This is a genomic window from Virgibacillus proomii (assembly GCF_018916875.1).
Classification (GTDB): Bacteria; Bacillota; Bacilli; order Bacillales; family Amphibacillaceae; genus Virgibacillus; species Virgibacillus proomii_B.
The window spans coordinates 1-57,671 of record NZ_JAHLNO010000002.1 but is presented as its reverse complement, the minus strand read 5'-3'; the positions used below and the strand labels follow the sequence as shown (position 1 = coordinate 57,671).

General features: G+C 36.4%; 50 protein-coding genes and 1 pseudogene. 17 read left to right on the top strand and 34 right to left on the bottom strand.

Features of this window, described 5'->3' with window-relative positions; all coding sequences use genetic code 11:
* Positions 1-458: 458 nt before the first annotated feature.
* The gene (locus KQI21_RS01180; protein WP_179104357.1) at positions 459-623 is read right to left on the bottom strand and encodes a hypothetical protein; all 165 of its coding nucleotides are present in this window, start codon (positions 621-623) and stop codon (positions 459-461) included.
* Positions 624-653: 30 nt separating this feature from the next.
* Positions 654-1,169 carry a hypothetical protein gene (locus KQI21_RS01175; protein WP_216482192.1) on the bottom strand — a complete coding sequence of 172 codons (516 nt, stop codon included), beginning with the start codon at positions 1,167-1,169 and terminating at the stop codon, positions 654-656.
* Between the two features lie 889 nt (positions 1,170-2,058).
* Between KQI21_RS01175 and KQI21_RS01170 the strand changes: the two genes are divergently transcribed.
* Positions 2,059-2,823: a hypothetical protein gene (locus KQI21_RS01170; RefSeq protein ID WP_216482191.1), complete on the top strand. Its 765-nt coding sequence runs from the start codon at positions 2,059-2,061 to the stop codon at positions 2,821-2,823.
* Positions 2,824-3,271: 448 nt separating this feature from the next.
* Here KQI21_RS01170 and KQI21_RS01165 read toward each other — a convergent pair whose 3' ends face one another.
* Entirely contained in the window at positions 3,272-3,484 is a 213-nt protein-coding gene (locus KQI21_RS01165) for a hypothetical protein (protein WP_077319443.1), read from the bottom strand.
* Between the two features lie 941 nt (positions 3,485-4,425).
* Positions 4,426-4,701 (bottom strand): phage holin, encoded by a 276-nt coding sequence (locus KQI21_RS01160; RefSeq protein ID WP_216482190.1) that lies wholly within the window; start codon positions 4,699-4,701, stop codon positions 4,426-4,428.
* Between the two features lie 710 nt (positions 4,702-5,411).
* Here KQI21_RS01160 and ehuA point away from each other — a divergent pair.
* Positions 5,412-6,182 carry an ectoine/hydroxyectoine ABC transporter ATP-binding protein EhuA gene (ehuA, locus tag KQI21_RS01155; RefSeq protein ID WP_216482189.1) on the top strand — a complete coding sequence of 257 codons (771 nt, stop codon included), beginning with the start codon at positions 5,412-5,414 and terminating at the stop codon, positions 6,180-6,182.
* A 1,460-nt stretch (positions 6,183-7,642) separates the two neighbouring features.
* On the opposite strand, the gene murB is transcribed toward ehuA, so the two are convergent.
* The 3 genes from murB to KQI21_RS01140 form a co-directional block, all read right to left on the bottom strand.
* Entirely contained in the window at positions 7,643-8,572 is a 930-nt protein-coding gene (murB, locus tag KQI21_RS01150) for a UDP-N-acetylmuramate dehydrogenase (protein WP_216482188.1), read from the bottom strand.
* Positions 8,573-8,767: 195 nt separating this feature from the next.
* Positions 8,768-9,607 (bottom strand): alpha/beta hydrolase, encoded by an 840-nt coding sequence (locus KQI21_RS01145; protein WP_216482187.1) that lies wholly within the window; start codon positions 9,605-9,607, stop codon positions 8,768-8,770.
* A 1,061-nt stretch (positions 9,608-10,668) separates the two neighbouring features.
* Positions 10,669-11,457, bottom strand: a complete 789-nt coding sequence (locus KQI21_RS01140) for a histidinol-phosphatase HisJ family protein (RefSeq protein ID WP_216482186.1) — start codon at positions 11,455-11,457, stop codon at positions 10,669-10,671.
* A gap of 336 nt (positions 11,458-11,793) precedes the next feature.
* Between KQI21_RS01140 and KQI21_RS01135 the strand changes: the two genes are divergently transcribed.
* From KQI21_RS01135 to hisF, 7 genes are all read left to right on the top strand, one after another.
* Positions 11,794-13,020 carry an ATP phosphoribosyltransferase regulatory subunit gene (locus KQI21_RS01135; RefSeq protein WP_216482185.1) on the top strand — a complete coding sequence of 409 codons (1,227 nt, stop codon included), beginning with the start codon at positions 11,794-11,796 and terminating at the stop codon, positions 13,018-13,020.
* A gap of 22 nt (positions 13,021-13,042) precedes the next feature.
* Positions 13,043-13,687, top strand: coding sequence for an ATP phosphoribosyltransferase (gene hisG, locus KQI21_RS01130; RefSeq protein WP_216482184.1), 645 nt, complete (start codon positions 13,043-13,045; stop codon positions 13,685-13,687).
* Complete coding sequence (gene hisD / locus KQI21_RS01125) at positions 13,675-14,952, top strand: histidinol dehydrogenase (protein ID WP_216482183.1); 1,278 nt, start codon at positions 13,675-13,677, stop codon at positions 14,950-14,952. Before hisG ends, hisD begins: the two co-directional genes overlap by 13 nt.
* A gap of 3 nt (positions 14,953-14,955) precedes the next feature.
* Complete coding sequence (gene hisB, locus KQI21_RS01120) at positions 14,956-15,540, top strand: imidazoleglycerol-phosphate dehydratase HisB (protein ID WP_216482182.1); 585 nt, start codon at positions 14,956-14,958, stop codon at positions 15,538-15,540.
* A 354-nt stretch (positions 15,541-15,894) separates the two neighbouring features.
* Positions 15,895-16,500, top strand: coding sequence for an imidazole glycerol phosphate synthase subunit HisH (gene hisH / locus KQI21_RS01115; protein ID WP_216482181.1), 606 nt, complete (start codon positions 15,895-15,897; stop codon positions 16,498-16,500).
* Positions 16,497-17,219, top strand: coding sequence for a 1-(5-phosphoribosyl)-5-[(5-phosphoribosylamino)methylideneamino]imidazole-4-carboxamide isomerase (gene hisA, locus KQI21_RS01110; protein ID WP_216482180.1), 723 nt, complete (start codon positions 16,497-16,499; stop codon positions 17,217-17,219). The genes hisH and hisA overlap by 4 nt, the downstream gene beginning before the upstream one ends.
* The gene (gene hisF / locus KQI21_RS01105; RefSeq protein WP_216482179.1) at positions 17,209-17,985 is read left to right on the top strand and encodes an imidazole glycerol phosphate synthase subunit HisF; all 777 of its coding nucleotides are present in this window, start codon (positions 17,209-17,211) and stop codon (positions 17,983-17,985) included. The genes hisA and hisF overlap by 11 nt, the downstream gene beginning before the upstream one ends.
* 108 nt (positions 17,986-18,093) lie before the next feature.
* Here the strand turns inward: hisF and KQI21_RS01100 are convergent.
* Positions 18,094-18,614 (bottom strand): annotated as a pseudogene (locus KQI21_RS01100) (IS110 family RNA-guided transposase); the annotation flags it as partial.
* A 231-nt stretch (positions 18,615-18,845) separates the two neighbouring features.
* Here KQI21_RS01100 and hisIE point away from each other — a divergent pair.
* A complete protein-coding gene (gene hisIE / locus KQI21_RS01095) occupies positions 18,846-19,508 on the top strand; it encodes a bifunctional phosphoribosyl-AMP cyclohydrolase/phosphoribosyl-ATP diphosphatase HisIE (protein WP_216482197.1) in 663 nt (220 codons plus the stop codon).
* Positions 19,489-20,547 carry a histidinol-phosphate transaminase gene (hisC, locus tag KQI21_RS01090; RefSeq protein ID WP_216482178.1) on the top strand — a complete coding sequence of 353 codons (1,059 nt, stop codon included), beginning with the start codon at positions 19,489-19,491 and terminating at the stop codon, positions 20,545-20,547. Before hisIE ends, hisC begins: the two co-directional genes overlap by 20 nt.
* Before the next feature lie 280 nt (positions 20,548-20,827).
* On the opposite strand, the gene KQI21_RS01085 is transcribed toward hisC, so the two are convergent.
* The 13 genes from KQI21_RS01085 to fni form a co-directional block, all read right to left on the bottom strand.
* Positions 20,828-21,559 carry a SurA N-terminal domain-containing protein gene (locus tag KQI21_RS01085; protein WP_216482177.1) on the bottom strand — a complete coding sequence of 244 codons (732 nt, stop codon included), beginning with the start codon at positions 21,557-21,559 and terminating at the stop codon, positions 20,828-20,830.
* A 490-nt stretch (positions 21,560-22,049) separates the two neighbouring features.
* Positions 22,050-23,009 (bottom strand): siderophore ABC transporter substrate-binding protein, encoded by a 960-nt coding sequence (locus KQI21_RS01080; RefSeq protein WP_216482176.1) that lies wholly within the window; start codon positions 23,007-23,009, stop codon positions 22,050-22,052.
* Between the two features lie 289 nt (positions 23,010-23,298).
* Positions 23,299-24,054 carry an iron ABC transporter ATP-binding protein gene (locus KQI21_RS01075; RefSeq protein ID WP_216482175.1) on the bottom strand — a complete coding sequence of 252 codons (756 nt, stop codon included), beginning with the start codon at positions 24,052-24,054 and terminating at the stop codon, positions 23,299-23,301.
* Complete coding sequence (locus tag KQI21_RS01070) at positions 24,048-24,998, bottom strand: iron chelate uptake ABC transporter family permease subunit (protein ID WP_216482174.1); 951 nt, start codon at positions 24,996-24,998, stop codon at positions 24,048-24,050. Before KQI21_RS01070 ends, KQI21_RS01075 begins: the two co-directional genes overlap by 7 nt.
* Positions 24,988-25,941, bottom strand: a complete 954-nt coding sequence (locus KQI21_RS01065) for an ABC transporter permease (protein ID WP_216482173.1) — start codon at positions 25,939-25,941, stop codon at positions 24,988-24,990. Before KQI21_RS01065 ends, KQI21_RS01070 begins: the two co-directional genes overlap by 11 nt.
* A gap of 941 nt (positions 25,942-26,882) precedes the next feature.
* The gene (tkt, locus tag KQI21_RS01060; protein WP_216482172.1) at positions 26,883-28,895 is read right to left on the bottom strand and encodes a transketolase; all 2,013 of its coding nucleotides are present in this window, start codon (positions 28,893-28,895) and stop codon (positions 26,883-26,885) included.
* 23 nt (positions 28,896-28,918) lie between these two features.
* Positions 28,919-30,193: a PTS ascorbate transporter subunit IIC gene (gene ulaA, locus KQI21_RS01055; protein ID WP_216482171.1), complete on the bottom strand. Its 1,275-nt coding sequence runs from the start codon at positions 30,191-30,193 to the stop codon at positions 28,919-28,921.
* 30 nt (positions 30,194-30,223) lie between these two features.
* A complete protein-coding gene (locus tag KQI21_RS01050) occupies positions 30,224-30,502 on the bottom strand; it encodes a PTS sugar transporter subunit IIB (protein WP_216482170.1) in 279 nt (92 codons plus the stop codon).
* On the bottom strand, positions 30,499-32,562 hold the full coding sequence (locus KQI21_RS01045) for a BglG family transcription antiterminator (RefSeq protein WP_216482169.1): 2,064 nt from the start codon (positions 32,560-32,562) through the stop codon (positions 30,499-30,501). The genes KQI21_RS01050 and KQI21_RS01045 overlap by 4 nt, the downstream gene beginning before the upstream one ends.
* A gap of 369 nt (positions 32,563-32,931) precedes the next feature.
* On the bottom strand, positions 32,932-33,651 hold the full coding sequence (locus KQI21_RS01040) for a DsbA family oxidoreductase (RefSeq protein ID WP_216482168.1): 720 nt from the start codon (positions 33,649-33,651) through the stop codon (positions 32,932-32,934).
* A 368-nt stretch (positions 33,652-34,019) separates the two neighbouring features.
* Complete coding sequence (locus KQI21_RS01035) at positions 34,020-34,886, bottom strand: MBL fold metallo-hydrolase (protein ID WP_309245487.1); 867 nt, start codon at positions 34,884-34,886, stop codon at positions 34,020-34,022.
* Between the two features lie 92 nt (positions 34,887-34,978).
* On the bottom strand, positions 34,979-35,443 hold the full coding sequence (locus KQI21_RS01030; protein WP_216482167.1) for a DUF2188 domain-containing protein: 465 nt from the start codon (positions 35,441-35,443) through the stop codon (positions 34,979-34,981).
* A gap of 413 nt (positions 35,444-35,856) precedes the next feature.
* The gene (gene fni / locus KQI21_RS01025) at positions 35,857-36,912 is read right to left on the bottom strand and encodes a type 2 isopentenyl-diphosphate Delta-isomerase (RefSeq protein ID WP_216482166.1); all 1,056 of its coding nucleotides are present in this window, start codon (positions 36,910-36,912) and stop codon (positions 35,857-35,859) included.
* 370 nt (positions 36,913-37,282) lie between these two features.
* Here fni and KQI21_RS01020 point away from each other — a divergent pair, with 370 nt between their 5' ends.
* Positions 37,283-37,831, top strand: a complete 549-nt coding sequence (locus KQI21_RS01020; RefSeq protein ID WP_216482165.1) for an HD domain-containing protein — start codon at positions 37,283-37,285, stop codon at positions 37,829-37,831.
* A 100-nt stretch (positions 37,832-37,931) separates the two neighbouring features.
* On the opposite strand, the gene KQI21_RS01015 is transcribed toward KQI21_RS01020, so the two are convergent.
* The 7 genes from KQI21_RS01015 to KQI21_RS00990 all read right to left on the bottom strand — a co-directional run bounded on the left by KQI21_RS01015 (position 37,932) and on the right by KQI21_RS00990 (position 44,869).
* Positions 37,932-38,756 (bottom strand): aldo/keto reductase, encoded by an 825-nt coding sequence (locus KQI21_RS01015; protein WP_216482164.1) that lies wholly within the window; start codon positions 38,754-38,756, stop codon positions 37,932-37,934.
* A gap of 75 nt (positions 38,757-38,831) precedes the next feature.
* The gene (abc-f, locus tag KQI21_RS01010; RefSeq protein WP_216482163.1) at positions 38,832-40,460 is read right to left on the bottom strand and encodes a ribosomal protection-like ABC-F family protein; all 1,629 of its coding nucleotides are present in this window, start codon (positions 40,458-40,460) and stop codon (positions 38,832-38,834) included.
* 261 nt (positions 40,461-40,721) lie between these two features.
* Positions 40,722-40,835, bottom strand: a complete 114-nt coding sequence (locus KQI21_RS16590) for an RAxF-45 family protein (RefSeq protein WP_373687615.1) — start codon at positions 40,833-40,835, stop codon at positions 40,722-40,724.
* 374 nt (positions 40,836-41,209) lie between these two features.
* Positions 41,210-42,154 (bottom strand): SDR family NAD(P)-dependent oxidoreductase, encoded by a 945-nt coding sequence (locus KQI21_RS01005; protein WP_216482162.1) that lies wholly within the window; start codon positions 42,152-42,154, stop codon positions 41,210-41,212.
* Positions 42,155-42,255: 101 nt separating this feature from the next.
* Positions 42,256-42,828, bottom strand: coding sequence for a TetR/AcrR family transcriptional regulator (locus KQI21_RS01000; protein ID WP_216482161.1), 573 nt, complete (start codon positions 42,826-42,828; stop codon positions 42,256-42,258).
* 537 nt (positions 42,829-43,365) lie between these two features.
* Positions 43,366-43,998 carry a pentapeptide repeat-containing protein gene (locus KQI21_RS00995; protein ID WP_216482160.1) on the bottom strand — a complete coding sequence of 211 codons (633 nt, stop codon included), beginning with the start codon at positions 43,996-43,998 and terminating at the stop codon, positions 43,366-43,368.
* A gap of 355 nt (positions 43,999-44,353) precedes the next feature.
* Positions 44,354-44,869: a hypothetical protein gene (locus KQI21_RS00990; RefSeq protein WP_216482159.1), complete on the bottom strand. Its 516-nt coding sequence runs from the start codon at positions 44,867-44,869 to the stop codon at positions 44,354-44,356.
* A 307-nt stretch (positions 44,870-45,176) separates the two neighbouring features.
* Between KQI21_RS00990 and KQI21_RS00985 the strand changes: the two genes are divergently transcribed.
* Positions 45,177-46,946, top strand: coding sequence for a methyl-accepting chemotaxis protein (locus KQI21_RS00985; protein WP_216482158.1), 1,770 nt, complete (start codon positions 45,177-45,179; stop codon positions 46,944-46,946).
* 530 nt (positions 46,947-47,476) lie between these two features.
* Here KQI21_RS00985 and KQI21_RS00980 read toward each other — a convergent pair.
* The gene (locus tag KQI21_RS00980) at positions 47,477-48,040 is read right to left on the bottom strand and encodes a DNA-3-methyladenine glycosylase I (RefSeq protein ID WP_216482157.1); all 564 of its coding nucleotides are present in this window, start codon (positions 48,038-48,040) and stop codon (positions 47,477-47,479) included.
* Positions 48,040-48,885 carry a sulfurtransferase gene (locus KQI21_RS00975; RefSeq protein ID WP_216482156.1) on the bottom strand — a complete coding sequence of 282 codons (846 nt, stop codon included), beginning with the start codon at positions 48,883-48,885 and terminating at the stop codon, positions 48,040-48,042. Before KQI21_RS00975 ends, KQI21_RS00980 begins: the two co-directional genes overlap by 1 nt.
* Positions 48,886-49,538: 653 nt before the next feature.
* Between KQI21_RS00975 and pepT the strand changes: the two genes are divergently transcribed.
* Entirely contained in the window at positions 49,539-50,771 is a 1,233-nt protein-coding gene (gene pepT / locus KQI21_RS00970; protein WP_216482155.1) for a peptidase T, read from the top strand.
* A gap of 93 nt (positions 50,772-50,864) precedes the next feature.
* Here pepT and KQI21_RS00965 read toward each other — a convergent pair whose 3' ends face one another.
* The 3 genes from KQI21_RS00965 to KQI21_RS00955 form a co-directional block, all read right to left on the bottom strand.
* On the bottom strand, positions 50,865-51,011 hold the full coding sequence (locus KQI21_RS00965) for a hypothetical protein (RefSeq protein ID WP_216482154.1): 147 nt from the start codon (positions 51,009-51,011) through the stop codon (positions 50,865-50,867).
* Positions 51,012-51,029: 18 nt separating this feature from the next.
* Positions 51,030-51,194, bottom strand: a complete 165-nt coding sequence (locus KQI21_RS16585; RefSeq protein ID WP_216482153.1) for an ATP-binding cassette domain-containing protein — start codon at positions 51,192-51,194, stop codon at positions 51,030-51,032.
* Positions 51,195-51,417: 223 nt separating this feature from the next.
* Complete coding sequence (locus tag KQI21_RS00955) at positions 51,418-51,954, bottom strand: HD domain-containing protein (RefSeq protein ID WP_216482152.1); 537 nt, start codon at positions 51,952-51,954, stop codon at positions 51,418-51,420.
* A gap of 716 nt (positions 51,955-52,670) precedes the next feature.
* Here KQI21_RS00955 and KQI21_RS00950 point away from each other — a divergent pair.
* From KQI21_RS00950 to KQI21_RS00940, 3 genes are read left to right on the top strand one after another with little or no spacing between them, the layout of a single operon-like run.
* The gene (locus KQI21_RS00950) at positions 52,671-53,423 is read left to right on the top strand and encodes a DeoR/GlpR family DNA-binding transcription regulator (protein WP_216482151.1); all 753 of its coding nucleotides are present in this window, start codon (positions 52,671-52,673) and stop codon (positions 53,421-53,423) included.
* Positions 53,420-54,337 carry a 1-phosphofructokinase gene (pfkB, locus tag KQI21_RS00945; protein WP_216482150.1) on the top strand — a complete coding sequence of 306 codons (918 nt, stop codon included), beginning with the start codon at positions 53,420-53,422 and terminating at the stop codon, positions 54,335-54,337. The genes KQI21_RS00950 and pfkB overlap by 4 nt, the downstream gene beginning before the upstream one ends.
* A gap of 13 nt (positions 54,338-54,350) precedes the next feature.
* Positions 54,351-56,240: a PTS fructose transporter subunit IIABC gene (locus KQI21_RS00940; protein WP_216482149.1), complete on the top strand. Its 1,890-nt coding sequence runs from the start codon at positions 54,351-54,353 to the stop codon at positions 56,238-56,240.
* A gap of 307 nt (positions 56,241-56,547) precedes the next feature.
* Here the strand turns inward: KQI21_RS00940 and KQI21_RS00935 are convergent, their stop codons facing one another.
* Positions 56,548-57,414, bottom strand: a complete 867-nt coding sequence (locus tag KQI21_RS00935; protein ID WP_216482148.1) for a fructosamine kinase family protein — start codon at positions 57,412-57,414, stop codon at positions 56,548-56,550.
* Positions 57,415-57,671: the final 257 nt, after the last annotated feature.

Sequence of the window (57,671 nt, the reverse complement as noted above, 5' to 3'; positions counted from 1 at the left end):
AACATTTTCGTGGGCTATTATGAATGAACGTGATTATAATGATTTACTCCATTTAAGAGAGATCGGCGATCAAGACATACGAAAGAGGTTAGTGAGTTGTTGTAAAGCAAACTGTGGCAGAATTTGAAACAGTGTTGTAGCCGAAAGAATTTAACACTGTTGAGAGTTAGCCTTTCACATGAAAAGATGAATAAAATTAGAGAGCATTAAACATTTGAAAAAGCGTAAGGGTGCTTTTAAAATGTCTTGTGGAAAGTGTACACCGATCTCATTTGTTTCCGATCTTCTTAAACTGTTATTACCTATAACAGGGATAGTAGTAGTTTTTTCACCGTCTTGCACCTTACGCATAGCAATTGTTGTATTAAAAGGACTGCCTTAGTGGCAGCCCTAAAATATCAAACTAAACCTCTTATCCCACAACGGTTACTATTATTAATTCCAAAATTAAGCCTGTATCAATGACCCAAGTTATCGTTATCGCCACTAAGTGGTTCTATTACCTTCCCATTTTTATCAATTACGATAGTTTTCTCAATCGGTTCTTTCGAATTTGAATAATAAGCAAAAGTTCCAATTATGCTAGCTATCATAATTAGCATAATAAAAATACGTTTTTTCATAAGGACCTCCTTTCTAACACTTCTTAAGAATTATTTGATTGCCGATACCTTATATGTTTGTCCCTTCTTTGGATTATCTACAAGAAAATAGAAATACTTTTTTGTAATAAGTGTATATGGTGACCCACTCAATGGAAGATTATAAGATTCAGATACGTCTAATGGACTCGAGGCCCAAGTGTGCGTATTAACACCAAACCCTCCTTTTTTAAAGGTAAGTTTAAACTTACCAGAAGCGTTTTTTGTTGTAAAAGTATACCCGCTATATCTACGGCCAGATCCAGAAAAACCATTTGATTGGTAAGTCGCTGAGTTATTAAGATATTTAACTTTTGTTGGTGCAGTTGCAGCTAGAAGTGATATTAGATTGTCATTTGGTTCAACTAATGGTTCAACTAAATTGCCCTCATTGTCATATATAGTTACAGCTGATTGAATTTCCTCCATACTTGAATTAGTTTCTTCAGCAGAAACTGGAGCACTCCCAAGTATAAACGGAATTAATAATATCCCTAAGATACAACCTAACATTTTCTTTCTGACCACATGTCATCCTCCTAAATTAAAAATTTGGTATTTTCATAGTAAATTAATTATAACATATAATTCTGAAAACTGTTTAACCTTTTTATAAACCGGACTTTATTCTAAAGCTGCACTTTTACAGCTTTTGTTCCTTTTACTATCTTTAGCCAATATTTAACCTGAATTATCATACCTCCAAGTTAAGGCTTAAACTGATATCAAACCGAAGCATTTTTTTGTTTCAATGCAAAAATAAGGCGTTTATGATAACAATTTGGAAGATTCTCGCTTGAACGAACTCAAGAAATATCATTTTTGGACATACTTCGCTCTTAGTTTAAAAGAGACTTGAAAAATTTAGATTAGTGGATTGTTTTGGTAAGTGCAAACGATATCGCCGGGTTTACAAGGAAAACTATGAAAATGTTAAACTTAAACATGGGTTTTAGTGAAAGGTTGCATCGGTATAGTTGTTTTGTATGCATCTCGGAAATTATATTAACTGTTGAATACCGGCACGGAGATCTCCGTGCCGGTTTTCTTTTTTCAGTGAGTGTACATCATTTGTGCATATCACGCATATATAGCACACAACAAGCGTTTAGTATTGTATGCGCATGATGTGCAATTCGTGATACATACAAAATGTGACACCTTACCTCCCACTTCATCCCCCCACTCACACCATACGCGCAACATATACATACCCAATACACAAAAAATCAAAACCGTGCGCCGAGTCGCACCAATAAATTGAACAAAGACTTAAATCAAAAGGAGCGATTCTCATGGAAAATCAATATTTATCTAAAACACAACAAGCATCCCAAAAACCAGCTCGACTTAACGAAGGCAGCCACTACCCATCCAAGGATATGCTCTCGGAGAGGCCAAACGATTCCAGGCACCGGTGGCACGCCGCGCAATTCGTCCTGGTTTTATCGCAAAAACCGATGGCTTCGATGTAGATCAGATCGTGGCGGACTTAGAAAACCATCCCGAACAGGAAGGCTTACTCTCCCGCCTACTCAGCGTGAGTGACTTGACTGAAAAGACGTACAAACGTTTTGCAGAAAACCCAAATAGTTTATACAATTGGTACCCAGCAATTGAAAAGGCGCTTGCTAAAAGCGACACTGAGTTGAAAACGCCGGACACGAAAGTCATGCGCCTGCCGATCGAAATGACTCAGTTTATTCGGCTAGAATATCCGGAAACGTCACAAGCAGATAAGGACTTATTTAATCAATTTATCTTTGACCAGTTCGACCTTGAAGACGACAAGACCTACTTTATCAAAACCGGTACGTTTTCGAGTAAATTCCAATTCGCTAATGCCAAGTGTTCCGAGCCGCGTGAGATGGGTGAATACTTCCAGGTCATTAATAACTTTGCTATGACCGTCGGCGCTGGTCACACAGTGGATCTTGTCGTGCGTGAATACATTGAAGATGTGGAAGATAATCCAACGATTTATAACGGCATGCCATTGCGGACTGAATTTAGGGCATTCGTAGACTGTGATAAAAACGGACTTATCGGTGTTGTCCCCTACTGGCATCCGATTGTGATGAAACGCGCCTTAAAGAGCGGATTGTCAGAATCGATTCAACAGGATTATCAAACGTATCTCAGTCACGAACAGCATCTCGTTGATTCGTATAATGAACTGTAACTCTTTACTATAGCTGCTTTTAAGAAGACAGAAATAAATTACATGTTCTTATTCGTGATGCCCTTGCTCGGGTGCGGTTCTGTAAGAAGTGAGAGGAAGTAAATTAGAAGAATTAAAAAAAGCTGGTTTTCGAAATTAATTTTTATAGAAAAACACAAACAACAGAACTGGATTATCAAGCCAGTTCTGTTCTCTTTCCTATGTATAGCCCCTCAACAAGAGGGGATTAGGTTATTGTGTCAAAAAAAATAGTTTAGCAACTGAGAAAAAACAAACCATATGACGAATAGTCTTTTTATAGGACTATTTTTTATATTCACACTAAGTGTAAAAACTAAAAAAATCGATACTTAACTATGCATAGAATGTTGATGGGGGTTGAAAATAGTAAAATATTTTAACCCCCTATCAGATGACAGGGTATTGGCTAAGAACCTGATATCCAGTACTATTGATTCAATTGTTGTTGGCATTGTTGAACTAGTTGTTGAATTTGCTGTAATTGTTGTACTGCATTCATTTCATGTTGCGCCATTGTTTGTTGTGCACCTTGTTGTTGTCCTTGTTGAAGTTGCTGTGCATTTTGATGCTCCTGTTGTTCTAATTGTTGAGCAATTTGAGCAATCTGTTGCAATGCTTGTTGGATCTGTTGTTGTGACATAAGTATCCCTCCTTCGATATTAGATTCCATTGTATTGTTGGTTTCTCGGTTTATTTTTATACATATTTTTTATTTCTGAGGACAAACTAAAAGGGAGAAAACTTATAAGCCTCCCCCCTTGGAATCCCCTCAATAAAGAGGGGATTATGTTATTTAACACACAATTTCTGACCAATGTAAATTTTATTTAGATTAGAAGAATTATTCCAATGCTTTATCCATGACAGAGCGCTGCTATATTAGCTGTCAGCTTACTTATCGTATCACCAGATTTCCGTGGGGTATATTGCACTCGATTTTTTGGCAGTGGGACCTGTTAGTTTGATTTTCTGGCATTTTATTCGGATTCTTTATATCGTTAATCCATACCAGCTTTGCGACTGTTGTGTCATACGTTTTACAATACCACTCAACATGTCGCCAGATTTACTAAATATACATTTGATGTATCCGACTTCACCGCTAGATTTACTGGCTAATTTTTTAATTATTGTTTGCCGTCTGTAAAGTAAGATAACACTTTGTTACTAATAATCCGGTTTAAAAACTAATTTTTCTATATAACCGTCTAAGTGACCACAATCCGTATATTGGTGCAGATTGCAATCGTATATCGATTTCCTTGTTGGTCTACCGTTATTGGCTCCGTAATGAGGAATCCATACAGCATTAAAATCACTAACATCTATATTAAACTTTTGATATAAATGATGTTCGATGTACACACCAACCTGTTTTGCCAACTTATACTAGATAATGCCTGGTAATGTGAAGCATCAATAATATGTCCCATTACGTACCTCTCCCATTAAAATATTTTATATTAGAAAAACTGGCTTGTCGCCAAGTCTTTATGGCGAAAACTATAGTTTTTCTTATACTATAAACCATAAAGTTTTATACTTTCCTATAGTATAAAAAGCGCCCATTGAATGAGCGCTTTAATTAACATCTTTATTATCTTTTCTAGGTTTAATATAATTTAGAGCTTGTTCGCTGTCACTTAGTCCACTTGTGGTAGGATCATTAACAATACCCAAAATAACTAGCACAGCAAAAACTGCATTGATAAATTTCGTAGCTTCTTCTTTGATTAATTCTACTGCTATGTCATAGCCAAACCAATTACCTATAGTTTGTACCAAAAAAACAACAGCAGGAACTAAGGTCAACCAAAAAGATTTCTTTTTTACTCTTACTTTCCAATTGATTTTCACAAAAATTCCTCCTTTTAATATAAAATATTTAAAAAACGGCTTGCCCGATTGGACTAGCCGTTTAATCTGTAGCGAAATCATCTATTCTTTTATAAGCCCGCTTCATATTTTCTTCTACTCTAGTTACTCGTTCGGTTTGAGTTATCCTTCTGCTATAATTATAAACAAACTGAAAAAAAGGTTGAACCGACGCTTTGAGAATAAAAGCTAGAAGTGCTCGAGTTAGCAACGGGCAAACTGGAGAACTTCTGATTGGATAAAGGGAATCTTCATTTCCTGGAATGCTTTTCCCAAGAAATGTTAGATGAACAATCGGGCATTTAGGTGCGTTATCCCCAATTTAAACTTCTCCGTATTCTCTAAGGTGTAGTTTTACGGCACCTTACATGCGGGATAAAGGGAAACTTCATTCAAGGAGTGCTTTTCTCTTAGAATGTTAACTTGAGAAATCGGAATTTAGGAGCGGTTTCTCTCATCATGTTCGTAAAATAATAAGTAGATTTTTCAGATGAGGAATATACGGATCCTCACATTCGGAATAAAGGAAACATGCCCACATTGGAAGCAAGCCCGCTTTTAGTCGGCCTTCCTTTAGATTCGAGTCGATGTTAACGTATCGTAGGAAGAAGAGTAAAGTTTGCTACAGCTCAATCGCTTAAGCTGAACGATCAAAATGAAGCTTTGACTAGAAGTAAAGGAGCGACAGCGTAATGACAGAACCAATAGTTACATTTAATGACGTCCACAAATCATTTGGAGATGTCAATATATTGAAAGGAATTGACTTAGATATTAGACCAGCAGAGAAAGTTGCTATTATCGGGCCAAGCGGTTCAGGAAAAACAACAATCATTAGAATGCTTATGACACTGGAACAACCTACTTCAGGTGATATTATCGTAAACGGGACAAATTTATGGAAAATGAAGAAAAAAGGGAAACTGGTTCCTGCCAATGAAAAGCATTTACGAAAAGTCCGTGGAGATATTGGTATGGTCTTTCAACATTTTAACCTGTTTCCACATATGACAATTATAGAAAATTGTATGACTGCTCCAGTTCATGTAAAGAAAGAAGCAAAGAGTGAAGCAAAAAAACGTTCTCTGGAAATGTTAGAGCGTGTTGGCTTAGGGGATAAAATAAATCATTATCCAAGTCAACTTTCAGGTGGTCAAAGACAGCGCGTAGCAATGGCCCGAGCTCTTGTAATGCGACCAAAAGTCATATTGTTTGATGAGGTAACTTCAGCTCTGGATCCGGAATTAGTTGGGGAAGTACTAAGTGTTATTCGCGATATTGCAAAAAACGATGATATGGCAATGGTTCTTGTTACACATGAGATGGACTTTGCACTAGATATAGCAGACAAAGTTCTTTTTTTAGATAAAGGAGTTATTGCTGAACAAGGCACGGCCAGTGAAGTTATTGAGCATTCCGACAATGAACGACTGCGCGAATTCTTACACCGCTTTCGAGCATAATTACGGGAAATTTGTATTTTCCTTATATATTTACGTGATATCTGATACTATGAAAATGGAGAAATTACCAAAATGTGTGATTTGCTAGTGCGTGTTCAAAAAAGAGGTGAAAAAAACCTTAGGTCGTAACCTCCTTGAAATCGTAATGTATCGCTGTCAACTTTTTATTGCCCTTGAAAAAGAAAAACACTCGTTCTGTAGACTACATACCTCAACATGTCTAAACTACACCGAACAGGTCGTCTAGTATCCTCACAGAAGTCACAAGCAACAAGCAATAAAAAATTTGGTTTGCTTTAAGCGTTTGGGGCAATAGACTGCCTAGTAGCATTTATACATTGAACATTAAAATTTACATAACGTAGAATAATTTTTTGCTAAAACCTATCTTCTGATGTAAAAAATCTCAAGGAAAATTGATATTTTCTTTGAGATTTTGTTTTTAGTCGTCTTACTGATTTGTATTTCTCAACATAAAAATCCTATTTATTATTTCAATATAATAAGCGGAGATTTTTTACCTGGGGATGATTCTCTTAAATAATCTCCGTACAATCGAACTTTTTGATTTTTTAAGATTACGTAATAGTTCGTGTTCCTTCGTATTTTCATGCATCGTTACAATTGTACTTTCCTTACTATAATGCTAAGTAATATAACTACTTATCCTCTTCTAGATGCTAACTAATTCTTCTGCTATCCAACCACTATTCATTACCACGTAAACGTATCTTTCTATTATGTAATAATCAAACTCAGCTTTTATATATGCTGTATCGATTTTTTGAATTTACTGCATTTAAAATAAATGAAAATACTAATACGCAACCTTTCATGGGGATGGATACAAGTTAAAGCACCCTCTATACCACTAATTAAAGACTAAAATCTATTAGCCTTTATGTACTGCTTCCTAATGAGTTTCCAAACAAGAGATAGTCGAATCTTTTATCTCCACTCTAATCATACGCTAAAGTCTATTTATTGTGAGTATTTATAAATTAACAACTAGTTATCGAGTTCTGCTTTCCAATAAAACTTTACTGCTGTTCCCCCCATCACAACCAATAATAATCTTAAATGCTAGCGACTGATCAATAATAAAGTGAAACTTCATTCAGTTGGAGTTTTCTTCCATCTCCTACTGAATGTTAGTACCTAGAAGGGTATGACCTAAAGGCCCTTGAACGAATCGGGCATTTAGGTGCCGTTTTCTCCCACTTAGACCCTTTTGTACCAACTCAGGATCTTGAAGTGGGAGTCTTACGGCACCTTACATACGGGATAAAAAAACCCTCATAATGCTTTCTGATATGGAAAAAAGCTGAGTAAAAAATTTTGCTGGCGACTCGGTTTAACTGTCATTTCTGAAGACATTTCAGTCACTATCCTTAAACTTAATGTGTTCCTAATATGTAAAAACGACAACCAACCATGTGCTGATTGCCGCTTTTCCAATGTTATTGAGGATCTTCACCAATAATTTTCACTTCACGTTCCAATTTTACTCCAAATTTTTTCATAACCGTTTCTTGTACGTGATGGATAAGAGCAATGTATTCACTCGCTGTAGCATTATCTATGTTTACGATAAAGCCTGCATGCTTTAAAGATACTTGCGCGCCACCGATCTGCTTTCCTTGTAAATCACTATCTTGAATCAACTTCCCTGCATAATATCCTGGTGGTCGTTTAAACACACTGCCACAAGATGGATACTCCAGGGGCTGCTTTGATTCACGCTTGTAAGTAAGATCATCCATAATTGCTTTAATTTCTTCATAATTGCCTTTTTTTAACGAAAAAGTAGCTTCTAACACAATATATCCCTTCTCAGGAATATTGCTGGTACGATAGTCAAGATCTAATTGATCGGCAGTTAAAATTTGGATATCCCCTTTTTTATCAACTACTTTGGTGCTAACCAATACATCTTTTATTTCACCACCGTAAGCGCCGGCATTCATAAATAAAGCCCCACCAACTGATCCTGGGATGCCACAGGCAAACTCCAGTCCAGACAAACTATGTGCCAATGCTTCTCTTGAGACATCAATAATTCGTGCTCCACTTTGAGCTACGATAGTTGTATCTGTCGTGGAAATATCAGTCAGCCGTTGTAAATTCATAACAATCCCGCGGATACCACCATCTTTTACAATTAAGTTGGATCCATTTCCCAGCAATGTAAAGGGAATGTTTTCATTATTTGCTAGTTTTACAATTTCTTGTACTTCTTTATAAGTCTCTGGTGTCACTAAAAAATCAGCTTTTCCCCCTAATCGGGTATACGTATGATTTTTTAATTTCTCATCCACCATCACATTTTTCTGGGATGTAATTTTTAATAATTTATTGTATATATGATGATTCAAGCCCACACGTATCATTCCTTTAACTTTTATTCACGCTTCTATATAAACATATAATAAAGTGAGACTTCTTTCAGGTGCGTTTTTCTACCTGAAGTAGAACAAGGCTAAAATTGCGATGTATTGCTGGCAAAGACTTTTCTGAGGTCCCGAGTCAAATAATCGGGACATTTAGACTATTCCTTTTGTTTCTTCGCTTTTATTAAATTGGACTTAGCGGAAAGATGATGGCGTCTTCGATTCCACGTTAACTTGATCTTGCCACAAAAATTCATAAATGAGTTGGTCTACCCTTCTGCTTTCATGCAGATCACTATGACCTAACTGTTTATTTTCAATAACTTTCTCAGTTAATTGTGCACTTGGTACGATCTCTCTTAACGAGCGAACGCTCTCCGGTACCGCAATAGCGTCTCCGGTACTACTGATGCTTAGTACTTGCGTATGCTTTGGAAAAGGCCGCTTTCGTAAAAACTTTAGTGCAGGAGAATCAGGGCGTAAGTCGGTCGCTGCAGGATCACGGTGAATTTGAAAATATTCTTCGCTGTAGATTCCATCAAATGGACTTCCTAAGGTGACAAATTTATGCACAGAAGGAAATTGCTCCCCACGAAATTGCTTTATATATTTTAAAGCTACAATTCCCCCCATAGAATGACCAACAATATTAACATCATTTACACCATATACTTTTTTCATATCCTGTAAAACATTAGCTAACCAACTAGCTGTTAGCTCAAAACTGGCACGATTTTGCGCAAATATGACCTGAACAAACATCGGCTTTTTCCTTCCTAAACGAGGATGATATTTTTGTACGACCCCCTGCTTTGTTACATAATAAACAAGAGCTTTGTCTCCCCATTTATATTCATGCTCAAATCGTTCCAGCATAAACCCAAATGAGTTTTCTGTTCCTTTATATCCATGCACAAACAATGTTGGACGAATTTTATCAAAATCTGAGATTGCCCTGTTTGGTATAGCTAAAATTGAAATAAACCCAATGATGACTAGACTAAACGATGCGATACTGATGATTTTATTTCTCAAAATAATCTTCCTTATTCTTTCCCATCTATTTGCCTTTTGTAATCTGTTATATATCCTTAAGTTCGGCTCCGGGACAGATAGGATGTTGTTTTATTTTGTTTGCCTACCATAACTTAAAACTGTTGCAGCGGGCACCTTTTTTATTATAACATGGAAGAAGTTTATTTTCCCCCTAAAATAAGATTGTCTAAAAAACTATATTCCATAAAAAGGGAAGGAGCCTTAGCCAGCACGAGCTTCGAACGTAAGTAACCTGTAGTTGACTCATACTTTAGCTATCTGTCGTCACTTCATTTCCAAATTTACTAAAACAAAAACTTAAAGCGCTTGGTTAGCGATGTACAAGCTGAGTACTTCTGATGAGATAAAGTGAAACTTCATTTCTTGGAATGCTTTTACCAAGAAATGTTAGATGAACCAATCGGGGATTTAGGAACCGTTTTTCTCATCATGTTCGCAACATCCATTAGTACATTTTTGAAATGAGAAAAATACGGATCCTTACATCCGGGATAAAGTAAAACTTCATTTCTTGGTATGCTTTTTCCAGGGAATGTTAGATGAACCAATCGGGGATTTAGGAACCGTTTTTCTCATCATGTTCGCAACATCCATTAGTACATTTTTGAAATGAGAAAAATACGGATCCTTACATCCGGGATAAAGTGAAACTTCATTTCTTGGAATGCTTTTACCAAGAAATGTTAGATGAACCAATCGGGGATTTAGGAACCGTTCCCCTCATAAAGTCCTTTATAAGCGAAGTTCTGAAATGAAAGAAATACGAATCCATATATTCGGGATAAAGAAAACATGCCTCTAAAACAGTGGTATGCCGACGCTTTACGGCAAGCCCGCTTTTAGCCGGCCTTCCTTTAGATTCAGGCCGATGTTGACTTGGAAGAAACTCGAAGTTTGCTACAGCTTATGCGCTTCAGCTGGACAAAACTATTTTTTAAAAAAATTATCGACAATGTAGAAACGGATATAATTTCCTTAACAATAAAAAAGTCCTTTATCTATAGTATAGGCTTTGGGCTCCTTTAAGACACATGAAATGATTAGATTCTATGGAAAATTGGCTGTTTATTTTCAAATGTTGTTACATATTTAAATCCAATCCTGTTTAACAACTCCATCGTTTCTTGAATTCCTTTTCCAACCGTTGAGGCTGTATGTGAATCCGAACCAACCGTAATGATCTCTCCACCACATTGCTTATATAATTTGAGAATATCAGCACTTGGCATGGCACTTGATAGCCCGTAACGAAAGCCAGATGTATTTACTTCAATCCCTTTTTCATCTGGAATAATTGTTTTAAAGATTTGTTCCATTACATCATGGAAATCTTTCTTAACTTCCTTTCCTTTCGTATACCGTCTTACCAAATCAAGATGTCCTAACACTTGAAACCCCTTAAAATAAGTAATGCAGTACAGAAGCTCTTCATAATATTGCAGATAGGCTTCATCAATTGTTCGCTCCGTAAAAAAATCGCCTGAGTGCAGTGCTTTTTTTCCAGTAGTGTGCATGGAGCAAATGACAAAATCAAATTGCTCGGCATCAATAATTTTTTGGCAATTGTTTAATAGATGTGGTTGAACACCGATTTCCAATCCTTTTCGAATTTTTATACGATCCTTGTAGTTGCTTTGCATTGCCTTGATTTTTTTATCATAAGCAGGTAAATCTAACATAAAGTCGATCGTTGGATCTGGATAATCTTCATCGATATGCTCCGTAAAACAAATTTCTTTTAAGCCTAGTTTGATTGCTGTTTCCACCGTTTTCTCCATTGGCGTATCACAGTCAGCTGAAAAATCACTGTGTAAATGATAGTCAAACATAAAAAAATTCGCTCCCTTTGGTTGACTTTTTTTTCTATAATTATTAGAATACTATATAACTTTACTTAGATGAAGCGATAAATTGATAAAGCGATAAATTTATTTTATCCCGCATGTAAGGTGCCGTAAGACTCCCACTTCAAGAGCCTCGAGTTGATATAAAAGGGTTTAAGTAGGAGAAAACGGCACCTAAATGCCCGATTCGTTCAAGGGCCTTTAGGTCATACCCTTGCGGTACTAACATTCAGTAGGAGATGGAAGAAAACTCCTACTGAATGAAGTTTCACTTTATCATAGCTTGTTAACAAATGATAGCGGAAGGGAGTAGTATGACGAATGCAGCCTTTAATAAATCACTTCTATCGGGGAAACGAGGTCGGGCACTTTCAACAGCGAGAAGAACTGCTTGCCATTTTAAAGCAGCGCTTTAGAACATATGGATATAGTCAAATACAAACCACTACCTTTGAACCCTATGATTTGTACGCATCTAAACCTGTCATGGTTAATACAGAGGAGATGATTAAATTTATTGATACAGCAGGAAAGGTTCTTGTTCTCCGCCCGGATGCCACCATTCCCATTACACAACGAATGGCTGTAAGCCCGACACAGACACGAACCAACAAACGTTTTTTTTATGTTATGGATGTGTTTCGGCACAGTCAAAGCGATGATGAAAAAGAAAGGACGCAGGCTGGAATCGAATGTTTTGCCACTCGTACACCAGCAGTTGATGCAGAAGTTATCGCATTAGCCATTCATACGTTAAAAGACTGTGGTTTTCCGACATTCAAAGTTGAAATCGGTCATGCAGGTTTTTTTAAAGCATTAATAGCGCAATCAGCATTATCGGAAAAAGAAATCACTGAAATACAAGGTTTTATTAAAACAAAAAATATAACAGAAATGACGAACTACTTACAGTCTTTAACAATTGACATTGCTATAAAAAATGCTATTGAGTACATCCCGTTTCTCTATGGAAAGCCTGAGGCAGTTATGGACGAAGTAAAGGAATATGGGCTAAATAGTAAGGTCCAAGCAGAATTAACTTATTTAATGGATGTCTATCATATTCTGCAAGCTTATGAGCTAACAGATGATATTATCTTTAACCTTGGACTGATTAATGATATGAATTACTATTCGAATATTATTTTTCAAGGGTTTGTTGATCAAGTAGGAAAGCCTGTAGTTATGGGAGGAAGATACGATCATTTAGGAGACCGTTTCGGTACCGATCTTCCAGCAATCGGCTTTGCCTTTGATGTTGACCTATTATTAGGAGCAGCTCAACGACATCATTTACTGGAAGCATCAAACATCGATACAACCATTTATATCTATTATGAACTTACACAGCAAAAGGAAGCTTTAACAGCTGCATTTTATTTACGGGATCAAGATTATGCCGTAATTAGCAAGCCATTAACTGATTTACCAGAGCGGATCTCTGAATCTACTAGAATTATAATTTATAAACCAACAATGTCAATGTTGAAATATAAAGCTAAAACGTATGAATTTAACCATCCATCTGAATTATTAACCATACTCTAAAAATAGGGGGTAGAAGCGATAAATGGTAGCTCTCACAATAGCTGTAGCGAAGGGGAGAACAGCTGATCAAACGATCACATTATTGAAAAAGGTAGGAATTACGTTTACCGATTTAACACCCTCTAGCAGAAAACTTGTTTTTTACAACAGCGATAAATCAATAAAGCTGATTTTTGTCAAAGCTGTCGATGTACCTACTTACGTGGAAAAAGGCGCTGCTGATATAGGAATTGTCGGTAAGGATAATATTTTAGAATCGAAAGCGGATATTTATGAAATACTCGATTTAAAAATAGGGCAATGTGAATTTGCCGTTGCCGGAAAGCCAGGCCAAAGCCTTGATTCGGTTCAACCATTAACGATCGCAACCAAATATCCTACTGTAGCCAAAAAACATTTTGCTCGTAAAGGAAAAGCGATCGATGTTGTAAAACTGAATGGCTCCGTTGAGTTGGCACCACTAATCGGTCTGTCAGATGTTATCGTTGATATCGTCGAAACAGGTAATACATTAAGGGAGAATGGTTTAGTCATATTGGAAAAGGTAAAACCAATTAGCACCCGCTTAATTGTTAATAAAGCAAGCTTTGCGATGAAAGCAGAACATATTCAGCCATTTATTAAAAAACTGAAAAAGAACTTGGAGGAATCAAGATGCAACACTTAACTGCTGCAGAATATTGGGAAAACCAATCATCAGAAGCATTAAATCCATTTGATGAAAAAATTAACCAAACAGTCTTATCTATTATTCATCAGGTGAAAAAGCATGGAGATCGAGCAATACAATCCTTTACCGAACAATTCGATGGGGTGAAAATAAACCAGCTTTCTGTTACGCGTAAAGAATTTACCGAAGCACGAAAATCCGTTTCTACCTCATTTGTTACAGCGCTCACAGAAGCTGCGAAAAATATTGCACGTTTTCATGAAAAGCAGTTAGAAAAGTCTTGGTTTGATACGAGTGAACCTGGAAAAATTATCGGACAAAAGATAACGCCCTTAGAAAAGGTAGGTATTTATATTCCCGGAGGAAAAGCAGCATATCCTTCCAGCGTCTTAATGAATGTGATACCCGCTAAAATAGCCGGAGTAAAACATATTTATTTAACAACTCCGCCTCAACCCGATGGACGTATTAATCCATATGTATTAGTAGCAGCTGAAATAACGGGAGTAGAGACAATTTATAAAATGGGCGGCGCACAATCGATTGCTGCACTTGCTTACGGAACGGAAACCGTAGAAAAAGTACAAAAAATTACCGGTCCGGGTAACGCCTTTGTCGCTAATGCCAAAAAATGGGTCTATGGTGATGTAGCAATTGATATGATTGCAGGGCCAAGCGAGATTTGTATCGTAGCTGATGAAACAGCGAGAGCCGATTTTGTTGCTGCTGACTTACTATCGCAGGCAGAGCATGATGAAGCAGCCAGAGCAATTTGTATTACGACAAGTAATCAGCAAGCAAATAATATTCACCAGGAATTACTTAGGCAATCCAAGAAACTGGCCAGAAAGGAAATTATTAACCAATCCCTAAACGATCAAGGAAAAATGATTGTTGTTGATTCACTTAGAGAGGCCTTTGACATTGTAAATGATATAGCTCCAGAGCATCTGGAACTGATGATTGAGCAACCACTGGAACAACTTGGCTATATTCACAATGCTGGTGCCATTTTCTTGGGTCATTATGCTCCAGAGGCATTAGGCGATTATGTCGCGGGGCCTAATCATACGCTTCCGACAAATGGGACAGCTGCCTTCGCTTCTCCGCTTGGTGTGTATGATTTCATGAAAAAATCAAGTGTCATTTACTATGACAAAGCAGCGTTACTGAAAACAGCCGATCCCATTATCGAATTAGCCAACACCGAGCAGCTAACCGCTCACGCTCAATCTGTCCAAATTCGGAAGGAGGAAAATTAACCGATGCGAAGTTATGAAATAAGTCGAACGACTACAGAAACGGATATATCGTTGAAGCTATCGATTGATGGAACAGGTGAAAGTTCAATTCAAACAGGGATAGGTTTTTTTGATCATATGCTTACTCTTTTAACAAAGCACGGACTATTCGATTTACAAGTCGTTTGTAATGGAGATTTACAAGTAGACCAGCATCATTCGGTTGAAGACGTCGGAATTGCATTAGGTGAAGCTTTTCGCCAAGCTCTGGGAAATAAAGCCGGCATCACCCGCTATGCAAGTATAACAACACCAATGGATGAAGCACTTTCTACGGTTTCTCTTGATATTAGCGGACGCGCCTATTTAGTTTATCAAGCAACGGGCTTAAAGGAAAAAGTAGGGAATTTTGACACTGAGTTAGTGGAGGAGTTTTTCCAAGCATTTGCCAGCAATGCAAAGGTGACATTGCACATTCACAATGTATATGGCAAAAACACGCATCATATGATTGAATCTATTTTTAAAAGTTTCGGTCGTGCTTTGGACATTGCGACGCAAAAAAGTGAACGAATTAAAGGCATTCCTTCAACCAAAGGGAGTCTCTAACCTTTCGTTCCAGAAAAAAGCAAAAGCACTCGCTTAGCGACGTACAAACTGGAGAACTTCTGACGAGATAAAGAAATCACGGCGACATAGAGAGCCGATGATGACTTATCGTAGGAAGGAGATCGAAGTTTGCTAGTCGCTTGAGCGCTTAAGCTAGACGATGAAGCTACTCTCAAACAAATTATCCGCCATGAACAAACGGCTATCTTTTTCTATACAACTAAACGAGTAGCAATTTACTTGCAACCTATTAGTTATACTGAGCGTTAACTATGTTTGGCGATAGCAAATATTTAACATAAAACAGACAAAATAATGTTTTACTATTCTGAACAGCTGAAGGGAAGAAATCATATGATTGCAATTATCGATTATGGATCCGGTAATATAAAAAGTCTCCAATTTGCATTAGAGAAAGTAGGATTGTCTCCACAAATTACGATAGATGAAACGGTCATTGCCACGAGCGATGCAATTATTTTACCAGGTGTCGGTGCCTTTCAAGATGCAATGCAGGCATTAAACAATCAAGGCTTAACTGAGATTATTAAACGAGAAGCAGATAATGGAAAGCCGGTACTTGGTATTTGTTTAGGGATGCAGCTGTTCTATGAAATAAGTGAAGAAGATGGAGAAGCTGAAGGTCTTGGATTGTTAAAGGGACGCGTTAGCAAAATTACCGGTAAAGTAAAAGTGCCACATATGGGATGGAATTCGCTCTCTAAACATCAAAGCAGCCCTTTAGTAAACCAAATTCTTGAATATTCCTTCGTCTATTTTGTCCACTCTTATGCAGTTAAGGAATATGCAGAAAATACGTTAATCGCAACCTGTGATTATGCTGGAACAATACCTGCTATTGTTCAGCAGGGTAACATAATCGGTATGCAGTTTCATCCAGAAAAAAGCGGAGATATCGGTTTAAAACTGTTAGAAAACGTCAGGGAGATGATGTTATGATTATTTTTCCGGCAATTGATATTAAAGACGGAAAATGTGTACGACTTACCCAAGGAAATTATAATAAGGTCAACGTTTATAGCGATTCACCAGTAAAAGTAGCTAAAGAATGGGAAAATGAAGGGGCTCTCTATTTGCATATTGTTGATCTGGATGGTGCTAAATCAGGCGAATCCCAAAATGCAGCGATCATTAAAGACATTGCCAAAAAAACCAATATTCCTGTTCAAGTTGGCGGTGGAATTCGCAGTTTAACAACAATGGAAACTTATTTAAATGCAGGTATTGATAGAGTCATTCTTGGAACAGCAGCAATTAAAGATCCGGATTTCTTACATGCTGCGATTGTGAATTATCCAAGCCAAACGGTTGTATCTATCGATGCACGAAATGGTTTAGTCGCTACAGACGGATGGACAGAAACGAGTACGATCACTGCTGTCCAATTAGTTAAAGAATTGGAACAGAAAGGCTTAGAGACCACCATTTATACCGATATTTTAAAGGACGGCATGCTAAAAGGTCCAAACATAAAGGAGCTTACACGTATGCAACAGGCTACTTCGATCAATATCATCGCTTCTGGTGGAGTGACTACGATTGACGATATAGTTACGTTAAAAAAGATGAATGTATATGGAGCAATTATCGGAAAAGCATTATATGACGGCTCTCTCACATTAAAAGCAAGCTTGGAGGCTGTGACACATGCTAGCTAAACGAATTATCCCTTGTTTAGATGTCGATAAAGGTCGGGTTGTAAAAGGAAAAAGATTTAAAGATATTCAAGACATTGCACATCCTGTAGAACTAGCTAAAAAGTATAACGAAGCTGGTGCTGATGAGCTTGTCTTTTATGATATAACTGCCTCTAATGAGGAGCGTGATATCTTTCTCGATGTTATTGAAAATATCGCAAAAGAAATTACTATCCCCTTTACAGTTGGCGGTGGGATTAGAACAGTTGATGATATTCATCGTGTATTACGCGCTGGTGCTGATAAAGTTTCCGTTAATAGTGCAGCTGTAAAAAATCCCAATTTAATTAAAGATGCTGCATTAAAATTCGGCTCCCAATGTATTGTTTTATCCATTGACGCTAAACAAACGAGCAAAAAACAATGGGATGTTTACATTAACGGTGGAAGAAAACAAGCTAATCTTGATGTCATTGACTGGGCATTGCAAGGTGAATCACTAGGAGCAGGAGAACTGGTCCTTAACGCCATTAATACCGATGGTGAGAAAAACGGCTATGACTTGGATCTAGTCAAGACAATTGCTCGTAGTGTAAATATACCAATAGTAGCTAGCGGCGGTGCTGGTAAGATGCAGCATTTTGCAGCTGTTTTACAACCGGGATACGCTGACGCAGCACTAGCCGCATCGGTTTTTCATTATGGAGAAATTTCAATTCCTGAATTAAAAAACTACTTAGTTGAGCATGGGATTCATGTAAGACCTGGTATGTCAAGAGAAAAATAATTAAGTATTTGATTATCCATGTACAATTCATCTAAAAAAGGCAAAACTGAACTAAATCCAGTAAATATATGTAAAATACTGGATAATCCAAAAGGACTTAGAAGCTATTTATGCTTCATATTTTGACGTGTAAATTTGGTTGTTGCGTAGTAGCGCATCCACCAAACGCACTAATTTTCTTGCAGTTAAGACGAGGGCTCTTTTATGTTGATGCTTTGGAACTTCTTGGTACTTTTTCGCGTAATACTCACTGTATTCAGGAATCTGCCTTCTTACTGAGTTGGCGGCTTCAACTAAGTAATAACGGAGATACTGATTACCAATACGTGATAATGATGTGTCATCTGCTGCAAAGCGACCAGATTGGTGTTTACGCCATAAAGACCTGCGTACTTGGCAATCTTTGTTTCATCATCAAAACGATCAATTTGACCGATTTCAGCGATAATTCCAGCTGTAAATACAGGTCCAATACCAGGTACAGTTTGAAGTGTTTGTGGCACACCTTTCATAATTCGCTCAATCGATTTATCAAGCTCTTTGATCTGTTTTTCAAATGTGCGAATTAACGTGATAGAAGTGCCAAGTATCGTATCGATTGAATCTTCTACAACTTTGTCTAAACGATAAAGTCTGTATCATTTGCACAAATTAAGTTACTTGGAACGGAAGGCGGCGACTCCTACGGGAAAAGCATGAGCCTTGAGACCCCGCAGTGAGCGGTTTTTGCGAGCGAGGAGGCTCAAGCCATGCCCGCGGAAAGCGTCCGCCTGCAGTGGAAAGTAACGAGTGTATCGCAGATACGTTTTTAATAAAGTAGTTGTAATAAAGGGGCGAGAAAACTAGCGCCTAAATATACTATACGAGGAGAGATATCAATGGATAACACTTCATTTAATCAAGATGGGCTAATCCCAGCAATTGTTCAAGATGCAGATACAGGCGAAGTATTAACACTTGCGTATATGAACCAAGAAGCTTTGGCAAAAACATTGGCCACAAAGGAAGCGTGGTTTTTCAGCAGAAAGAGACAGGAGCTTTGGAATAAAGGAGCCACTTCCGGGAACAGACAAATGGTTCAGCAAGTATCTATGGATTGTGACCATGATGCTTTACTTCTTCAAGTGAAACCGCTTGGCCCAGCATGTCATAAAGGTAAAGGAACTTGCTTTCACAACCTCATCTATCAAAATGATGAAGCTATGTTTACGATGCTTCCCCAATTAATTGAAAAAATTAAACACCGCAGGACGAACCCTGTAGAAGGCGCATATACAACGTATTTATTTAACGAAGGCATGGATAAAATTTTAAAAAAAGTTGGTGAAGAAACGAGTGAAGTTATTATTGGTGCTAAAAATAATGATAAAGCTGAAGTAACATGGGAAATAGCTGATTTAACCTATCATACATTGGTGCTTATGGAACTGTTAAATGTATCGATTAGCGATATTCATAATGAGTTGCAAAAAAGACATATCATGAAAGAAAAGAGCGAAGAAAATGATGAAGTATTGGAGTGAACGCACAAAACGATGTACGCCGTATATCCCCGGCGAACAAATAAATGATCCAGCGATTATTAAACTCAATACGAATGAAAATCCATACCCCCCTTCACCTAGAGTAAAAGAAGCAATTAAGCAAGAGATGGAAAATTCATTACATCGTTACCCATCGTCCACCTTGGATTCTTTAAGGCAAGCAATTGCTAAACAGGAAAATGTCCAAAAAGAGAATGTTTTCGTTGGGAATGGTTCTGATGAAGTATTGGCATTTGCATTTATGGCATTTTTTTCACCAAATAAAGCGATTCGTTTTCCTGCAATTACGTATAGTTTTTACCCGGTGTATGCCAATTTGTTTCAAATCCCGTTTGAAGAAATTCCGCTGAAAAGCGATTTTACCATTAACCAACATGATTTTTTCCGATCGGCTGGTGGTGTTATTTTGCCTAACCCAAATGCACCGACAAGCATTTATGCCAGTTTAGAACGTATCGAAGCAATCATAAAAAATAATCCCGATCATGTAGTAATTATTGATGAGGCGTATGTTGACTTTGCACCAGGTACAGCGGTGTCTCTTATCAACAGGTATGACAATTTACTAATAGTAAAAACATTATCTAAATCTCGTTCACTGGCTGGATTACGTGTAGGTTATGCTATTGGTCATAAACATCTAATCGAGGCACTTACACGTATTAAAGATTCCTTTAATTCATACACGGTTGACCGTTTAGCAATTGTTGGTGCCAAAGCTGCAATGGAAGATACAAGTTATTTTGCGGAAACTACTGCTAAAATCATCCAAACGAGAAGCTGGGTAGTTAACGAAATGGAAAAGCGAGGTTTTTTTGTTCTGCCAAGTGCAACCAACTTTATCTTTGCTCATTCCCCTGATTATGATGCTGAAATACTTTATCAGCAATTAAAAGCAAAAAATATATTAATTCGCTACTTTAAAAAGCCGACTATTGATCAGTATGTAAGGATTTCAATTGGTACAGATGATATGATGAAGAAGTTTTTCCAGCAAGTTGATGAAATCATTGGTTGATTTTATATAAAGTAAGATGGGCTTTTCCTTCCATCCTCTAAAGCAGATCGAAGTTGCTAGTATCACGAACGCTTCAGCTAGACGACAAAGCCGCTTTGATAAAAGACATTCACCACATAAAAGAGATATCTTTTCATAGATTATAAAAACTTGGCTTGTCGCCAAGTCTTTATGGCGAAAGCTATCGTTTTTCTTATACTATAAAGCCTAAAGTTTTATACTTTCCTATAGTATAATAAAAGGGGGAACTCATCTCGCAAAAAAATGAGTTCCCTTTTTATTACAATAGTGTTTTAATCTCTGCATCTTTCTTAAGGTCGTCAATACGTTTTTGCAGCTGCTCTGAGGCCTTTTCTTGTTCTAATCTTGTTTTAATTTGTTCCTCTAAGTCATCTAGCTTTGCTACTTCTTCACTTTGTTCTTTAATCTCATTATAATACTCTTTGACTTCCTTATCGGTTACTTTAACATCAAATTCTTTATCGGTATATTCTGTTGTAATGATGTTGTCTTTTAACATCGTCTTGAACTGTTTCTCATTCATTTGAAACTGCTCTAATGCTGTCTTTAAACGATCTTCGTTTTCTTTTTTTATTTTATCGAACTCTTTTTGTACTTCCTTATCGGTCACTTCTATACCTTTTTTAGCCGCATCGGTATTAATTAAATGCTGAGTTATAAGCATGTCTATCGTTTGTTCCTTTAGTTTATCCAGATCACTGACATCTTGATTATACTGCCCCATCGTAATTTTTAGCTGAGAGTAAGTTGGGTTGTAACGATCTCCTTTAATCTCTTCCCCATTTACGGAGGCGACCACTTCATCTTCAGATACTTTTTCTTTATCTGTTATCTCTACCTTTTGTGGCTTTTCTCCTTCTTTACCTGTGTTTCCTTGCTCTTGCTGCTCCTCTTGATTAGAGCCTTTATTCCCTTCAGCATTGTCATCTCCACAAGCCACTACAACAGTTGCCAACAACAATGTCATTATGAGTACGATCCATTTTTTCATGTTTTATACCATCCCTTTTAATTTGAATGTTCTTCCATTCAAACATATTTTATACAAACCTTTCAAGTAGTAACAAGCCCTGATTTACTTAAAATGACTATTATGACAAAGGCTAAGCACTTTATTTACATTTTTACTACAAAAAATAATCATTTTCCTAATTTATGCCACAATCGACAAAGATTTACTGAAACCAACCTATTTCGCCTGTCTTTATTTTACACTACCTATTCTAAATGATTCAAATCTCCCTACTTTTAACAGGGTAAGATTCTAAAAAGATTCAGTTCTAACATGCGCTCCTATTTAAATTAATTCTTAAACAAATGTGGTTCGAACTATATCTTTGTTTAATCAGCTATGTATGACTAGTATCAAGCTTGTTGCACTTATTCATAACTGCCTCTATGTTACATTTTATATGTTTTTAATAATGCACAAAAAACAAAGCACCTCATCACATGATGAAGTGCTTTGTTTTTTTATCTGCTTATTTAAAGCTTGCTTCAATTTCTTTAATCATTTCCTGAACAGAAACAAGCCCGCCTCCGGACAAGTACCAGAATTCAGGATCAAGGTACGTAATATTGTCGTTTTTATATGCATTTGTAGCTTTAACTAATTCATTTTCAACAATTTGTTTTGCAGCCGATTCTTCACCAATAGCTGCGCTTCGATCAATAACATACAGCAAATCAGGATTTTGCTCTCTTACATATTCAAATGAGACGTTCATACCATGAGTAGATGCTTCGATATTTTCATCTACTGCCGGCACGCCGAAGACATCATGAATAAGTCCAAAACGGGAGTTAAGTCCATATGCACTAATCTTATCATCATTTGCTAAAATAATAAGTGCTTTTTTATCTAATTCTTTTGCTTTATCTTGAACTGCTGCAACTGCTGAATCAATATTTTTCAGTTCTTTTTCTACTTCTGATTGCTTATCAAAAATTTTTCCTAGAGTTTTCATATTATCTTTAAAGGATTCCATATAGTTGGCCGGATCTACTCCTAAGTAAACCGTTGGCGCTATTTCAGCTAATTGATCGTAAACTTGAGACTGACGACCAGAGATAAAGATAACATCTGGTTTGATTTCCGATATTTTATCAAAATCAGGCTCTTTCAAGCTACCAATATTTTCATACTCATCCCCTTCATATTTCTCCAAATAAGAAGGAATAGCACCTGCTTTTGCAACACCAGCAACTTCTACACCTAATTTATCTAGTGAATCCAGCACTCCAAAGTCAAAAACAACTACTTTTTCTGGGTTTTTTGGGACTTCAGTGTCGCCTAAATCTTGTTTAATTTCAACGGCTTCAGGGGCTTTTTCCTTTTTACTATCACTACTGCCGGTATCCTTTTTTTCATTATTTGAGCCACAAGCAGCTAGCGTAATTACAAGCAAAGTTGTAAATAATAATAATGCTATCTTTTTCATAATGAAATTCTCCTCTTCTTATTATAAAATTTATATTTTTATAATAACCAACGATGCAAGTGTCCATTTATCCCATACTATTGCAACTTAAACTTTTCATAAACACGTAAGTATATAATTAGATCATTTTTATTTACCTTTATAATTTCATAAGTTACAATTAAACTGTAAGTCATCCCTTCATCATGTATTGGCTTAGGGGTCAACACCATGATGGGGGGTTTCTATTGGATAAAAAACCCCTGTTTGATTTAAAAAATTTGGAATTAATAGCTGCCCTCGCTGGTTATTAAAAATAAACACATATACGTTTATCATCAATATTTTTAATATCGATATCCATATCATAAATATCTTTTAACACACATTCATCAATAACATCACAAGCCCTACCTTGTTTAATCACTTTTCCATCCTTTAAAGCAACAATATTATCCGAATAACAAGAAGCGAAGTTGATATCATGGATGACAATTAATACTGTTTTTCCCAATTCATCTACTAAATTACGTAACGTTTTCATGATCTGAACAGAATGACGCATATCTAAGTTATTTAGCGGTTCATCAAGCAAAATATATTCTGTATCTTGAGCAATAACCATTGCAATATGGGCTCGCTGACGTTGTCCACCACTAAGTTCATCTAAATATTTATGCTGCATTGCGCGCAATTCCATATAGTCGATTGCCTGATCTACCTTTTCCCAATCAGACGTGTTTAGCTTACCTTGCGAATAAGGGAACCGACCAAAGGAAACCAGTTCACGTACCGTTAATTTAAGATTGATGGAATTGGATTGCTTTAAAATCGAAATCTTTTTAGCAAGTTCATTGTTTTTTGTGTGCATAATATCTTTTCCATCAATCGTTATATCTCCATCGTCTTTTGCAATCAGGCGACTAACCATGGAGATTAACGTACTCTTTCCAGCACCATTCGGACCAATGAATGAAGTTATTTTACCTTTTTCAATTGTCAAAGATACATCATCAATCACTTTCTTCTGGTTAAATGACTTAAATACATTTTTAATATCTACCATGATTTATTCTCCTTTAACAAAAGATAGATGAAGTAAATACCACCGATAAAGTTAATGATGACACTAATTGTGGTTTCGAAGGTAAATACTTTCTCAACGATAAACTGCCCGCCGATAATAGCAATAATACTAATCAGCATCGAGCCGATTAAAATATAGGAATGACGAAACGTTTTAAGAAATTCATACGCTAGATTTACAACTAGTAATCCTAGAAATGTCATTGGACCTACTAATGCTGTTGCCATCGAAATAAAGATAGCAACTATGATTAACAAGTGTTTCACGACTCTGTTATAGGGTACCCCTAAATTGATTGCCATATCCTTACCTAGACCAAGTACATCCAAATATTTGTAGTATCTTATCATATAGATAAGGAGAAGAACAAAAAGAATAATAGATATATATACAAGATCCGTGTTCACATTATTAATACTTGCAAACATGCGATCTTGGGCAATCATAAATTCATTCGGATCAATAAGCACCTGCATAAATGAAGTTATACTGCTAAAAAATGTCCCTAATATCATTCCTACAAGCAAGAGGAAATAAATACTATTCTGTTCACTTTTAAATAATGCTTGGTATAGTAGCAACGAGAATACGACCATTCCTCCAATAGATACTAGGTAATTAATTTGGCTATTCATCATAACTAATGAATTAGCTCCACTAATAAAGATAATAACTGTTTGAAGGAGTAAATAGAGTGAGTCTAGTCCCATTACACTGGGTGTTAAAATACGGTTATTTGTAATCGTCATAAAGATGGTTGTAGCAAACGCAATTGCTCCACCTGTTAGCAGGATAGCGATAACTTTAATTATTCGCCTCGGTAAAACATAGCCAATATTCCCTGTCAGGTCATAAAAGATATATAGCATTGTTAATATAATTGCGATAACGGCTAGAATAAGCGTTTTCTTTTTATATCCCATATCTTTTTCTCCTAAACAGTAGATATATAAATAATCCACTACCTATAACCCCAACTGTTAAACTAATCGGTATTTCATATGGATATATAATTACTCTGCCGATAATGTCACATGCAAGAACGAAAATCGCTCCTAACAATGCTGTATGTAATAGGCTTTTCTTCAAGTGGTCGCCACGGTAAATGGAAACAATGTTTGGGATGATTAAGCCGAGAAAGGGAATAACACCTACTGCCAAGACTACAGATGCTGTCACAAGTGCTACAATAACTAATCCTAAATTCACAACCTGCCGATAATTTAATCCAAGATTTTTGGAAAAGTCCTCTCCCATTCCAGCGATGGTAAATTTATTTGCATAAAAAAATGCAAGTAACAGAATTGGGATACTTACATACATTAGCTCATAATTTCCACTCATAATCATAGAAAAATCACCTTGCATCCATGATGAAATATTTTGGACCAAATCATAGCGGTACGCAATAAAAGTGGACATCGAACTAACAATATTCCCAAACATCAGTCCAATCAATGGAATGAATATCGCGTCTTTAAATTTTATCTTTTCCAATATCTTCATAAATGCAAATGTACCTAACAATGCAAATGCAAAAGAAACAAGCATTTTTTGAAACGGACTTGCCGAAGTGAATAGTACCATAGAAACTAAAATACCTAACCTTGCTGAATCCAGTGTTCCAGCAGTTGTAGGTGAAACAAATTTATTTCTACTTAGTTGTTGCATAATCAATCCGCAAATACTCATGCTCATACCTGCAATTAAAATACTGATAAGTCTTGGAACTCTTGAAACCACCAGTATCTGCGTTTGCTCCTCTGTTAACTTAAATATATCTAAAGGAGATACGTTTGATACACCTACAAATATAGATATAAAGGAAAGTATAATAACTGTGAAAACTAAATAGCGTATTTTCATAGACTGACCTTCACTTTCAACTTCCCCTACATTATAATAGTTATTACCTTTTAATCGTTATAATTAATAATGATATTCATTATCAATTAGTTACATCTACCAGTATAACAGATTTACTACTAACGTCAATAAAAAAGTTTATAAAATGTTTATTGAAATACACATCTGTTTCAACTAATTAAAAAATAATCTACTGTTTCTGATTAAGGTAGAATAAAGCGCTTCAACATAAGTGAAACTAGACTTAAGTTTCTTTTTTTTCTTTTATATACCTCTGCCATTCTTTAGACTCATTTATAATTGTGAATCTGTTAACCTTTAACACCGATAGATTAGAAAAACTTGGCTTGTCGCCAAGTCTTTATGGCGAAAGCTATCGTTTTTCTTATACTATAAACCATAAAGTTTTTTCCTATAGTGTAAAAAACTGCAAAATGATCCCCTTTCTGTTTTTAAAAATAGCAGGTTAATTGATTTCTAAGACAAGAAGTTGTCGATTATCTTTCAATTCTATCGTTAACACTAAACCTTTGGCACAAACATTACTGCCAATTCACCTATATATAAAGCTAAAGGTATAATCAACGTTACACTAAATCAATTATTACTTTCTTCACGTATAAATAAGAGGCTGGGACATAAGTAAATACTAAATAGCAAAAACCGAACAATTCATTTATAATTGTTCGGTTTGTTTGGGTTAAAAAAATTCCTATCATCCGCTACGTCAAACTATTTCGCTTTCCGCGGGCACGGCCTCAGCTTCCTCGGAAAGCAAAGATCGCTTTCCTGCGGGATCTTCAGCTCGAGCTATTCCCGAGAGGAGTCTACATATGTTGACTACGCTAAAAACTTGCGTATATACAAGGACGATTTATTGTTCGTTTTTTAATCAGCTGTTTTAGTTATGTCCCAGCCTCTTCCGTTTTCTAAGTGACACCTTATTGAGCAGTTTTGTTTCGTTCTACCATTGTGTTAAATTTTTCTGCTATATGTTCTGGGGTAAATCCATATTTTTTGGCTAAATCAGTTCCATTACCTGATTCCCCATAATGATTAATCGTTATCATGTCGCCATTGTCACCAACATGGTCTCTCCACCCGAGAGAACTACCCATTTCAATTGCCAGTTTATTAGAGACACTTTTTGGCAGGACTTTTTCTTTATATTGAGCATCTTGTTTGTTGAAAAGTTCCCAGCTTGGCATACTAACTACGGAAACGGAAATTCCTTGATCCTCCAATATTTTTTGTGTTTTTAAAGCCAGTTCTACTTCTGAACCAGTTGCAATCAGGATGCCGTCCAGAGAATCACTGCTTCCCTTTGATATAATATACGCACCGCGTTCTACCCCTTCTTTGCTTGCTTTCTCTAGTACCGGCACATCATGTCTACCAAGTACAATTGCAGTAGGAGTATCTTTTGAGTTTACAGCTATTAACCAAGCTGCTTTTGTTTCATTAGCATCAGCCGGTCTAATCACATTCAAATTAGGAGTTGCTCGTAAAGTAGCAAGTTGTTCTATTGGTTGGTGTGTCGGACCATCTTGTCCTAACATGAAACTATCATGTGTAAATAGATAGATTACTGGTTGATTCGTAATTGCTGATAATCGAATTGCTGCTTTCATATAATCTGAGAAAACTAGAAAAGTTCCAGAATACCCTTTGATTCCACCGTGTAATGATAACCCATTGACAATGGAAGCCATTGCAAATTCACGCACTCCAAAGTGAATATTTGGGCAATTATACGTTCCTTTCTCCATAAACTGCTGATCCATGATGGTAGTTTTATTTGACGAAGCTAAATCTGCTGATCCACCTATAAAAGATGGAAACTTTTTGGAAATAACGTTTAACACCTTACCAGAAGCAGCTCTGGTAGCTATTTTTTCTTCTGTAAATTCAATCTCTGCATCTTCAATCAAGAAGTCATTTTCCATACATTTTACAAACTGTTCCGCCAATTCAGGATATGTTTCTTTATACTTTTCAAACTGCTTATTCCAATCCTTTTCCGTTTGATCTCCTTTTATAGCGATCTCGTTAAAGTTTTCCCGAACTTCTTTCGGAATAAAAAACTTTTCTTCATATGGCCATTGATACGCTTTTTTAATTAAACTAACTTCATCTTCCCCAACAGGATTACTGTGAATAGCAGCAGTTCCCTGAAGATTTGGTGAACCAAATCCGATAATATTTTTTACTTCAATTAAAGAAGGTTGATCCGTATTCTGTTTCGCTGACTGAATTGCTCTATATATCGATTCTATATCATTACCATTTTCCACATACAATGTCTGCCATCCCATAGCTGCATATTTTTTCTGGACATCTTCACTATTCGCTTCTTGAACAAAGCCATCCGAGCAAACATCATTAGAATCATATAAAACAATTAGTTTTCCTAACCCTAAATGACCTGCCAAGGACATTGCTTCTTGTGCGACCCCCTCCATAAGATCTCCATCGCCACATATTGTAAAAGTGTAATGATCCACAATATTCAAGTCATCTTTGTTGTATGTTTGTGCTAAATTTCTTTCTGCAATTGCAAAACCGACAGATGTAGAGATTCCTTGTCCTAATGGTCCTGTAGTTGCCTCCACACCTGGAGTAACACCGACTTCAGGGTGGCCTGGCGTAATACTCCCTAACTTGCGAAATTCCTTTAAATCTTCTACAGATACTTCATATCCACTTAAATGAAGAAGTGTATATAATAAAATGGACCCGTGACCCGATGTTAGGATAAATCGATCTCGATCATACCATGTTGAATTTTTTGGGTTGTGCTTCATAATATATCTAAATAATGCATATGCCATAGGCGCAGATCCTAATGGCATGCCCAAATGACCATGCTGAGCATTTTCTACACTATCTAAAGCTAATGTCCTTATAGCTGCAACAGATAAATCGTCCATATCATTTTTAATCCATTTTTCCATGTTCAACATCCTTTACATATAATTTAAAAGATTCCAATTAGCCACTTTCCAATGTAATAAACTAATATACCGACAATTGAAAAGTCCGTTTCCGGGAATGCTGTCCCAGATAATCCGATGTTATCCATTATTGGATAAATAAGTGCTGGCCCGATTGCAATTAAGATACCGACACTGAAGCTGCCAACAACGGCACCTTTCCAACCTCCTGTAGCATTCCCGAATACACCTGCTGTTGCACCAATAAAAAAGTAAGGGACTGCAACGGGAATAATGACGGAAACATCTATCATTCCGAAAAAGAACATACAGAGTAATCCACCAGCATATGCAGAAAGAAAACCAATAACTGTAGCAGTAGGTGCATATGGAAATACAACCGGGCAGTCTAAAGCTGGTTTCGCATTTGGTATTAGTTTTTCTGAAATACCTACAAAAGCATTCACGATTTCACCTAGTAGCATTCGGACACCTGTAATAATTACATAGAGTGAAGCAGCAAATGTTAACCCTTGTAATAACGGGAAGACTAACCAATGCATTCCGTCTGATAGTTCTTCAACAAAAGAAGATCCGGCGGCAAATGTAGCGATATAGAAGAAAATAACAATTGTCAAACTAACACCTACAACATAGTCTTTAAACATAGAAAGCCAACTTGGCAAGTTTAAGTTTTCTGTGGTGTCTTCCGGTTTTCCGACCTTAGAACCGATCCAACCCGCAAATGCATAACCAGCACTCACATAATGTCCAAGTGCAATATCATCATCACCTGTTACTTTGCGCATAAACGGTTGGGCAATGGCAGGAAAAATACATGCACATATACCTAAAATAATTCCACCTACAATAATTGTCATCGTGTTTCCAACATCCAATGCTTTCATCATAACTGTAAGTAATGCTGCAAAGTACAAATTATGCTGACCCGTCAAGAAGATATATTTAAAAGGTGTAATTCGTGCAAATAACAAGTTAAAAACAAATCCGAGCAGCATTACTAAAGATACAACTGTGCCAAACTTTTCTTGCGCAAGTGCTGTTACTGCTTCAGCAAGAGGTAATACGCCATCTAAATCAAACCCTTTACTGAACAATTCTTGAAAATTATTTAAAGCTAAAACAGCTGCTCCGGAACCAACGGTAAAGATGAGAAAACCGACAATTGTTTTTAGTGTACCGGTTAGAACTTCATCAAAAGCTTTCTTTTGAAGAAGCAACCCTAACAAAGCCATTAAACCAACTAAAATAGCTGCGGATCCCAATAAGTCAATTGCAAACGCTTTTATTAAGTCCACTCTTGTTCCTCCTTCACAAAATAATAACCTCTATAGATTTTCCTCCAAGTACTTACTTAACTTCGTTTTAATTTCATTTTTATCCATTAAATTTTTTATTCCAATTGCATATTTCACTTTGTCCTTCACATCAGGAACTAAATCATCGAGTGTAATAAGCAAATCTCCATTAAATTGATTAACTGCACTTAATGTGTCATGTTGCACTTTAATTGGAAAGTTATTTTCTCTTATTACTTGTTGTACTTTAATTTTCAGCATCATACTGCTCCCCATACCTGTACGACAAGCTACTAATGCTACCTTCATTTGTTACTCATCTCCACTTCTGATTTTTTTATATAATCAATAATTTCTTCTTTGCTGCTGGAGGATTCCAGTAAGTCGTAAAAATCTTTTGATTCGAGAAGTTCCACCAATTCGGTAATCGCTTTCAAATGTGTTATACTGTCTACCGCACTTAAACAAAACACATATTTAACGGGGTCATTATCCTTATTGCCAAAGCTAACAGGGGTTTTAAGGGTGGTTAAGCTGATCCCGATTTTATTAGCTCCTGCTTCTGGTCTTGCATGCGGAAGTGCGACATGTTTTGTAATAACAATATAAGGTCCATTCTCTTCTGCACTAGCTACCATTGCATTAACATAATTCGTTGTTACTATATTTTGCTCCACTAATGGCCGACTGCTTTTTTTAATAGCATCTTTCCAATCTTTAACCTGTACTTTTAGTTGAATTAAATCTTTGTTTATTATTTCACTTAACATCGGATGCCTCCTTTCCCCATCGATATAAATAACCTCAGCCAATAATTTCTTTAATTCATTTACTAATTTTTTGGCATTTTGATTATTTGTGTATTTATTCACAATATAAAGTAAATCTTTTTCGCTAATATTGGAATTTGGATGGATATACACAGAATTTCCTATACTTTTATAAAAACTTTTAATTAAATTGGCTTTCTCTAAATTAGTCATCATTGGGCTTACAATGAATAAAGGCTTAGAAGTTTGAATCAGTTTTGTCGAGAACACAACATCTACTTCGCCATTTATAGAGAGCTGATCAATCGATGTCGGTTTTAAAAACTCTACTTCTGGAAAAATACCTTTCAATTCTTTATAAATAATCAGGGAGATTCCAGTCCCATTCGGACAGACAATCGCTGCTTTCACTTTACTGGTTGACTGTACATTTGTATGCTTAATTAATGTGGCAAAATGGATGGTTAAATAGGCAATTTCATTATCGGAAAAACGAGATCCTCCCGGTAAACTAATGGGATAAAATATTTCTTTTAAAATTTTAAATAAGCTGCTATACTTAGCTTTTATCTTATCTTTTAACGGATTTACTATAGGGTAATTAAAAATAATCCGATAATAAGCAGGCTTAAAATGTGCATATATCTGTTGAAATGCTTCCTTCTTATTGGGTAAAGCAATTCCATAAGTAACCTCTAATTTATAAAAGATTTTATACACAAAGTCCTTTAACATATAGAAATTTTCATTCTTCATGTCAGCTTGTCCAAAGGAGTAAGACAGTATTAGTGAAGCGATAAAATTAACGTGACAGCTTGATATTGGGTAACCCAAGTTTAATAAATCCTCCGTAATTAATCTTGCAACCTGATACTCTGGCATACTCGTTAATTTAACATGATCCGGTCTATTGTCCACGTCTTGTTCCCTTATCATAAAGAAGATGATAATATACATTACTTCTAACAGACCGTTATCAGAACAAATAATCTCCTGTCTTTCAAAATGTTTCCTTATAACATGAAATATCTGTTTATAGGGAATCCCACTCTGCTCTAAAACATAATCTAAGCTAATGGTACGCTGCTTATGATGGATAATAATATTGCCAATTAAATACATAGCTGCATAACGAATATTGGCCTCTTTTCCGTCTATAAAATAACCTTGTATTCTTTTATACGTTATTTGTAAATCATATAATTGTAGCTCCTTAACAAGTTTTTTTAAATCCTCATGAACGGTACCTCTGCTCACACGGAGTAAGTCAGTTAAATGATATAAGGAAACTTCTTCTTTACTAATGAGCAAGTAAAAAAAAATAATTAGACGTCTATCTTGTTCATTATAATTAGATATGCTTTTTTCTTGCGCTAACTTACTTACAACATTGCTTGGGGTTTCTGTCATTTTCAATCCATTTTTTCTGCAGTACTTAATTTCTTCAAAGTTGTTTTTCTTCAACCAGTAATTTATCTTTTCTAAATCATACATGATTTGTCTTCTTGACAAGGAGGTTTTTAATTGTACATCTTTGATGGTACAACTTGGATTACCCATTATGAATTCCAAGATAGTGAGTGATCTTTGCTCGAGCATTGACTTATCCCTCCTATATTTCTAATATATATGAAGCGCTATCACCCTTCAATGTAATTTCAGTATAACTTTTGTCACTAGCCCACACAATAACTGAATGGATATAATAAGCTGGTATATTTAAGCAAAATCTTGAAGTCTTTCAAGTGCGGTGTATATGGGGAAAAAGCTGATGAAAATCCAACTTTTACGTGCCGCTTTATCTGCATTAGAAAAACTTGGCTTGTCTCAAGTCTTTATGGCGAAAGCTATCGTTTTTCTTATACTATAAACCATAAAGTTTTATACTTTCCTATAGTGCAAAAAAGCGGGGACTCTTTTTTATGACAAGAGTACCCGCATTTAGTAACTGTATTATATATAGAGTATTTAGTTATCAATCTCACAGCCTTCATCGGTACAATAAGTTGTTTTAGAAGCTTTTGGATGTAATGATTTCAACTGATGATTTTGCTGTTCTTCCTGCCAAACTTGTTCAAGTGCCTCCACAAACACTTCTGTTGGCTGTGCTCCAGAAAGAGCATATTTTTCATTAAATACAAAGAAAGGAACACCTTGTACACCAATTTGTCGCGCTTGTTCCTGATCATCTCTTACCTCTTTTGCATAAACCTCATTCTTTAAGATAGATGCAACTTCAGCTTGATCAAGGCCTACTTCAGCAGCTAATCCCTGCAATACTTCATAATCACTTATCAATTGAGAGTCGGTAAAGAAAGCGTGCATTAGCTTTTCTGCCATTTCATTGCCCTTTCCTTGTCGTTCAGCATATTTGGCTATACGATGTGCTGCAAACGTGTTTGTGTGCTGCATCGAATCAAAGTGATAGGTTAACCCTACTTCTTTTGCTTGCATTTCTATATTTTTAGTCATCTGTCTTACTTGCTCTATCGGCATTCCTTTGATTTTTGAAAGATATTCTTGCATATTTTGATTTGGTTTTGTTTCTGCATTCGGATCTAATTGATAGCTTTTAAATTCCAAAGTTACTTCGTCTTGATGTTTAAATGTTTCCAGAGATTGTTCTAGTCTTCTTTTACCAATGTAACAAAACGGACATACAAAATCAGACCATATTTCAATTTTCATTGCTACACCTCATTTCTTCACCCTATTTTAGCATAGCTACTCAAGTGTTAAGAAGTAACGTGCTTATAGAGGAGGTTTAAAAAGTTAGTAAAACGCCACACCTGAACTTCATCATACATTGAATAGCCAAAATTTCAGCTTAGAAGTTAAAGAATGTTCGTGGTTCCTGTTTCATATTGTATACTTGGTGAACGGCAGGATAAAATTTGTAGTATCGACGTTGCAACAGGGACAAGGCTACGGCAACGATACTCGCAGTTTTTCAAGGACAGAGTATGCTTCGACAACACTACACCGCACGAGAAAAAGCGATTTTCTTTTTCAAGGACGTCAATTAGTCGACCATGATCTATTTATCGTCTTTTTTATTAGTGGTAGGAAGGCTTATCTTGATCGATATATCTCCCATAGTCTGGTACGGCAAAATCGGAAAAATGATTGACTAGTTTTTGCAATCCTTTTTCCAGTTTTTCCCCTTTCATTGAAACTCCATGCCCAGGAATGACGATATCCGGTTTCAATTTAGCTAGTTTTTCAACGGATTTACGTGCTTCTTTCCAATCGGTAGTAAAATATCTTGGTGGTCCATTTACCTCTGGTGTTTGCATGAGTACACGATAGAAAGAGTCTTGACGAACTGTGATAAATGCATCTCCTGAAAATAGTAAACGGTCACTTTCTCGATAAAATGAAACATGACCTGGGGTATGTCCGGGAGTATGAATCCATTTCCAACCGTCTAAATACGGAACTTGTTGATCTTCTGGCAGTGGCTGTACAGCATCTCCTAAATTAATTGGTTCATTTGGATACATGCCTGCTATTTTCGCTAATAAGCCCCCTTCTACATCAGAATCTGGCTTCGGATAACTTTTTTCACCACGTAAATAAGGCAACTCGTCGGGATGTGCATAAATTGGAACTTCCCACTCTGCTAGTAAATCAGCTAAACCGCCTACATGATCAAAATGTGCATGTGTTAATAAGATAGCAGCTGGTTTACTGCCTTTACCAAAGTGGTCAACAACTACTGACTTAATTTCAGCGGCTGCGTTTGGTAATCCAGCATCAATAAGCACCCAATCTCCCGCATCTGAGTGGCCGACAAAACCGATATTCACCATTTGATCGGTATAATAATATACATCTGCTTTAACCTCTACGCCACCACCGCTTGTAATGGATGTCATCGGAATAACTGTATCGTGTTCTTTTTGATGAAAATCTTGTTCCACAAGAAACCCTCCTTTATAATATTGCTTTTAGTATTTGCCGAGCCCCAAAAAATAACCACTCTTTATACAGAGTGGCTATTTTTCAATACCTCTTATTCATTAGCTGCTTTATAGGAGTATTGGTCTTGAATCGTTCCGTCTTCGCGATGAATGATTAAATAGGTACCTTTGTTTTTTGCGATTTCACGTCCTCGTTTAATTGCTTCTTCCTTTGCTTGAAAAACATTACTTGGCTTTTTGGCTTCACTTGAGCGTACGGCCCATCCATCCTCATGAGAAATAATATGCTCTCCTTCTTCTAAGCGCTCTTGATTATTTTCATACTGTTTTCCTTCCTTTGAACGCTGGGTTGGTTTTCCATATTTCTTATATTCATTCACTTCTTGATTACTTGCATTTTTTCTCCATTCCTTGGCCTGCTCAATTGCAATTGGGATTGCCCTGCTTTCATCATAACCTTCATCAACCATTGAATTAGCAATATCAATTGCTTTTTTTCTCGTTCCTTCATTTAGATTTTTCATTGATGATGGATAATCCTGTAATGTCCAAGTCATGAAAATCCTCCCAAAAGTAGATTTGTTTACTAGTTACCCGTTCAACTAATCTCCAAACACGCTTTTTAAAGGGATTTATAGTAAAAAGATAGAAAATTGGATAGTGTCTTGTGAAAGACTATTTATTAATGGCATCTGCCTCATCAAAGTAAAAAAATGTTTAAAGCAAAGAAATACGGGTCCTTATATACGGGATAAAGAAAACATGCCTCTACAACAGGAGGATACCACATTGGCGGCAAACCCGCTTTTAGACGGCCTTCTTTTAGATTCAAGTCGATCTTGACTTACCGCAGAAAGGAGATCGAAGTTTGCTCAGTTTGAGCGCATGAACTAAACGAAGCTACTTTCAAAATGATATCCACCATGTAAGTTACCTAAAATAGTAAAAAACAGCTAATGCTTTATAAGCACTAACTGTTTTCTTCTAATAAGGAGCGTCCCATGATAGATACACGTCTTGTGTTCTGCAATTCTTTCAATGAAGCTGCTCCGATTCCAAACATCGCCATTTTCAGTTCGAGTTCTATTTGATCCATATTGTGAATAACGGCTTCAACCGATTCGGTAGCCGCCTGAAGTAACTGTCGTGCAAATCCAATTATATTTGCACCGATGGTGATAGCTTTTGCAGCATCCACCCCAGTTTTCATTCCTCCGCTTGCTACAAGCGGTACATGAGGCAGCTTATTTCTTACAGATACAATACAATCCTTCGTCGGCAACCCCCAATTATTAAACGCTTCTGCAGCAGCTTTTCGAAGGGGGTCTTGTGACCGCAACTTTTCAACTTGGCTCCAAGAAGTTCCACCGGCACCTGCAACATCGATATAAGTAACACCTGCATCATACAACTGCTTCGCTACAACTCCATCAATCCCAAAGCCAACCTCCTTTGCACCAACCGGAACGCTTAAATTACGGCAAATTTGTTCAATTTTAGGTAACAGATCAGAAAAATTCAAATCTCCACCGTCTTGAACTGCTTCTTGCAAGCTGTTTAAGTGTAAGACTAATGAATCTGCTCCCGTCATATCCACGATACGCTGAGCCTCTTCAACACCATAACCGTAATTTAATTGTACTGCTCCAAGGTTTGCTATTAATGGTACGGTTGGAGCTTGCTTACGAATTAAAAAAGAATCTTTATGCGCATCGCTCTCCAGTAATGCCCGAGTTGATCCTAATGCAATAGCCCACCCTTTTTCTTCAGCGGCAGGTGCCAAATTCTGATTAATTTTCGTGGCCAGCTCAGATCCACCTGTCATGGAGCTGACTAAAAACGGGGCTTGAAGCGATTTATTTAAAAAGCTTGTATTTATCTGAATCTCATTGAAATCTAATTCAGGAAGTGCATTATGTATAAAAGAAATGCCCTCTAAGCCTGTTGATTTGTTAACACCTTCTACATTTTCAGTTAAACAAAGTTGTATATGCTCAGTTTTTCTACGGTTGATTCCCTCTTCCATGCTCTAACCTCCCATTTAGACCTTAAGTCTTATCATAACACAACTTATTCTTAATTCTTACTGATACGATTTTAGTTGAATAATAGCATGTGCTTCAGCTAGTTTTATGTGTATAATAATTGGTATACCTTTATTTAATGGGATTTTTTATCACTGGGAAAACGAAGGAAAATCCATAAGGTATTCGAAAAAATCACTTTCTTTAATCGATGTGCTGTTTTTAATTTTATTGTTTGAACGGTTTAGATTTCGTTGTTTATTTTTTTCATATGTCTCACCACTTACGTTATGTTTGATATAAGGATTTGATAACCATTGATTTAGACACAAGCTAATTAACTGGATTTCGTTAAAATCAGGAGGGATTTATATGTTACAAAAAGCGAAGGAATTTGCTACAATGGCTCATCGTGGTCAGAGACGAAAAACTTCTAACCTTCCCTATATTACCCATCCGATCCGTGTTGCCAAAATACTTGAAGAAGCAGGTTGCAGTGTTGAAGTAATTTGTGCAGGCTTTTTACATGATGTCGTGGAAGATACCTGCAATACGATAAAGGATATAGAAGCCCATTTCGGTGAACATATTGCTTCCATTGTTCAAGCACATACCGAAGATAAATCGCTAACGTGGCAAGAACGTAAACAACATACTATATCTCTTGTGAAATCTGCTAATAAAGAAATAAAGCAATTAATTGTTGCGGATAAGCTGGATAACTTATTAAGTATTGAAGAAGATTTAAACACCTATGGAAATGTTGTATGGGATAATTTTAGCGCTCCCTTTGAAAAACAAAAATGGTATTACCAATCCATTGCCGATGTGATGTATCATGATCTTTCAGCAAATGAAATCCCGGCGTATTTTAAGACGTACGAAAAAGCAGTAGCCCGTGTTTTTGGAAATACTAACTAAAACGCATTCGACAGGAATACTTCGAAAAAGCTTATCAATCTTCTAAAAAAATCTGTCTCCATATGGTGATCTACATTAGAGACAGATTTCAATCCAAACATTATCTCATATTCATTTCATTTGGTTCTGGACCAGTTCGTTCATAGCGATCTAACGCTTTAATTGCTTTCATATCCTCTGGAGTTAGCTCAAAATCAAACACAGCAAAATTTTGTTCCATTCTTGACGGAGTAACGGATTTTGGAATCACGATATGATTTGATTGCAAATGCCAACGTAACACTACTTGAGCCGGGGTTCGTTGATATTTTTCTGCAATTTTGGTAATGACTGGATCTTGAAGTACTTTGCCACCTTGCATTAGTGGACTCCAAGCCTCCAAGTAAATATGGTGCTGATCACAAAAATCTTTTAACTCGCTTTGCTGTAAATACGGGTGACACTCTACTTGATTTACTACAGGAACAACTTCACATTCTGCAATAATCCGCTCTAGATGCTCAACATTAAAATTGCACACGCCTATTGCTCTTACTCGGCCATCCTTATAGAGCTTTTCCAAGGCTTGATACGTTTCTACATATTGATCATATTCAGGAGTTGGCCAGTGGATAAGATAGAGATCTACATATGTCAATCCGAGCTTCTCTAAGCTTTCTTCATATGCTTGAAGCGTATTCTCATAACCTTGATCCGTGTTCCACACTTTTGTCGTAATGAACAACTCTTCCCGAGGAACATTACTATTTGCGATTGCCTTTCCTACACCACGCTCATTTTCGTAAATTTTCGCTGTGTCTATCGAACGATAACCTACCTCAATTGCTTTTTCTACTGCTGTTGTGGCCTCTTCATTTGGCACTTGCCAAACTCCAAAACCCAGTTGCGGCATTTTCAATCCATTGTTAAGTGTAATATACTCCATCATTTAGCCCCTTTCCACTAGAATACTTTTATATTATCATAGCTCTTCCTGATTGAAAAAATAAACATATGATAGCTACTCATTACTCCATCGCTGTCTGGCATACGTATAGTTCCCTTCAAAGCGTGTCAGCTGTTTATTATGAAGTAAATAGGTTACTGGAAATAATCGATCTAGAAAATAGCGGTCATGGGATACACAAATGATAGTTCCTGTAAACTGTTCTAGAGCTTCCTCAAGTACTTCCTTAGATTCAATATCAAGATGATTAGTCGGTTCGTCTAAAATAAGTAAGTTGTGATTTTGATAAACTAATTCAGCTAATCGCAGACGCATCTTTTCACCACCACTTAATTGTTCAACCTTCCGAAACACACTTACACCAAAAAACAAAAATTTAGCGAGTATCCCTCTTGCTTCTCCTTCGGTAACTTGGACATGCTCACGAAACTCAGCTAAAACCGTTCGTTTCCCATCCATTTCCTGTAAATGCTGTGATAGAAAGCCAATGGACAAATTACTTCCTAATTGTATGCTACCTTTATCCGGCTTGAGGGTACCTAAAATTAGTTTTAGTAGTGTAGACTTTCCAGTACCGTTTTCTCCAAATATAGCAATTCGCTCTTGAAAGCGAACATGCAAATTTATGTTGTCAAATAATGTTTTATCTTGCATCTTTTTTGATACATTCTTGAGCTTGACGACATCTTTTCCACTACGCGAATGAATTTGAAAATCAACATCGATACGCTTATTTTCTAAAATTGGCCGTTTTAATACCGTTATTCTAGCTAATGCTTTTTCCATGCTTTTCGCGCGTCGATGTAACCCATCATTCGGTGGATTGGCTTGATTGGCCCATTCTTTTAATCGTTTAATGGTTTCCTTCATCTTTTTTATTTTCTTCTGTTGATCCTGGTATTGTTGGAATTCCTGGAGCAAACGTTCATCTCGTTCTTGAACATAGTTTGTATAATTTGTATTATATTTTTGTAAACTCCCTTGATCGAGTTCCAATATGGAAGAAACTGTATCATCGAGAAAATATCGGTCATGCGAAACAATCACAACTGTACCGTTGTAATGTTGAATAAAATCTGTTAGCCATTCAATCGCTCTAAAATCAAGGTGATTGGTAGGCTCATCTAATAAAAGCAGATCAGGGGCAGTTAATAGTAATCGAGCAAGCCCTACCTTTGTTCTTTCACCACCGCTGAGGTTTTTCCACACTTTCGCTCTAAGGCTTTTTATTTGTAGACCATCTATTACACGACGTACACGTGCATCCATTTCATAACCGCCTTGATCTTGAAATTCTTGTTGAATAATGGCATACTTATCAACCAACTTCATCAGCTTTTGGGAATCTGTTTCCTCCGCTAGCCTTTTTTCCAATCGCTCTATCTCAAATTTTAATTGATTGAGTTTAGTAAAAGCTTGTAATAATAATGTCTCCACCGTTATTTCAGGTTCTGCAATAAGAGTTTGTTCCAACAGTCCGATCGTTAAATTCTTTTTCCATGTAATCACTCCTTTAGTTGGTTTTGTTTTATTGGCAAGCAATTGCAATAATGTCGTCTTACCTTCTCCGTTTCTTCCAATAACTCCAATTCGCTCACCTTGAGTTATTTCGATTGTTATATTTTCAAATATAATATTTGCACCGATTATTTGTGTAACCTGTTGTATACTAGAAACTATCATTTTCTCTTCCTCCAAATCAGAAGAGACATTCGCATGCCTTTGGCTCAGGCACCGCCTAGTTGCACTTATAATTTAGAACATTAAAATCTTATATTTTTCTAATGTACATAGAAAAAAGACGTAAGAGGAGATTCCCCTTACGTCTTTCAAATTAGCATAACAAAGTATTAGCATTTTAAAGAATTAGTACTTTAAAGAACCAATAACATATTATATGCTTATCCGATTGCAGGCAGATGTCTCTTACTGGTATTTTTTCCATTATTTTGAAATCACTAAGGGCATACGTATCCCTAGGAACAATTTTCCGGAAAAAATTGCATAACAAATCCAAAGATATGCTTCGAACTTCGTTATGCCACCAGTTTGATTCATCTAACCCACCTCCTTTTTATAATTATAAACAGTTTAACCAAAAACAGATCAACCGTCAAGAACTAATCTGTTTTATCTAGAAGTCAAAAAAGGTATCTGCAAATTGAAATAATGATCCTCTATCTTACAGAATTTATAAGCCTCACTCCCAATTCATTGAAGTGAAGCTTCATTCAATAGGAGTTTTCCTCCATCTCCTACCGAATGAAATAGACCAAGGCTAGAGCTTGGACGCCTGAAAAACCGCGGTGTATTGCTTTCGAAGCTTTTCTTGTCTTGTTAACCCGAACAAATTGTGAATTTAGGTGCGTTATCTCCCACTAAGATTTCTTTTGTATTGCTTTCAACTCTTGAAGCGGGACTCTTACGTTACTTTACATTTTGGAATAAAATTGGTTTTTATAGGCTTCTATCGTAATCTTCAATCCTTCTTTATAAGGGGTCTTCGGTAACGGTCCAATCCATTTTGTATACTTTTCTCCACTTAAAATAACAGGTTGTTCATTTATATACTGCATTTCTACAAATTCTCTCATCTGTCTATCGTATATTCCTAAAAACCTTAGCAGATTTGTAGTTACTATCGATACCTTCTTCTTAAACTCAGTTAATTCACGAATTTGGGTTATCAGTTCGTTACCTGAAATCGGGTGTGATGCTGGTATATTCCAATTTTGACCATAGGCATCATCTCTTAATGATAATTCTACTAATGCCTTTGCTCCATCTAAGGTAAAAAGATGCTCTCTAGCAATAGCCGGATTACCTATAAACCAAGCTCGCTTATTTTGTACGACAGAACGTAGCGTATAATTTAATTGGGTATTTTCTGCATGAGGTCCGTAAAAATCAGGGAAATGCGTAATAACATAAGAAACTCCAGAGTTTTTAATACATTTTTCTGCTTGCAACCGCAGCTTACCCTTTTTAGTATGTGGTTGCTTTACCTGGGTTTCTACTACTAGACTTTCACTTTTACCGTAAGCGTAGATATTATCTACTACAGCCAATTTAGCCTTAGCAATCTTTGCAGCTCGAATGATGTTTTCTGTAAGCGGAACTAATTTGCTCTCCCATTCTGGGTAAGGTAAATTAATAGCATGAAAAATAATATTCTTATGTTTTACTGCTTCTTCTAAATCCCTTTTATTAAAAACATCTCCCGAATAAATTGTAACTTCTGGATACGCAGCAAACAGTTTTTCTAGTTTACTGTTAGATCTAGCAAAGGCTGTTACTTTTATGCCTCTTTTTATTAACTCCATCACTGTGGCGAAACCCATTCCTCCTGAAGCTCCAAGAACTAACGCATTTTTCATCAAATAACCTCCTTTTTATTAACCTATGGTCAATTAAATCCCTAAAAAATTTAGGCACGCATCCAAAGAGCGTTAGCCTAAGTAGTTAAGAACGATAATAGTTAATGCTTTATCCACTGTAAAAGCAGCTCGACATGATGGGCAGCCATTTTTTCCACATCTTTATACTCATTAACATGTCTTAAATAATGTGTTACAAATCCATGTAATGATAAAAACATCGACCATATTGTATTAATCGATAACTTTTTTTCACTCCATAGGGCAACTAAATTAGCAAATTTCTGATAGGTTTTCATCGGCCCCTCAGTTGGAAATATTCGCACCTCGTCATCTTTTATAAGAAACATAATTTCATAGTGACTTTGATGAGTCAATCCAAACTTAATGTAATCCTTCATCAACATGCGAAGCTTTTCTTCTTGAGATAGTTCAAGATATTGTATTGCGCACATCCTTTCTTGAAGAAGTTGGAAATGCTTTTCGACTAATGCATAAAAAAGCTCAGCTTTATTTTTGAAGTGGTAATACAAAGAACCATGACTATAATTTAATTTCGCTGCGATTTGCCTCATTGTAACAAGCTTATATCCTTTCTCAACGAAGAGCTCGTTAGCCGCATCCATTATCATTTCACGAGTAAGTTCTTTAGCCACTGCTTTTCTAGCAGACATAGTAAATCCTCCATTTAATTAACCATTGTTCAATTAATGTTACAATGCTTTTTAATAACTGTCAATTAATTTCTACAAGTAAAATCTATCGATAGTAGCCGGCGGTTTCCTTTTATCCCGGTGAATATGATGTTCCATTAATGGAACCCATAGCGAAAATGTTTGTAAAATATAAAGAAGATAAAAAAGAAGAAATGGCACCTATATTAGTATGCTTTCTGTCATGCCGGCTTACCAAGGGAAACTAATCGAACACAATTTCATTCGTATGGTTGAAGATGAAGCCATAGAGAAAAAATCTTCCAAATTCTTAACTATTCCATTGTTTATTTGTTCATCTTGTAATAGGAAACTAATAATTCCCCTATTACCACTGCAATGACTTTTTTATCCCTACAGGTTGCGTTACGAATCTTTGTCACCTTATAAATTCCTCAATATCAGTTTTGATGATGTGTTCCCCGAAGTTAGGATTATTTTTGAATCCTCTGTATTTCACGCTTTAAGCTTATAACAGAAAATGTTATGTACTTCGGATTACTTAATTTTTAGACCTAATAACGAAGCAAATTGTATCGCTTGAGACGTTGATACTTTACATCCTTTTAAATTCTCTATTGAAACAGTTAAAGAATCAAAATCGCATGAGCTTATATCAATTCCTTTTAATGATGTCTCTTCAAAGCTTGCGCCATTAAGATTGCATGAAAGAAATTCTACTTTTTTGAGTTTACAATCAAAAAGATCAGCGCTTTCTAACGCAGCTTTATCAAAAATCACCTTTTCAAGTTTTGAGTTACCGAACATAACCATATTAAGAATTGATTCCCCAAATCTTGTATTACCGATATAAGACTCTGTTAGGTTGCTGCCTAGCAACTTACAATTAAGAAACTCAACTCGATTCATGGAGGCATTACCCAAATTAGCATTGGATAAATCACAATTCTCAAAGCGCACATCAGTAAGATCAATTCGGCTAAAGTCGGTATTAACAAAGTTGCAGTTTTTGATAACCGTTTGATAAAGTCGTAATCGATCTATGGACTCGTTATTAAATTGAGAATCTGTAACAAGGCACACTTCAAATTCTGGATCTTCTTCATAATAAATATCTGTAAATTTTCTCTCTGTTAGATTTTCAGGGATTTTTGGGGTGTCAATCTTCACTGTATACCTACCTACTTTCAAAGGAATTTAATTCATTTATAAAGTCTCTAGATACAAATATAAAGGAACCTATGTTCTCTTTCAAGACTTGATTTTTATGCATTTTCTGATACATGGAGACAAGACACTCATATTGAGTAGGATTCACCTTATCGGATGGAAGATTCACTATTGTCGTCGATCCTATATGTCCTTTTTTATTCTGCGCCATCAAAGTAATATCCCTAAAAAATTCCATGAATTGTTTTAAATTTGTTACATAGTAGGAGATTGCTTTTACTGAATCTTTTCTTGATTGGTTTACCTTGTAGTTTGCTGAACAGTCTCTACTAACCTATACTCACTCATTAGTAAACTATTGGCTTTGTTGCCAAATAATTTCTCCACACTGCTCCCAATGATCTATTTTTACATCAAAATAATGCTTGGTATAAAAATACGCTAATCGACGGACGTGATCAAAATCGCGCTCGACAATATCGCCAGTAATATACTGTTTATTTTCATCACGAGCTATTTCTTTTAAATGCTCCATTAAAACGGAGCCGAAGCCCTTATTTTTTATTCCTTTGATATCATTAATATGAATGGTCGTCTCTGATTTATACTCTACTTCAATTGCTGAGTCCCACTTTCCGCGATAGGGCTTTGTACATTCATGAAGCATAATTTGAAAGGAATCAGCTTGCCGGTTTGCATACACAACTACCCAATTCTCATCTTTTGTTTGATTAATACTTATAATGGAGGACTTCTTCGCTATAGCCTTTACATTTTCCTGCATACGATACAATTGAATCTCTAACGTATCGAGTTTTTGTTTCAGTTCTTGCTCTCCATCCTTTTCTGTGATGAAAGCAGATTTATACATATTTATCACCTGCAATTTTTATTTTAAAAAGGTTGTTCAAATATGCCTATGTTAGCTCGTTCCCCGTTGTCCATGTGACTCATCCAATACATTTTTTCTCCTTGATCACATACTCAAACACACAGTTTCCCATTCTACATGATTGACGGTAAATGCTACAAATGTAAAAAAATTAGCAATAATCACTTTAACTTTTAGTAATTTAGGCCGATATGTAAAAAAAGCCCTGTTTTTAAGCAAAGGTAATACAACCTACTTTTTGCGATTGCTTTGAATAGAAAAGTTATCTATTTTTTGGGGGGATACCATGAATAAAACAAACGAAAAAAAGCTTGTTTTTAAGAGAAAGGAGGCGAGAATTAATTTGCAGAAAATTCTTTTCAAATGGAGAAATGTCCGGATTAATAAAAAGTATTTATCTATATTCTTTTTTACTATTGCTTTACTAATTACATCAGCCCTTATTGTATATATACAATTAAAAGATGGTCAGCGGGACATTAATACCGTTAATGAATTAAGCAATCAATCCAACCAAATGTCGCAATTAGCTATCCTTATTCAAGCAAAGGATGTACAATCTGCAGATTATTTAGTAACAAAAAACGAGAAATATTTTACCGCCTTTAAAGAATATCAAAAAGACTTCGATGAATTAGCAGCTAAATTAGATAAAACAATCAAGACAAAGGATCAGCGCCTTATTTTTGACGAAATTAAAGTAAAAAATGAATCTATTGATGAGGCGTTTTTAAATCGAATGGTGCCATCCATTGAAGAAGGTAATGTGGAATTAGCAAATACTTTAAGGCATTATTCAACGAGACTGCGAAATGATACGCTAGATCTTGTTAATAGACTATTAGAAAAAATGCAGGAAGAACAGGCAAGCGCTCTAGGTGAAGCACAAACGAGCTCAAATAATAGTGTATACATATTAGCAATTACAAACTTATTAGCATTAGCTATCGGTATTCCCATTATGATTCTCATTAGTCGTGGTATTACGTCTAGGCTGCAGCAGATTGTTCAATTAACCTCAGACGTAGCAGACGGCAATTTAAACACAACAGATATTGAAGTAGAAGGAAAAGATGAAATTGGACAGCTTGCTCAATCGGTTCAGCAAATGAAGGAGCGAATCAGAGAGATTATTCAAAACGTCCAAATTGCAGCGAACTCTGTGGCATCACAAAGTGATCAATTAAATAAATCAGCTAACGAAGTAAAAGAAAGCAATGTGCAAATAGCTGCAACAATGGAGCAGCTAGCAGGTGGTACCGAATCACAGGCAACAAGTGCCAATCAATTGTCGGAAAATATGAATGAATTCGTCGAAAACGTTCAGATCTCCGAAAACAGAGGTATAGAAGTAATGAAAAACGCTAATAACGTACAACAGTTAACAACAGAAAGTACACGATTAATGGAGCGATCTGTCACGCAAATGAATCAGATTGACACTATCGTGGAAAATGCTGTAAATCAAGTAAAAGGACTAGATAGACAATCCGTGCAAATTTCTAAACTAGTAAATGTTATTAAGGATATATCAGACCAGACAAACTTATTGTCGCTTAATGCTGCCATTGAAGCGGCTCGCGCAGGTGAGCATGGCAGAGGCTTTGCAGTTGTAGCTGATGAAGTAAGAAGTTTATCCGAACAAGTTGCTGATTCTGTTGGTGAAATAACATCCATTGTAGAACGGATTCAATCTGAGACAAGTGAAGTGGTTACCTCCCTTCACCGTGGCTATGATGAAGTGAAGACAGGGAAGGAGCAAATTGAGGAAACTGGTGATAACTTCCAACATATGAATGAAGCGATAACGGATATGATTAGTAAAATGAAAGAAATTGCCGTTAAGCTAAAAGAAAATACAGAAAGCAGTGCAATAATGGACAAGCTAATTAAAGAAATTGCTTCCATATCTCAGGAATCTGCTGCAAGCGTTGAGCAAGTAGCTGCATCAACTCAGCAAACATCAAGTACCATGGAGCAGGTTTCCTACAATACACATGAATTAGCAGAATTAGCAGAAAAGCTGAACAAGCAAGTAAACGTCTTTAAACTATAATTAGAAAAACTTGGTTATCGCCAAGTCTTTATGGCGAAAGCTATTGTTTTTCTTATACTATAAAGTGAAACTTCATTCCGTGGAATGCTTTTTACACGGAATGTTAGTTTGAACCAATCGGGCATTTAGGTGCCGTTTTCTCCCACTTTGACCCTTTGTATCAACTAAAGGCTCTTGAAGTGGGAATCTTACGGCACCTTACATGCGGGATAAACCCTAAAATTTTATACTTTCCTATAGTGCAAAAAATCTACCTGTTTGATATCTGAAGAGCACAAGTGTAAGCGCTCGGTTACCGACGTACAAACCGGAGATAAAGTAAAATTTTATTCCGTGAAGCTTTTTCTTTGTTTCCTACTGAAGAAGAAAGACAAAGGCTATAATCAGAACGTCCTTGAAAAAGTAGACCGTCTTTTCTAAGTTCGATGTATCACGGTTTTTTCAAGGACGTTGCCATCTTAGTGAAATTCAGTTCTCTCCCCGTTTCAAGCAAAACAAAATATTTTTACTAAATCGGGGCAACTTATACGTTAAAATTTACCGTATAAAAAACAATCCTTTGTATGGTCATTGACCATTCCTGTAGCTTGCATAAATGCATAACAAATAGTCGGACCAACAAATTGAAAACCACGTCGCTTTAAATCTTTACTCATTTGTTCCGATTCTTTTGTGAATGCAGGTACATCTTCATGCGTTTCCCAATGGTTAATCATCGGCTTTCCACCAACAAACGACCAAATATACGTATGAAAGTTACCAAATTCTTTTTGAATTTCTAAAAAGGATTGAGCATTTTTAACGAATGCATTTATCTTTCTGCGATTTCGAATAATTCCTTCATTTTGCATAAGCTCAGTTATTTTTTTCTCTCTATACTTGCTTATAATATTTGGATCAAATTGATCAAACGCCTTTACATAGTTTTCTCTTCGTTTTAAGATGGTTATCCAGCTTAACCCAGCTTGTGCTCCTTCTAAACATAGCATTTCAAACAGTTTTTGATCATGATACTCTGGTCTTCCCCATTCATAGTCATGGTACTGTATATATACCGGATCATCCGTTACCCATTTACATCGCTTTTTATCCATTATTCCTCTTCACCAACTGCAACTTCATTATCGCCATAGGAAATCCAATCGCTAAAACTTCCGGGATAAAGTTTTACATTTCTATAGCCGAGCGTTTTTAAAGCTAAAATATTAGGACAAGCTGAAATACCTGAACCACAGGAAATAATAATTTCATCATCTTTTATTAAATCAGCAAAATGCTTTTGTAATTCTTCTTCCGATTTCCAGCTCCCGTCTGATCGAAGTACACCTTTCCAAAAGAAGTTTTTTGCTCCTGGTATATGACCGGCTCGTGCATATAATGGCTCCATTTCTCCTAAATAACGTTCTCTCGCACGTGAATCAACCAATACCGCTGTTTTATTTTTTAGTCTCTGCTTCACTTCTTCCATATTAACTGTTTGATTGTTTCTAATCTCTGGACGAAACTCTTTCGCGCTTAACTCCGGTATACGATCCGTCGTTTCATTACCCTCCTCTTTCCAACGAGTATACCCTCCGTCTAAGACACAGACTTTATCATGACCTAAATAATGCAGTAACCACCAAGCTCTTGCAGCAAACATATCATTATTCTCATCATAAATGACAACTGTAGTGTTATGATCAATTCCCATTCTTCCTAATTTCAATGAAAGCGTGTTTACATCTGGTAAAGGATGGTTCCCCCCATGCGTTTCTTTTTTTCCAGACAAATCCTTCTCTATATCTATAAAAATCGCACCGGGAATATGATCTTTCCAATAAGCCTTTCTCCCTGCGTCCGGATCCGTTAAATCAAAACGTACATCCATGATGACCGTATGACCTTGCTTATTATGCAAATAATTTTTCAAGCGATGAATCGAAATGATATAAGACAATTGTTTCCCTCCAATAAAATTTACTGATTAACTACTGCATACTCCCTTGAACGCTTATATTATTTATTTTAAATGAAGTAAAGCTTAATTCCTACCCTTTCTTTTAGAGAAAGTAAACAGAACAGATCAGTACATACTTAAAACAAAAATTCATAAAGCCGGAACAGATTTACGAAAACTTGAAACAAAACAACGATAACTCAGAACAGATTCATTTTAAACTTAAGTTTCACTTAGAAAACGTTTGAAATTAAGTTATAATAAAGGGAGACTTCATTCCGAATGGTTTCCCCACGGAATATTAGCCGAGTTCTTTAGTTAAATATCGATCGTGTGCTGTTTTCATTTCTAGAACTTACACTAGCGAGCAACTGTCAGAATCAGCATACATTTTTTACGTATTAAAAGTATCGTATAAAGTGAAACTTCATCCAGTAGGAGTTTTTATCTCCTACTGAATGTTAGTACCTCAAGGGTATGACCTAAAGGCTCTTGAACGAATCGGGCATTTAGGTGCCGTTTTCCACCACTTAGACCCTTTTTCAGGCTCTTAACGTGGGAGTTTACGGCAACTTACATGCGGGATAAACGATTTAAGAACTGCTTCACCTGTAATATACGATCAATTAAAACGATTAGGAGATGAAAGTAAAATGAAAGAAGCATTGATTGAAAGGTTCACAACTTATGCGAAAATCGATACACAATCTGATGAGAGCAATCAAGCCACCCCTTCAACACCAGGACAGCTTGAACTGTTAAATCTATTAGTAAAAGAACTTCGGGAGATTGGTATGGTGGATGTTACCATTGATGATTATGGTTATGTGATGGCAACGCTTCCCGCAAATACTGATGTAGATATCCCGACAATTGGCTTTTTAGCTCATGTCGATACAGCTACCGACTTCACAGGTAAAAATGTCAATCCACAAATCATCGAAAGTTTTGATGGTAACGATATTGTTTTGAATAAAGATTTAAATATTGTATTGTCTGTGAAAAATTTCCCAGAGCTCGCTACATATAAAGGTCATACATTGATTACTACCGATGGCACAACATTACTTGGCGCTGATGATAAAGCTGGAGTAGCTGAAATTGTAACAGCGATGGACTTTCTGATCAAGCATCCGGAAATAAAGCACGGAAAAATTCGCGTCGGCTTTACCCCAGATGAAGAAATTGGTAGAGGTCCACATAAATTCGATGTAAAACGATTTGGTGCTACCTATGCATATACCATTGATGGTGGACCGCTTGGAGAATTGCAATATGAAAGCTTTAATGCAGCCGCCGCTAAAGTAACATTTACAGGAAATAGTGTACACCCTGGAACAGCAAAAGATAAAATGGTCAACGCCGGGAAAATGGCAGCAGAATTTATCAGTAAATTTCCTGAACAAGAAGCGCCAGAGCATACAGAAGGCTATGAAGGATTTTATCATCTCATTTCTGTAAATGGTGATGTAGAAAATGCTGAAGTAAGCTATATTATTCGTGATTTTGATAAGACCGCTTTTCAAAATAGAAAAGGCACAGTCAAACAATTTGTTAACGAATTAAAAGAAAAATACGGTAATGAAGCAATTAAACTTGAAATGAAAGACCAATATTATAATATGCGGGAAAAAATTGAACCTGTAAAAGAGATTGTAACTATTGCTTATCAGGCGATGAAAAATCTTGATATCGAACCGATTGTTGAACCAATTCGCGGAGGTACAGATGGTTCACAGCTGTCGTACATGGGACTTCCTACTCCAAACATCTTTACAGGCGGAGAAAACTTCCACGGAAAATATGAATATGTTTCTGTAGATAATATGGAAAAAGCTACAAGAACCATCATCGAAATTTGTAAGCTATTTGCCAAGCGAAGCTAATATTTTATAAAGAGACTAACTATATAAAGTCACTACAGCTATTGACTTTTTATATAATTAGTCTCATATCAATTATATAAAATATCTGTACATTTATGCTTTCTGTTTATCTACAGAATCTTTATAATGATGACTCGTACGATACAAATAATTATGGGTTCCATATCCTGTTACTCTTCCATTATCCAAAACTAATATCTTATCGGCACTCTTTACTGTGGATAATCGATACGCAATCATAAATACACCTATTTTATTCTAAGCTAGAGAAATCAATGTATTTTGTAATAGATATTCTGATTCACTATCTAAAATTACCGTAACCTCGTCTAATAAGCTAAATTTTGATTTACGTAATAAAGCTCTAGCAATTGCAATTCTTTGCTTTTGCCCACCGGATAAAAAATTACCAAATTCGCCCACATGCGTATTATATCAATAAGGAAACTTCATGATAAATTTATGGGCATTTGCTTTCTTTGTTGCTTCTATTAACTCTTCCATAGATACCTTCTCTTGTAATCCAATGGGGAAAGTTTGCACTTCCTATTCCCCAATAAAAACTTAAAGCGTTCCGAAGCAATATTGCACATACATATACAATAAACTAGATATATTAAGCTTTTCTATCCAATAGACCAAAAAATCAGACAATCTTCTTTGTCTGATGTTTATTTAACCAATCATCAATTTGCTGATCCAATAAACGAATTCGATCTAAAGCTTCATCATCACAAATGACCTTATTATGATGCTTACCTCCAACTTCCTCATCGGTTTCATCTGCCAGATGAACAACCTGCTGCAACGGTAGTAATTTCAGATCACCTTTTGGTAAATAGGAATCCGTATGAAGCAATATCGCTATCGCTATTTCTTTAGCTGCCTCAGGATCCTCCCCCATCCGAATTAATAATTTATGTGCACGACTTGCTCCTTTAATCGCATGTATATCATTTTTCTTGTATAAATCATAATCCCATTTGCCGTTGCGATACCATGTGTAATGACCGACATCGTGTAATAGTGCAGCTTTTGCAGCGTGATCGGGGTTTACATTATACTCTTTAGCCAACTTGAAAGCATTGTCTGCAACAGCAATAGCATGAGCCATGCCTGATCGTTTTAAATAGCGCTGTGTAATTGGGTGTAAAAATACTGTTTCTAAGGTTACTTTTCTCATTTTTTCTCTCCTTTCCTTACGTATTTATCTAGTTAGTTATTAAAACGTTCGGTCATCTCTCGTTATCGTTCTTACATCTGTAGTATATATTTAGATGAACAGAATCGGACATTTGACTTACAGTTGGGATCCTTCACTTATCTCCTAGGTTTCACCTCAAAGCATGGAAGGGCAGGTCTTACTACCAGTTACATGCGAGATAAATTTATAAAACTATAGCATACATGCTATATAAGATGCAATATAAAGTGAAACTTCATTCCGTAGAACGCTTTTTACACGGAATGTTAGTTGAATGAATCGGGCATTTAGGTGCCGTTTTCTCACACTTAGAGCCTTTTGTACCAAACATGCGGGATAAATTTTCCTAAAATTAAACATTTAATTAAGAATTAACTATATAGAGCCCATTTAGTCGGGAACCATATATACGGTATTTAGGAATAACAAGAGAAGGTTTTCAAGGAAACACCTCAAAACGTATAGGTGGCATAAGTTTAAGTTTCCAAGTAAATTAGTTTCTAGCGACTTTTTGCTCTCCCTCCTACTCCCGTGAAAATCTATTTCTAACTTCCACTAGTGTACATACTTCCACAAAACGGTCACATTCAATCTAAATATCGATTGTTTTTGATTGTTTTTTAACGTTTTTGGTTGATTTACGCAAGTGGTTCGTATATGATAAGGATGAAACCAAGCTTGGAGTGATATATTTTATGTTAACAGCAGAGAGGCATTCTATGATTATACAATTATTAAACGAGAAACATTCTATTAAAATCCAAGATATTGTTAAAGCAACTGCAGCTTCTGAGTCAACGATTCGGCGAGATTTAACAGACCTGGAAGCTCAAGGAAAGCTAGTGCGAATTCACGGAGGTGCTATTTTACCTGAACGAAAACTACAGGAGTTCAGCCTAAAAGAAAAATCAACCAAAAACCTTCACGAAAAAACACAAATTGCACAACTGGCAGCCTGTCTCGTTGATGAAGGGGATTGTTTGTTTATTGATGCAGGAACAACAACACTCCAACTAATTCCTTACTTAAAAGATAAAGATATCGTTGTTGTAACAAATGGGCTTTCTCATGTAGAAGCATTGATTAAATATGGGATACCCACTTACATTACCGGTGGCCATATAAAGGCAAAAACAGGAGCATTAATTGGCGCACAAACCGTCCAATCCATTAGCAACTATCGCTTTGATAAATGCTTTTTAGGCGTTAATGGTTTTCATATAGAGTTAGGATATACGACACCTGACCCTGAAGAGGCAATGGTGAAAAAAACCGCTCACCGTCATGCCTTACAAACATTCGTTCTAGCTGACCATTCAAAGAAAAACAAAGTCAGTTTTGCCAAAATTATTAGCTTACAGGAGGCGGCTTTACTAACCGACAAGCTTTCTTTAGAAGAAATAGAACAATTTGAAAAACAAACAACCTTAAAGGTGGCAGATAAATGATTTACACATGCACAATGACACCATCCGTTGACTACACAACTTATCTTCCCTCCTTTCAAGCAGGAACACTTAATCGAGCAAATCAGGTGAACTATTATCCTGGAGGAAAAGGAATTAATGTATCCAGAGTGCTTAAACGTTTCGGTATTACCTCCACTGCACTTGGGTTTATCGGAGGATTTACCGGAGACTATATTGCTCAAAAACTCGAAGAAGAAGGGATTCTTACAGAGTTTATTCAAACAAATAAAATAACACGAATTAATGTAAAAATCAGGGCATCATCAGCAACAGAATTAAACGGACCAGCACCAATTATTTCGAAAAAACTACAGCAGGAGTTACTAGCCAAAATAAATAGCTTTGAAGAAAATGATTGGTTTGTCTTAGCAGGTAGTATTCCTAGCTCCATCGCTCCTGATTTTTTAGAAGCGATTGCTGAAACATGCAAGCAAACTGGAGTCCGTTTTGTTGTCGATACTTCGGGAAAGGCATTACAACAGCTAATTAAATTAAAACCATATTTGGTTAAACCAAATGAACACGAACTTGGTGAATTGTTCCATACAACAATCACAACAACAGAACAAGCTATCCATTATGGTAAAAAATTAATAGCAGAGGGCATTCAGTATGTCATCATCTCTTTAGGAAGTAAAGGAGCTATTTATATTTCTAATGATATTATTGCAATTGCTGATCCATTACAAGGTGAGGTTATTAATACAGTCGGAGCTGGCGATTCCATGGTCGCTGGTTTTATTGCCGCATGTTCGTCACAAAAAAATAAAATAGACGCTTTTCGTTATGCGGTGGCTGCTGGTAGTGCGACGGCTTTCAGCAATGATTTATGTGAAAAATCGTTGGTTGAATCATTAGTTCAAAATGTAACAATTAGTCCATATTCAAATTAGGAAGTGAGACAGAATGAAAATAACAGAATTACTAAAAGAAGAAACCATTTTACTTGATCTAAAAGCTTCTTCTAAAGAGGAAGCGATCGATGAATTAATTAACCAGCTGGATCGATCCGGACGATTAATGGATAAAGCAGCCTTTCGTGAGGCGATTTTACAACGGGAACAACAAAGCACGACAGGAATTGGCGACGGTATTGCTATCCCTCATGCGAAATCACATGCTGTTAAAACACCAAGTATTGCGTTTGGTCGATCAGCTTCAGGAATTGACTATGACTCCTTAGATGGGAAGCCTGCTCATTTGTTTTTTATGATTGCAGCAAGTGAAGGAGCCAATAATGAACATTTACAAGCATTATCACGGCTATCTACATTGCTTATGGATGAACAGTTTCGTTCTAAACTAGTTAACGCCAGCAATGTAGCGCAAATACTCGAAGCTGTGAATCAGAAGGAAGCAGAATTAGATAAAAGAAAAAGCAAAAAAACGAGACAAGCAGCCAGTAATATATTAGCTGTAACTGGATGTCCAACTGGCATTGCCCATACGTATATGGCTGCAGAAAAACTGTCAGAAACCGCAAAAGAAATGGGTATCTCTATTAAAGTAGAAACAAATGGCTCTGATGGTGTTAAAAATCGTTTAACCGAAGAAGAAATAGAAAAGGCAGATACAATTATCGTTGCTGCTGACACAAAGGTCGAGATGGATCGCTTTGATGGAAAGCCAGTTATTCAAGTTCCTGTGGGAAAAGCGATTCATGAAGCAAAGGATTTATTACAACGAGCCATTCAAAAGGATGCTCCGCTTTACCGGGCAGAACAAACAAAAGACATTTCAAAAGAAAGTGGAATAAAAAATGGTTTTTATAAGCACCTCATGAATGGTGTTTCCAATATGTTGCCATTTGTTGTTGGTGGCGGAATTTTAATTGCTTTATCCTTTTTCTGGGGAATTGAGTCCAATAATCCAGATAGTGAGCAATATAATGCCTTTGCCGCTATGTTAAACGAAATTGGTGGAGGAAAAGCCTTCTTCCTCATGGTTCCTGTACTAGCAGGCTTCATCGCTTCAAGTATCGCTGATCGTCCGGGATTTGCACCTGGTATGGTTGGCGGGTTAATCGCTGTTACCGTTTCTGGCGTAGAAGGAGCTAATGGATCAGGGTTTTTAGGTGGATTAATTGCCGGTTTTCTTGCAGGTTATATTACATTATTCGTAAAAAAATTATTAGCAGGACTGCCGGAAGCATTAAACGGGCTAAAACCTGTACTATTCTATCCATTAATCAGTATCGGAGTAACTGGTCTAATCATGATGACCATCAATCCGCCGCTAACGCAAATTTATACAGCCATTTCTTCTTTCTTGGAAGGTATGAGCGGTACGAACCAGGTACTTGTTGGAGTAATTTTAGGTGCCATGATGGCATTTGATCTCGGAGGTCCAGTTAATAAGGCGGCCTATACGTTTGGTATCGCCATGCTCGATGCCGGTAATTACACATTTATTGCCGCTATTATGGCAGCTGGAATGGTACCACCACTCGGTATGGCACTGGCAACGACACTTTTTAAAAATAAATTTACGAAAACAGAACAGGAAGCAGGAAAAACTTCCTATGTATTAGGTGCTTGTTTTATCACAGAAGGGGTCATTCCATTTGCAGCAGCTGATCCAACCCGCGTTATCCCTTCCGTAATGGTTGGTGCAGCAGTTACCGGCGGACTAAGTATGTTATTTGATATTGGACTGCGCGCTCCTCATGGCGGTTTATTCGTTATTGGCTTAGTTGAAGGCGGCATTACCTCTATCTTTCTCTATTTAACATCGATTATTGTCGGAGCAATTGTTACCGCACTTCTAGCTGGAGTGTTGAAGAAGAAGTTGGTGTAGAACAATGGATAGCAGATAATACAATTTATAATCGAAATCACTACGAAATAAGACGGAACAGTGTCAGCTAAGCTGTTCCGTTTTATCAGAAACCCCATCAATAGCCCTGTTAGTAATAGCAAGGTCCCTCCCATCATTACAACCCAATGAAGTCTATTTCTGATAACGTATCCATATCGCAATTCTGTCATCGTTTGAGCTCTTTTAACAGGTAAAACCATGAAAAATCCAAGTCCCATGCCAACTATGGCAGAAAAAATATGGACAAATACTAAAACATCATAAACAGACATACTCGTTTCCCCCATCAATCCCCAATATAATAATTTACTATTTTATCTACGTCCGCTCCATAGATTTCACCAAATAAATTTAAATGGACAAGTAAGTAATAAAGCTGGTAAAGCGGCTTACAATCCTCATAATAGCGATCGGTTGGATAGTATGCTTCATATGCTTGATAAAAGGCCTCTGAAAAACCGCCAAACACTTCGGTAAACGCTAGATCAAAATGTCTATCTCCATATAGAAAAGACGGATCAATCAGAAAGGGGGCTCCATTCTGTCCAACTATCCAATTGCCGCCCCATAAGTCTCCGTGCAAATAAGAAGGAGAAATATTATTGGGTATCCAACGATCTAATTGAGAAAGTAATTTTTCCAGCTTGCTTCGCCGTTTTCCGTTGATATGATTATTTTCTATTCCTAGCCTTAATTGGGAGCTCAAGCGACGATCTCGATAATATTCTAGCCAGCTTGTATAGTAGCCATTTGGCTGCTGTAATGTTCCAATAAATGTTGGTTCATGAAAGCCATGTTTTTTTCCCTTTGTTTGATGCAGTGCTGCCAAACGTTCACCTAATCGTTTATCTGTTTGTGAATGCTTGCTACCACTAACCCATTCCAGTACAAGAAAGGCTTTCCCTTTTTCATCTGAATAGTTAATTACTTCCGGAACATCAATCGTATTCGTCGATTTGATTAATTGCAGCCCATTTGCTTCAAGTGCAAAGAAACGCTCAGGTGCACTCCGATGATACTTGATAAAATAGCTTCCTTGCTCTGTCTGGGCAACATACGCTTCATTGATTGACCCGCCTGATACTCGTCTCATATTTAATAATCCACTTGATATGCCAGCTTGTTGTAAAGCGTGCCGAAAAAGCTGCTTCATTATAAAGCTACTCCTTTGCTAAAAATATCATGCTAAGCAGTCATTTTAGAAAAACTTGGCTTGTCGCCAAGTCCTTATGGCGAAAGCTATAGTTTTCTTATACTATAAACCATAAAGTTTTATACTTTCCTATAGAATCACTAACGTCGCATTAATTTCGAATGAATATTCAGTTTATATTGTTGGGTTTTAAAATAAAAAATGAAAACATCAAAGCTAAGGTAGTAAACATCCATTTTTTTACTATAGCCTAAGAC

What these genes read in the sequence shown, in the direction of transcription:
- KQI21_RS01005 (WP_216482162.1), bottom strand. Translation starts at nt 42,154, where the DNA reads ATGAAAAATGCGTTAGTTCTTGGAGCTTCAGGAGGAATGGGTTTCGCC.
- KQI21_RS00935 (WP_216482148.1), bottom strand. Translation starts at nt 57,414, where the DNA reads ATGAAGCAGCTTTTTCGGCACGCTTTACAACAAGCTGGCATATCAAGT.
- hisD (WP_216482183.1), top strand. Translation starts at nt 13,675, where the DNA reads ATGCAACACTTAACTGCTGCAGAATATTGGGAAAACCAATCATCAGAA.
- hisC (WP_216482178.1), top strand. Translation starts at nt 19,489, where the DNA reads ATGATGAAGTATTGGAGTGAACGCACAAAACGATGTACGCCGTATATC.
- KQI21_RS01050 (WP_216482170.1), bottom strand. Translation starts at nt 30,502, where the DNA reads ATGAAGGTAGCATTAGTAGCTTGTCGTACAGGTATGGGGAGCAGTATG.
- KQI21_RS00955 (WP_216482152.1), bottom strand. Translation starts at nt 51,954, where the DNA reads ATGAGAAAAGTAACCTTAGAAACAGTATTTTTACACCCAATTACACAG.
- KQI21_RS00990 (WP_216482159.1), bottom strand. Translation starts at nt 44,869, where the DNA reads ATGTATAAATCTGCTTTCATCACAGAAAAGGATGGAGAGCAAGAACTG.
- KQI21_RS01040 (WP_216482168.1), bottom strand. Translation starts at nt 33,651, where the DNA reads ATGAAAATTGAAATATGGTCTGATTTTGTATGTCCGTTTTGTTACATT.
- KQI21_RS01020 (WP_216482165.1), top strand. Translation starts at nt 37,283, where the DNA reads ATGTTACAAAAAGCGAAGGAATTTGCTACAATGGCTCATCGTGGTCAG.
- KQI21_RS01065 (WP_216482173.1), bottom strand. Translation starts at nt 25,941, where the DNA reads ATGAAAATACGCTATTTAGTTTTCACAGTTATTATACTTTCCTTTATA.
- KQI21_RS01015 (WP_216482164.1), bottom strand. Translation starts at nt 38,756, where the DNA reads ATGGAGTATATTACACTTAACAATGGATTGAAAATGCCGCAACTGGGT.
- hisG (WP_216482184.1), top strand. Translation starts at nt 13,043, where the DNA reads ATGGTAGCTCTCACAATAGCTGTAGCGAAGGGGAGAACAGCTGATCAA.
- fni (WP_216482166.1), bottom strand. Translation starts at nt 36,912, where the DNA reads ATGGAAGAGGGAATCAACCGTAGAAAAACTGAGCATATACAACTTTGT.
- abc-f (WP_216482163.1), bottom strand. Translation starts at nt 40,460, where the DNA reads ATGATAGTTTCTAGTATACAACAGGTTACACAAATAATCGGTGCAAAT.
- tkt (WP_216482172.1), bottom strand. Translation starts at nt 28,895, where the DNA reads ATGGAAAAATGGATTAAAAATGATATGGACGATTTATCTGTTGCAGCT.
- KQI21_RS01075 (WP_216482175.1), bottom strand. Translation starts at nt 24,054, where the DNA reads ATGGTAGATATTAAAAATGTATTTAAGTCATTTAACCAGAAGAAAGTG.
- ehuA (WP_216482189.1), top strand. Translation starts at nt 5,412, where the DNA reads ATGACAGAACCAATAGTTACATTTAATGACGTCCACAAATCATTTGGA.
- KQI21_RS01070 (WP_216482174.1), bottom strand. Translation starts at nt 24,998, where the DNA reads ATGGGATATAAAAAGAAAACGCTTATTCTAGCCGTTATCGCAATTATA.
- KQI21_RS00980 (WP_216482157.1), bottom strand. Translation starts at nt 48,040, where the DNA reads ATGGATAAAAAGCGATGTAAATGGGTAACGGATGATCCGGTATATATA.
- hisF (WP_216482179.1), top strand. Translation starts at nt 17,209, where the DNA reads ATGCTAGCTAAACGAATTATCCCTTGTTTAGATGTCGATAAAGGTCGG.
- KQI21_RS00985 (WP_216482158.1), top strand. Translation starts at nt 45,177, where the DNA reads ATGAATAAAACAAACGAAAAAAAGCTTGTTTTTAAGAGAAAGGAGGCG.
- KQI21_RS01180 (WP_179104357.1), bottom strand. Translation starts at nt 623, where the DNA reads ATGAAAAAACGTATTTTTATTATGCTAATTATGATAGCTAGCATAATT.
- KQI21_RS01135 (WP_216482185.1), top strand. Translation starts at nt 11,794, where the DNA reads ATGCAGCCTTTAATAAATCACTTCTATCGGGGAAACGAGGTCGGGCAC.
- KQI21_RS01045 (WP_216482169.1), bottom strand. Translation starts at nt 32,562, where the DNA reads ATGCTCGAGCAAAGATCACTCACTATCTTGGAATTCATAATGGGTAAT.
- hisA (WP_216482180.1), top strand. Translation starts at nt 16,497, where the DNA reads ATGATTATTTTTCCGGCAATTGATATTAAAGACGGAAAATGTGTACGA.
- KQI21_RS01080 (WP_216482176.1), bottom strand. Translation starts at nt 23,009, where the DNA reads ATGAAAAAGATAGCATTATTATTATTTACAACTTTGCTTGTAATTACG.
- KQI21_RS00965 (WP_216482154.1), bottom strand. Translation starts at nt 51,011, where the DNA reads ATGATTGCGTATCGATTATCCACAGTAAAGAGTGCCGATAAGATATTA.
- KQI21_RS00940 (WP_216482149.1), top strand. Translation starts at nt 54,351, where the DNA reads ATGAAAATAACAGAATTACTAAAAGAAGAAACCATTTTACTTGATCTA.
- murB (WP_216482188.1), bottom strand. Translation starts at nt 8,572, where the DNA reads ATGATACGTGTGGGCTTGAATCATCATATATACAATAAATTATTAAAA.
- pepT (WP_216482155.1), top strand. Translation starts at nt 49,539, where the DNA reads ATGAAAGAAGCATTGATTGAAAGGTTCACAACTTATGCGAAAATCGAT.
- KQI21_RS01030 (WP_216482167.1), bottom strand. Translation starts at nt 35,443, where the DNA reads ATGACTTGGACATTACAGGATTATCCATCATCAATGAAAAATCTAAAT.
- hisH (WP_216482181.1), top strand. Translation starts at nt 15,895, where the DNA reads ATGATTGCAATTATCGATTATGGATCCGGTAATATAAAAAGTCTCCAA.
- KQI21_RS00950 (WP_216482151.1), top strand. Translation starts at nt 52,671, where the DNA reads ATGTTAACAGCAGAGAGGCATTCTATGATTATACAATTATTAAACGAG.
- pfkB (WP_216482150.1), top strand. Translation starts at nt 53,420, where the DNA reads ATGATTTACACATGCACAATGACACCATCCGTTGACTACACAACTTAT.
- KQI21_RS01085 (WP_216482177.1), bottom strand. Translation starts at nt 21,559, where the DNA reads ATGAAAAAATGGATCGTACTCATAATGACATTGTTGTTGGCAACTGTT.
- KQI21_RS16590 (WP_373687615.1), bottom strand. Translation starts at nt 40,835, where the DNA reads ATGAATCAAACTGGTGGCATAACGAAGTTCGAAGCATATCTTTGGATT.
- hisB (WP_216482182.1), top strand. Translation starts at nt 14,956, where the DNA reads ATGCGAAGTTATGAAATAAGTCGAACGACTACAGAAACGGATATATCG.
- KQI21_RS01140 (WP_216482186.1), bottom strand. Translation starts at nt 11,457, where the DNA reads ATGTTTGACTATCATTTACACAGTGATTTTTCAGCTGACTGTGATACG.
- KQI21_RS01165 (WP_077319443.1), bottom strand. Translation starts at nt 3,484, where the DNA reads ATGTCACAACAACAGATCCAACAAGCATTGCAACAGATTGCTCAAATT.
- KQI21_RS01000 (WP_216482161.1), bottom strand. Translation starts at nt 42,828, where the DNA reads ATGTCTGCTAGAAAAGCAGTGGCTAAAGAACTTACTCGTGAAATGATA.